Source organism: Polaromonas sp. P1_E11 (assembly GCF_056405995.1).
This window is the reverse complement of sequence record NZ_JBFUBA010000005.1, coordinates 1-54,811: the sequence shown is the minus strand read 5'-3', so window position 1 is coordinate 54,811 and position 54,811 is coordinate 1. Positions and strand designations below refer to the sequence as shown.

Genomic DNA, 54,811 nt, shown 5'->3' with positions numbered 1-54,811 from the left:
GGCGATGGGCCAGTAGCCGATGCGGATTTTTGGCCCGGTTTGCGCGCGCAGGAGGGTGGGCATGCCCAGCATTCCCAGCGCGGCACCGGCGGCCGTGGTCTTGAGCAGCGTACGGCGTGCCGCGCTGGAAGGGGCGGGTGTCGATGCGGGAACGTGCTTCATGAAATGCTCCTGTGTGATGAATAGAAATGGGTGAAGGGGTGAGGTGGTGAGGTGGAGGGGCTGAAGGTGAGGACGGGGGTCAGGCCGGCGCGCCTGATTGCAGGGCGTCGACATAGGCACGCCATCCCCCGAAGTGCGTGATGTCTTTTGCGCCCTGCAGGGCCTCGGCCTCACAAAGAAAGCCCTGCACGGTGCCACCGTTTTCCAGCGTCAGCGTGCCGATGCCGAGCGGGGCCGGAATCAGCGCCACGAAAGAGCCATAGTGCTCAACAGGCATTTCCCAGATTTCGAGGGCAATGCACCCGCCCTGCCCGGCCGGCACGCGCAGCAGGCCCGGCTTCGGCGGCGCCGTGCCCGCAAGCGCATAGAAGCGGTAATGCGGGGCGGTGCGTGCCTGCGCGACCAGCGTGGCTCCACGTGCAGTGAGCTGGCCGTTCAGCGGCATGCCGCGAAGGTGCGCCCCGACGACAGCCACCTTGACGGTAGCTTGCGGCCTGATACCCGCCAGTGGCTGCGGCGCAGGAAGCGGCTCATTCAAGGCGCCCTGCAGCAGGCCCGTGGCATGGTGATAGCGCTGGCCGAGTTCCGCGAGTTGCCAATCGCTGCCGGCCAGCCCGACCAGCGTGATGCCAAAAGGCAGGCCGTCAGCTCGCACGCTGCTGGGCACGGAAAGGGCCGCATAGTCCAGCAGGTTGACGAAGTTGGTGTAAGTGCCCAGGTGGCGGTTCAGCAAGACGGGATCACGCTGCATGGCTTGCAGCGTGTAATGGGTGGGCGCCGTCGGCAGCAGCAGCACGTCGATGTTGCGCCACATCGCTGCCGCCTGCTGCCCCAGTGAGCGCAGCTTCGTCTGGGCCGCGTACAGATCGGCAGCGCTGTATTGGCGGCCCGCGCCAATGATGCTGCGGACCGGCTCGATCACTTCCTCTTCATGCGCGTCGAAGAAGCTCCGGATAGCGGTGTAGCGCTCTGCCACGAGGGCGCTTTCATACAACAGGCCGGCGGCCTCGGCCAGCGGTGCGTAGTCGATGGCGACCGGGATGCCGCCCAGGCTTTTCATGCGGGTGACGGCATCGTTGAAGGCTTCGCTGGCCATGGCATCGCCGAAAAAACTCAATGACGAAGGGATGCCAAAACGAAACCCGTCGGGCAGCGCCGTGCCGGCCATGGCCAGCTCGCGTGAATACGGGTCCAGCGGGTCATAGCCCATGGCCGCTTCCAGTACGCGCACAGCCGTGGCCACGGTGCGCGCGAAGATCGAAACGCAGTCGACGCTTTGGGCGGCCGGCACCACGCCACGCGCACTGACCAGACCCCTGGACGGTTTCAGCCCCACGATGTTGTTCAGGCCTGCGGGTACGCGCCCCGAGCCGGCCGTGTCTGTGCCCAGTGCAAAGTCGGCTTGCCCGGTCGCCACTACATAGGCGGAGCCGGAGCTGGATCCGCCTGATACATAGGCGGGGTTGATGGCGTTGGGCACGGCGCCATACGGTGAGCGCGTGCCGTTCAGGCCGCAGGCAAACTGATCCAGATTGGTTTTGCCCAGCAGTTGCGCACCCGCATCGAGCAGTTTCCGCACCACGGCGGCGTGCGCAACGGGGGCGTATGCAAAGGCAGGGCAGGCGGCGGTGGTCAGCACACCCGCCACGTCAATATTGTCTTTCGCCGCAAATGACAGCCCGGCCAGCGCACCCGCATGGCCAGGAGGAAAGGAAGGCGTCTTTGTGATCCAGGCCTGCGGCGCCCATTGCGCGGCTCCCGCACCGGGACCTGCCGTCGTGCCAGAAGAGACGGAAGGTCCGGAAGACGTCAGCGGGAAAGAGTTATGCACCAATTGAAAGCATCCATACTTGTGTACAAGTTGAGATGCAAGAGCTGTGCCAATTTCCTTCAGCTGTTGGCACACGCCATTTGGAGGGTCTAATGGGCAAATCGTGCGCTTAAAGCTTTATTACCATCAAAAATGTTATGGATAAAGCGATTTATCGGTGATTAATCGTGCGTGATGTATCAAATACAGTAGAGGCTTATGGAAAAGTCTCGCTCCAACCCACAGCCCAAGCTTCGTGCCGTGCTGTTTGATGCCTACGGCACGCTGTTCGACGTGTACAGCGTCGGTCTGCTGGCGGAGCAGTTTTTTCCGGGCAAAGGGGAGGCGCTGGGTATCTTGTGGCGAGACAAGCAGATTGAGTACACGCGCCTGGTCACGCTCAGCAATGCAGGGGCTCACTACCAACCCTTCTGGGATATCACGCGCGCTGGTCTGCGTTATGCGGGAAAGCGTCTGGGGCTGGATCTGGGCGGCGGCCGCGAAGAACAGCTCATGAATCAGTACCGCCACCTGTCGGCGTTTCCCGAAAACCGCGAGGTGCTGCAGGCGCTGAAGGCGCGCGGCATCGCCACCGGCATCCTGTCCAACGGGGACCCCTCCATGCTGGATGTGGCCGTCAAGTCGGCAGGGCTTGAAGGCCTGCTGGACCACATCATCAGCGTGGACAGCATCCGCAAATACAAGACCGCGCCCGAAGCCTATGCGCTCGGGCTGAAAGCCACCGGGCTGGAGGCGAAACAGATCGCCTTCGTGAGCTGCAACAGCTGGGACGCGCTGGCGGCCACCTGGTATGGCTACCAGACGCTGTGGGTTAATCGTTACCAGCTGCCGTTTGAAGAGCTGGGCACGCAGCCCCTGTACACCGGCAGCAGCCTGCGCGAAGTGCTCTCGCTGCCGCTGCACTGATTTCGCAGACACGTTCAATTTTTTGTCTTTTTAGTTTTTTTGACTCTTCTGATGCTTTTGAGAAAAGGGACCGCACCATGAACACAACAACCAACGCACGCACCTCCAGCCACCGCCTGCAGGTCGCCACCGGGCTTTACCGTTTCATCGAAGACGAGGTGTTGCCTGGCACGGGTGTGGCCAGCGGCGCTTTCTGGAAGGGCTTTGACGCCATCGTGGCCGATCTGGCGCCCAGGAACCTCTCCCTGCTGGCAGAGCGCGACCGCCTGCAGGCCGAGATGGACGCCTGGCACAAGGCCAACCCCGGCCCCATTGCGGACATGAAGGCCTACCGCGCTTTCCTCGAAAAAACCGGCTACCTCGTGCCTTCGCCGAAGAAGGTCACCATCACCACCGCCAACGTGGACGCCGAACTCGCCAAACAGGCCGGCCCGCAACTTGTGGTGCCCATCCTGAACGCGCGCTATGCGCTCAATGCCGCCAATGCGCGCTGGGGCAGCCTGTATGACGCGCTCTACGGCACCGACGCCCTTTCCGAGGAAGACGGCGCTACCAAAGGCAAAGGCTACAACCCTGTGCGCGGCGCCAGGGTGATCGAATACGCACGCCATGTGCTGGACCGTACCGCGCCGCTGAAAAAGGGCTCGCACATCGATTCGGCCGCCTATGCGGTCAAGGGCGGCAAGCTCGTCGTCACGCTGAAAGGCGGCAAGACCACGGCGCTGGAAGACGCCAGCCAGTTCATCGGCTACCAGGGCAAGGCCTCCGCGCCGTCGTCGGTGCTGCTGCAGCACAACGGCCTGCACATCGACATCCGCATTGACCGCGGCACGCCCATCGGCAAGACGGATCCGGCCGGCGTGAGCGACCTGGTGATAGAGGCTGCGCTGTCGACCATCATGGACCTGGAAGACTCGGTGGCCGTGGTGGACGCCGACGACAAGGTGCTGGCCTACCGCAACTGGCTGGGCATCCTGCAGGGCACGCTGACTGAAAGCGTGACGAAAGACGGCAAGACCTTCACCCGCGGCCTGAACCCGGACCGTGAATACACCTCGCCGAAAGGACCCAAGGGCAAAGCGGTGGTATTGCACGGCCGCTCGCTGATGTTCGTGCGCAATGTCGGCCACCTGATGACCAACCCGGCCGTGCTGTACACCGCCGCGGATGGAAGCACCAAGGAAATTCCGGAAGGCATCCTGGACGCCGTGGTCACGACCACGATCGCCATCCACGACCTCAAGCGCAAGGGCAAGGCCGGCATCAGGAACTCGCGCAAGGGCTCGGTCTACATCGTCAAACCCAAGATGCACGGTCCCGCTGAAGTGGCGTTCGCCGCCGAACTTTTCAGCCGCGTCGAAAAGATGCTCGGCCTGACGGGCAGCACGGTCAAGCTCGGCATCATGGACGAAGAGCGCCGCACCAGCGTCAACCTCAAGGCCTGCATCGCCGCCGCTTCCAGCCGTGTGGCCTTCATCAACACCGGTTTCCTGGACCGCACCGGCGACGAAATGCACACGGCCATGCAGGCCGGCCCGATGATCCGCAAGGGCAACATGAAAATCAGCCCGTGGCTCAGCGCCTACGAACGCAGCAACGTGCTGGTCGGCCTGGCCTGCGGCCTGCGCGGCCGCGCCCAGATCGGCAAGGGTATGTGGGCCATGCCCGACCTGATGGCCGACATGCTCAAGGCCAAAATCTCGCACCCGCAGGCCGGCGCCAACACCGCCTGGGTCCCCTCGCCTACGGCCGCCACGCTGCACGCGCTGCACTACCACCAGGTCAATGTGGCGGCGGTGCAAAAAGACATCGAGAAGACGGTCGACCTGAAGTCCGAAATCGCCCGCCTGCTGCCCGGGCTGCTGTTGGTGCCGGTCTCGCCTGACGCCCAATGGACGCCCGCCGAGAAGCAGCAGGAGCTGGACAACAACGCCCAGGGCATCCTCGGCTATGTGGTCCGCTGGATCGACCAGGGTGTGGGTTGCTCCAAGGTGCCCGACATCCACAACGTCGGCCTGATGGAAGACCGCGCCACGCTGCGCATTTCCAGCCAGCACATCGCCAACTGGCTGCTGCATGGCGTGGTCACGAAAGCTCAGGTCAAGGAAACCTTTGAACGCATGGCTGCCGTGGTCGACGGCCAGAACGCCGGCGACCCCCTCTACAAAAAGATGGCGGGCAACTTCGAGACGTCGGCGGCCTACAAGGCGGCGTGCGACCTGGTCTTCAAGGGCCTGGAGCAACCCAGCGGCTACACCGAGCCGCTGCTGCATGCCTGGCGGCTGAAGGTAAAAGCCGGGTTGTGAGCCGTTAAGTCCGCGGCAGGCGTGCGGGTGGCGGCCTGCGCCTGCTGTAGCCTGCGTCTGGCAGAGCCAGATTGCTACTGAATTGATAGCTGCTTGCGCTCGCTGTTATTGGCCTGCAGGCCAAATATCCCCGAAATCCGGGTTCGGCCCGCTGGCGCCGGTGTGCCCCGTGGCGGATGGCTGGCGGTCAGGCGTTGATGACGCCGTGAGCTTGTCGATGTGTTGCGCCAAACTGACCTTTACAAAGGGCCCCCGATCTTGCAAAACCGGCCGCTCATCGCCATTCGCGGGATTTCAAGGCTGGTTACGGACCGTTCCGTGACAAAAGCCCTGTAATTCATATGTATGCGTTGGAAACCAAGTGAAACACTTTGCAAGTACTTCAATGAAATCGCGGTTGGCCCTTACGCTAGCGTCTCCCCCCTCTCCGGCCACAGATTGGTTGCAAGCTGGCCGGTCAATGTGATTAATACCAATTTTCTCGAACTCCTCGATGGCTTCGCAACCTGACGTCCTTCAATCCTGTCTTCAGGCGGCTGCCAAAGCAGCCCGGCCTGCGCTGGAACGGTGCATTGATGACGCCGTGGCGGGGCTGCAGATTGCCGAGTCACAAAGCCCAAAAGTGGCCGAGCGCGACGAACTCGCGGCGGCCTGGCGGGGACTTCAACAAAACAAGCCCGTCTGGGTCGTGCAATACCCGGCAGACCTGCTGGTGCACTTCAAGGCGAATGTGGCTGTTGCGGTGCAGGCGGTGCGCACGCCGGCAGCGTCGCCAGACCAGCTCGCCGCGTCAGCCGCCGCCGCATCCAGCACCTTTGCCGCCCTGTCCTATGCCAGCTTCGCCCTCGTCGATGACGAGGACGTGTCCCAGGCCATTGAATCGTCACGGCTGCTCCAGCTGGTGCTGCCGGCGGTCGACCACGTCCTCGCCGAACTCAACAAGCTGATCAGCACCGTGCAGGGGCTGCCCAATGTGCGCCCGGAGCTCAATCCGCTGCGCCCTGAAGTGTTTGCACAAACCCTGCGCGAAATGATCACCGCAAGCAATGCGGGCTCGGCCGTCGTTTCGCTGTGGCTCAGGTATCTTGCCGAGCCTCTGGGGCGCGAACTCGGGCAGGTCTACGAACGCCTGGTTAACCAGCTCGAACTTGCCAACGTGCAGGGAGCCAGCTACCGCGTATTGCAGACCCCTGCAAGCGCAGTCCCCGGCCGTGGCAGGGGCGCGGGCGGTGCAGGCTCCGGGTCGGGCACCGGTACCGGCGGCGCAGGCGGCGGTGAGGGCGGAAACGGTGGGAGCTCCGTCGAATCCGGCCACCACCAGCCGCCCCCGCAATATGCCGACCTCTCCAACTATGAGATCCGCGACGAGCTGTTCCAGGATTTCCTGTTCCATGGCGGCAGCAACGCCCATCACGGGCTGGCGCCGTCCTATTACGAAACGGTCGAGGAAGAGTTGGTCGCCCTTCAGGAAGCGCCCGACTCTTCGGGCGCGCCGCTGGGTGAGTCGCAAGCCCCGCCCTCACATGAATACCAAAACCTGCCGGCGGTAGACCGTCCGCAGCGGATGGTCGATGAGCGCAGCCAGCTCAGCCCGCAGGTTTGGGGCTCGTACGCCCGCCCCCGCGAGCGCGCCATCGTCCGGACCCAGCTGAAGAAGGAAGCCAAGCAGGTCGGCCAGGTGCTCGGCCTGGAAGTGGTGCGCAAGCTGGTCAAACAGGTCGCGCAAGACCCGCGCCTGCTGGTGCCGGTGCGGGAAGCCATCGTGGCGCTGGAGCCTGCGTTGCTGCGCCTGGCCATGGTGGACCCGCGCTTTTTCAGCGACGAAGGCCACGCCGGGCGCCGCGTCATGGAGCGCGTGGCACAGCGCAGCTTCAAGTACAACGACGAATTCAGCCCTGAGTTCCTGGCGTTTTTTGAGCCGGTCACCCGCGCATTCAACGGGCTGAACAGCCTGACGATTGAAGATGCCCAGCCTTTTGCGATGGCACTGGCCGAACTCGAATACGGCTGGGACGAGCAGGACCAGTTCGAAGCGGAAAACCGCAACAACGTGCTGCAGGCCCTGCGTTTTGCCGAAGAGCGCCAGACGCAGGCGGACCAGATCGCCTTTGAGCTGAGCACACGCTCGGACCTGGACAAGGTGCCGGGCCTGGTGCTGGACTTCCTGTTCGGCCCCTGGGCGCTGGCCATGGCGCACGCCAGACTCTCCGATACACGCCACCAGGTTGATCCGATGGGCTTTGGTTCGGTGGTGCCTGACCTGCTCTGGAGCGTCAAGCGGGAAGTCACCCTGAAACGCCCGGCCAAACTGATCGAGATGATTCCCAGCCTTTTGGGCAAGCTGCACGAGGGGCTGGAGCTGCTGGGGCAGGATCCGCGCGAAAGCGAGCCCTTCTTCGAAGGCCTGATGATGCTGCACCGGCCCGTGCTCAAGCTGCGACGCCTGAAAAGCCGGCGTGACGCCGAAGAATCGGGCGCCGTACCGCTGGAGCCCGAAGAAGATTCGGCCACGCCTGAACAGCGTCTTGCCAAGGCCGCCGCGCACCCCTGGCTTGCGCGCGACGACCTGGACGCCGCAGGGTTTGAAGACACCCTGCCGACCGTGCCCGGAGAACTTGCTCCGCTCGAGGAAGACGAGCCGCCGCCGATAGAACCCATGCAAGCGGCAAATGAGCCCGACTCCAGCCATCCGGAATACCTTGCCGCGGCGGCAGCCTCAGCAAATGCGGTACCCGCGATGGCCCAAAGCGAAGCTGAGCGCCTGTTGCTCAGCCTGCGTTCCGGCCACTGGGTGGATATGTACTCCAGGCGCCGCTGGCTGCGAGCCCAGCTGATCTGGGCCAGCACCAAGGGCACGCTGTTCATGTTCGTGAGCCACGGCGGGCAGCCCCACTCGATGACCAAGCGCAGCTGCGAACGGCTGATCCGGGAACGCCTGCTCCGGCCGGTCGACAGCCAGGGCGTGGTGGCGCAGGCCCTGGACGCGGTCGCTTCGGAAGTCGCAACCACTGCGCAACCGGAATCCCAGCCGGTCTGAAGGCGGGGTTTCCGCACGAGGCGGCAGTTACCTGCCGCCGGATACATGGCGGAACCCACCCGTACCGCTTAAAGCCTCATGACCTCCTGGCCCGACCTTAATCAATTTCCTGCCGCTGCTGTACCTGCAGGCCCGGCTGAATTGCAGCCGCCAGCGCATGCCCAGCCGTTTGTGCATGACGACGGAACCACCCGGTCGCTTCACTTCACGATGGGTGAACTGCAAAGCCGCATGCTGATGCACAGCCCCTGGCGCCTGGAAGTGGACTACACGCTGACGATGATGGGCTTCCTGCTCTTTCGGCCCGCACCCCTGCACATCGGAATGATTGGCCTCGGGGGCGGCTCCCTGGCCAAGTTCTGCCACCGGCAGCTGCCGTCCAGCCAGATGACCGTGCTGGAGATCAACCCTCAGGTAGTGGCGCTGCGACGCGAATTCCACGTGCCTGACGATGACGCGCGGTTCCGCGTCATCGCCGCAGACGGGGCCGATTTCCTGCAGGCCGGTACCTCCCGGTTCGACGTGCTGCTGATCGACGGGTTTGACCACCAGGGGCAACCGCCGGCCCTCTGTTCGCAGCGCTTTTATGACGACTGTTTTGCCGCGCTGTCGCCGGGTGGGGTACTGGTGGTGAACCTGCACTACGATGACCCGGACTATCCGCTGCTGGCGGGTCGCATTGCGCGCAGTTTCGATGGCAATTCCGTGGAAATTCTTGCCGGGGAAAAAACCAACAGCATCATTTTTGCCTCTCGCGGGAAGCTCTTTTCCGCACGCGGGCTCTCGGTGGCGCAAGCTCTTGCCGCACTGGCGGACGACGAGGGTCGGGCCCAGCTCAGGGCCGAGCTTGGGCGGATCACATGGCACATTAAAGACCCGGGCGCAGACGACGCCTGACCGGTGCATCCCGGCTCACGCCAGCTCCGGCCACGGCGGGAAGGCCTTACCCCGACGTGCGGCGCTGTCCGACGGCCAGCCACAAAAAAGGCGGGCACGCTGGAACGTTCAACATTTCATTTCATTGCCCTGCACGGATATACCCTGCACGCGCATAAACCTGGAGAACCCCATGACTGAAAAAACTGCATCCGTTCACTGGGAAGGTCGAGGCAAAAAGGGCCAGGGCCAGATCAGCACAGACACCGCCGCACTCAAGGCGTATCCCTACGGCTTTGGCAGCCGCTTTGAGGACGACCGCAGCGGCACCAATCCTGAAGAGTTGCTGGGTGCCGCGCATGCAGCCTGTTTCACCATGGCGTTTTCCTTTGCCTGCGACAAGGCCGGGTTCGGCACCAGCTTGGTGGACACCCGCGCCAGCGTCCGCCTGGTGCCGCAGGGGGATGGCTTTCTGATCGACCGCATTGCGCTGACCCTGGAGGCCGTGATTCCGGATATCGACGAAGCGAAGTTCCAGGAACTCGCCGAAGGCGCCAAAAAGGCCTGCCCGCTCTCCAGGGCCCTGGCCAGCGTTCCCGAGATCACCCTCGCGGCCACCCTGCGCCGATAGCTTTTCCGGCACCCAGAAAGACACCCGACATGAATCCCAGGACGAATTTTTCTTTTGAAGTTCAGTATGCTGCGCAGTCAGGCGCCGCGCAGGACGAGCGCGACGGCCTGATGGGCTCGCTGGGCCCTTCGCTGCAGAAGCTGTTTGCCGCAGACGACCCTTCGGCCACCGTTACCGTAAGCGACAGCCACAAGGGCGAGGGCAACAAGATCATTGAGTTGACGACCACCCTCCTGGATCCCCAGGTCGCCGCAACACTCCAGGCGTTTTCGAAGCAGCACGGCGTGGCCGTGAGTGCACTTGAATAGCCGGCCCTGGTGCGGTCCCCGTTCAGGCTTGCCAGACCCCGTAACCTGCTTCGCGCAGGGCAATACCCAGTTCGACTTCCATGTCGCGCGCAGCGTCGTAAGGCATGGGGTTGTACATCTCGTACAGCCGGGGTAAAAGCCGCACGCCGAAATCACGGACGAAACGGTTGGACTGAATGCCGGCCTTGTGTTTGTCAAAACGCACGTCCGGATCCAGCCCGGTCATGCCCACATACACAAAAGGCTTGCCCAGCTGGTAGTCCGGATTGGCGCGGCGAAAGCGTGCCAAGTCCCACACTTCGGGCCCTAGCTCGATCACATAGACGCTGTAGTGGTGGCCTCTGGGTCGGGTGGGCATGAATGGGCGGGCGTGAAGGGTGGGCGTTGTGCCGACTTTAACGCATCGCAATCCACTCAGGCGCTATCAAAAAAATAGCTGCTTGCGCCCGTCCTTATTGGTCTGCAACTTCTTCTCACCTGAAAACTGCGCGCTAGCCCTGCTGTTGTTGCTGCGACTCCTTCATTTCTTCCTTTTCCTCTGACGGACTCTGGGTCTGGGTCTGCGTCTGCGTCTGTGCCTCATCCGGGGCCTGTTCCTGCAGCCAGCTGCCCGACGACACCACCAGGTGAATGAAGTGCAGCTTCGCGACCGCCTCCGTCGGCAGGATGAAGGGATAGAAATCGGGCTGGCCCATGCTGCGCGACATCTCGTTGAGCATGGTGGTCAGCCGCGTCCAGTGGTTCAGGAAGGTGAGGAACTGTTCGGCATCCGGGTGCGCCGGCTGGTAGAGCGCATCGATCGTGAACGGCGTGAACTCCAGGTCGAAGTGATCGACGCTCAGGCCGAAACTTAAAGCGGTGTCGATCGCATCGCGCATGTGCAGGTAATGCGCCCAGCACTCGGCCCAGTCCTCCCAGGGGTGAGTACTGGCGTAGGCGCTCACGTAATGCAGTGGCCAGTCCGCGGGCGGGCCTTCGTCGTAGTTGCGCTGCAGGCTGGCCTTGTAATCCAGGGTTTCGTCGCCGAAGAGTGCGTGAAAGCCGTCCATCCAGGCAGTGCCGGCAAGCAGGCGGTCCCAGTAGTAGTGGCCCACCTCATGGCGGAAATGCCCAAGCAGCGTGCGGTAGGGCTCGCGCATGGCCTTGCGCACGGCTTCACGCTTGGCGTCGTCGGCCTCGTCCACGTTGAGCGTGATGAGGCCGGTGTTGTGGCCCGTCATGATGTGCGGGCCGTTCACCGGCGAACGCAGGAAGTCGAACATCAGGCCGCGCTCGGTGTCTTCGCTCATGCGGGACGCCACCGGCAGCCCGAGCAGGATCAGTGCGGACACCAGGCGGCGCTTGGCCAGCTCGACCAGCCCCCACAGGTAACCGTTGTCGGGCAGGGCTGGGTCGGTCAGGTCCGGAATGGTCCGGTTGAGGCGGCAGGCGCGGCACATGTCTGCGGGGTCTTCCACCGGCACCAGCCAGTTGCACGATGCGGGGGTTGAGAGATTGAGGCATCGCCTGTAAAGCGGTTCGCCGCTTTCGGCAGGTTGAGCGGGCGGTGCCTGCGTCATCCCGGCTTCCTCAACGGGTGCGGCAGACGCAGCGCCGGGCGCAGATTCCTGGCCGGGAATTTCTTCGAGCGAAGGCGGCTGCGCATCGTCGGGCGGCGCGCCGGCCGGTGCGCCGGCGGCCTGCCATTCCTGCCAGGTGCCCTCTTGCGGCCCGGGCATCAACGGCAGCAGCAGGCCGCGCTCACAGTCATAACCCAGCGGCGTGCCGCAGGCCAGGCATTTGCTGTTGCGAAAAAAGACGGGCTGTCCGCAATGGCAACGGTAGTTGCGGCCGGCCAGCAAAGGCAGGGGTTGGTCGGTTGATCTGGATGGCGTGGTGAAAAACAAGTGGCTTGACCGAATGAATGGTGGGCCCGCAAGGCCCAAAGCGCAAAGTACCTGGCAGGAGGACACCCGGCAGGCACCCCGGAAGGAGAACCCAAGGGTACAGGATAGCCCCGGCGAACCCTCCGGCGCCCGGCACCAACACCTGTCATGCTGTCAGTGGAGGCCGACAAAACAAGGCCGGCCTCTTGCTTTTATCATCGGGTATCAGACATGTTTGCGGGCCAGTTGACCGGGCACCCGTAAAACCCTGTGTTCAACCCGCATCAACCACCACACCTTCAGAGGAAACCATGCCCACTTACCACGTCGAAATGATGGAAGGCCGGACCATCGAGCAGAAGAAAAAGCTCGTCGAGGCCATTACCCGTGTCAGCGTCGAAATTCTCGGCGGCCAGCCCGACTCGGTGGACATCCTGATCACCGACATCAAGCGCGAAAACTGGGCGACCGGCGGCAAGCTCTGGTCCGAGCCGAGAGACTGACGACGGACACCCGGGCCATGCCCGCATCCCTTGCCGGCCTGCAGGCGCGCCACGGTCCGCGTTACCGCTGGTTGCTGCTGCTGTCGGTCATGATCGGCACGATGGCTTCCATCATGTCGTCGACCATCGTGAACGTGGCGATTCCCGACATGAGCCACTACTTCACGCTGGGGCAGGAGCGCGCGCAGTGGGTGAGTTCGGGCTTTATGGTGGCCATGACGGTCTCCATGCTGACCACGCCCTGGCTGCTTTCGCGCTACGGCTATCGCCGCACCTATGTGGGCACCATGGTGCTGCTGATGGCCGGCGGCATTGTGGGCGGTCTGGCCAACAGCTTTGGGCTGGTGCTGGGTTCGCGCGTGGCCGAGGGCCTGGCGGCCGGTGTGGTGCAACCGATTCCCGCGATCATCATCATGCGGGCTTTCGGGCCACACGAGCAGGGGCGCGCCAGCGGCCTCTTCGGCATGGGCGTGGTGCTGGCGCCGGCGCTGGGCCCGAGCGTGGGCGGTGTGCTGGTCGACCTGTTTGGCTGGCGCTCGATTTTTTTCATGGTGGTGCCGCTGTGCCTGGTGTCGCTGTGGATGGCTTACCGCTACGTGCCCGACACCGCCCCGGGCGGCGTGGAGCCCAACCGCAACGGCGCGATGATCGACTGGCGCGGCCTGCTGCTGGGCGCGGTGGGCACGCTGTGCCTGCTCAACGGCATGGTCGAGCTGCACGGCGCCGGGCGCGTGCATGCCTTCGTATTGCTGGGCGCCGCGCTGGCGGCGCTGGCCGCATTCATCTGGTGGCAACGCCGCCTGGCGGCTTCGGGCGGTGCACCGCTGATGAACCTGGCGCTCTTTGGCTACCGGCCTTTTGCCATGGGCAGCATCGTCGCTTTCATATACGGCACCGCGCTGTTTGGCTCCACCTACCTGCTGCCGGTGTACCTGCAACTGGGCTTGAATCTCTCGGCCTCGCACGTCGGCACCATCCTGTTGCCCGCGGGCCTGGTGTTGGCGGCCACGATTGCGGGCGTGGGCCGGCTGGCGGACAAACACCCGACCTGGCTGCTCGTCAGCATCGGCCTGGCCTTGCTGGCAGCCTCGTTCGCGTTGATGCTCACGGTGAGCCTGGCCTCGGGCCTGTGGATGCTGGTGATGTGGGCGATGCTGGGCCGCATCGGGCTGGGCTTCATCCTGCCTTCGCTCAACCTGGGTTCCCTGCGGCCCCTGCATGAGCATTTGCTGTCGCAAGGCTCGAGCGCCATCAACTTTTTGCGCATGCTGGGCGGCGCGATCGGCGTGAGTCTGTGTGGCATCGTGCTGGAATGGCGGCTGGCCGCCTATGGCGACTCGCTGGCCAACGCAACCAGCAGCCCGGCGCGGCTGGCTGCTTTTAATGAAGCCTTCCTGATGCTGGCCGCCCTGTGCGTACTGGCCGTGGTGGCTGCATGGCAGCTTCGCGTGCCGGCTCCCGCCCAGCCTGACAACTTACCGAATAACAAGCAGGAAGCGGACTGACATGTGCCAACTTCTCGGCATGAACTGTAATGCCCCAACGGATGTGACCTTCAGTTTCAGGGGCTTCGCGCAGCGGGGCGGCCACACCGACCACCATGCCGACGGCTGGGGCATCGCTTTTTTTGAAGGTGACGACAGCGTGGCCGGCGGCAGCGACCGCGGCCTGCGCCATTTTGTCGACCACCAGCCGGCCTGCAGTTCGCCGGTGGCCGAGCTGATCAGCCGCTACCCGATCAAAAGCCGGAACGTCATCTCACACATCCGCAAGGCCACGCAGGGACGTGTCGCGCTGGAGAACTGCCACCCCTTTGTGCGCGAGCTGTGGGGCCGCTACTGGGTGTTTGCCCACAACGGCGACCTGAAAGATTTTTCGCCCCGCCTGCACGGCAGCTTCCGGCCCGTCGGCACCACTGACAGTGAGCGCGCTTTTTGCTGGATCATGCAGGAGATGGCCAAGTCTCACGCGGGCGTTCCCAGCGTGCAGGAACTCAGCATCACGCTGCGTGAGCTGGCGGCGCACATCGCCACCCACGGCACTTTCAACTTTTTGCTCAGCAACGGCCAGGCCTTGTGGGCGCATGCGTCCACCAACCTCTATTACGTGGAGCGCAAGCACCCCTTTGCGCATGCCACGCTGAGCGACGAGGACGTGAGCGTGAACTTTGCCGAGCACACCAGGCCGAGCGACCGCGTCGCCGTGGTGGTCACGGCGCCGCTCACCACCAATGAAACCTGGACCTCATTTGCGCCCGGGGAACTCAAGGTCTTTGAAGGCGGCGCACTTATCGCCGCCTGACGGGCGTAGCCCGCCTGTGTGATCGGGCTGTCAGGCGCCGGCTGTCGTGACAGCCTGTTCCAGTGCATCAATGAACATGGCCGCCACGTCAAAGCCTGCCTGGTCGTGGATTTCCTGGAAACAGGTCGGGCTGGTGACATTGATCTCGGTCACATAGTCGCCGATCACGTCGACACCGGCCAGCAGCAGGCCGCGCGCGGCCAGCACCGGGCCCAGCGCTTCGGCAATTTCAAAATCCCGCCTTGAGAGCGGCTGCGCTACACCCACGCCGCCGGCCGCCAGATTGCCGCGCACTTCGCTGCCTTGGGGAATGCGCGCCAGGCTGAAAGGAACCGGTTTTCCCCCGATGACCAGCACGCGCTTGTCGCCCTTGACGATCTCTGGCAGAAATTTCTGCACCATCACACTCTCGGCGCCATTCTTGTTCAGTGTTTCGGTGATGCTGCCCAGATTCAGGCCGTCTTCCTTCACGCGGAAGATGCCCATGCCGCCCATGCCATCCAGCGGTTTGAGGATGATGTCCTTGTGCTCGGCATGAAAGCGCTTGATGTCGGCCGGGCTGCGGGTGACCAGCGTCGGGCCGCTGAATTGCGCGAACTCGAGAATGGCAAGCTTTTCAGGATGGTCGCGCAAGGCGGCGGGCTTGTTGAAGACCCTGGCGCCTTCGCGCTCGGCCTGCTCCAGCAGGTGCGTGCTGTAAAAGTATTCGCTGTCAAAAGGCGGGTCCTTGCGCATGACCGCCGCATCAAAACCCGCAATGGCTTCGCGGCCGTCGGGCCGCGCGGCATCGGCCGTGAACCACACATCTGCGTCGCCTGTCAGCGTGATGTGGCGCACCTGGGCTGTGACTTTCGCACCGGTCTCCCAGCTCATGTCGGCCGGCTCGCAAGCGCTGATGCGGTGCCCGCGGCGCTGCGCCTCCCGCATCATGGCAAAGGTGGTGTCCTTGTAAATCTTGAATGACTCGAGCGGATCGGCAACAAAAAGAAGGTTCATGGTGTGGAACGTGTCCCTGGGTTTGGCGCCGCCCCGGAGCGGGCTTCGCGGCGCTGTTGGCCGTATTGTTGTACAAAGAGCGCAATCGCGCCCGCGACGACGCCCCAAAAGGCCGAGCCCACACCGGCTATTACGACGCCCGACAAGGTGACGAGAAAAGTGATAAGCGCCGCTTCCCGGTGGGATTCATCCTTCACCGCCGCGGCCAGGCCGTTGCCGATGGTTCCCAGCAGCGCCAGCCCGGCAATGGCGACGACCAGCTCCTTCGGGAAAGCCGTCAGCAGGCCGGTGATTGCCCCACCGAATATGCCGATCACGATGTAGATCGCGCCGCAGCATACGGCCGCGGTGTAGCGCCTGGCCGGGTCCTCATGCGCTTCCCGGCCCATGCAGATGGCCGCAGTGATCGCGCTCAGGTTGAGCGCAAATGCGCCAAAAGGCGCCAGCACCAGCGTGGCCAGGCCGCTCAGCGTGATGACTTTTGACACCGGAATGCCGCCGTCCGGGCTGTCCGGCCCATAACCGGCGGCATGTATGGCCGCAACGCCCGGCAGGTTCTGCGAAGCCATGGTCACTACAAACAGCGGAACGGCCAGGCTGACGACGGCGGCCAGCGTGAATTCCGGCATCACGAACACCGGCATCGCCAACGAAAAAGCGACCCCAGACCACGCCAGTTGCCCGCGCGCAGCGACAAACACCATGGCACCGACCAGCGTCAGCACCACCGCATAACGCGGCATCAACCGCTTGCCCAATAGGTAGATCGCCAGCATCAGCAACACCAAAGGCAAAGCCGTTTGCGCTGCCGCAAAGGCCTGGATGCCGAAGCGCGCCAGCACACCGGCCAGCAACGCGGAGGCGATGGCCACAGGAATACGGTTCATGACTTTTTCAAACCAGCCGGTGATGCCGAACAAGGTGATGAGCGCCGCACTGACCATAAATGCCGCAACCGCTTCTCCCATCGAGAAACCGCCAGCCAGCCCTGCAGTAGCCAGCACGGCGGCACCCGGTGTGGACCAGGCCACCATCACCGGCTTCTTCAGCCACAACGATGGCACAAGAGAGCACAAACCCATGCCGATGCCGAGCGCCCACATCCACGAGGCAATCTCGGCAGGCGTGGCGTTGAAGGCAAGGGCGGCCTGGAAGACGATGGCAACCGAGCTGGTGAAGCCGACGAGGACTGCGACGAAGCCCGCGGTGAACGCCGCGAGGTTGAGGTCTTTGAAAAATTGCATTGGGGGATTCTGGCAGGGTTGGCTCGCAGGGCATGAGGTCGCTAGAGGAAGAACCGCCTTCCAGATGGATTTCATCCGATTGCTATGAATTCAATAGCGACTTGCGCCCGGCCTGATTGCCCTGTGGACCAAATACCTACAAACCCGACAGCTTGCGCATTTGCCGGTCATGCCATCGGCCCAGCAGCGTGATCGTCACCGCAGCTCCGATCAAGGCCATGAACATGTCCGATTGCGTGTCCCAGGGGTCCCCCTGGGTTCCCAGAAATTCATCCGCGCCCTGACCCAGCGCCAGGGCCGCCCACCACTCCACCAGCTCATACACCGCGCTGATGGCCATGGCCACGCACACCGACAAAAACCCCGCCATGCGGCGGCTGCCCAGGTAGCCGCGCTGCAGCAATACCTCGCGCGCCACCATCGCAGGCACCAGCCCCTGCATGAAGTGGCCGACCTTGTCGTAAGGGTTGCGGCCCAGGTGAAACATGTCCTGCAGCCAGAAACCCGGCGGCACCCTGGCATAGGTGTAGGCGCCACCCACGATCAGCACCAGCATGTGCAGCGCAATCAGCACGTACAGCAAGGTCGTCAGCGGGTAGCGCCGGCCCGTGGCCAGCAGCACCGGTGCGGCGATGACGGCAGGCGCCACCTCGAGCATCCAGGTGCCGCGGTCATACGGCGCCATACCCGACCACACCAGCGCGGCCAGTACCAGCAGGCCGAGAGCGACCAGCAGCGGCCTGCGGTCAGTCATGCGCCGCCATACACAGGCTCGCAGCGCACATCGGTTTTCACCGAGTTGGCGATGAAGCAGGCGTCGTGGGCCTCATGGTGCAGCTTGTCGATCTCGGCGCGTGTCGGCATGCGTTCACCGGCAAACGCCACCTCGGGCCGCAAGGTGACGGTGGTCATGGCGATTTTTCCTTCCGCGTTCTTTTCCATCACGCCACTGGCCGCATCAAAGTAGCGTGTCACGGAAAACCTGCGTTTGGCTGCGATCGACAAAAACCACAGCATGTGGCAGCTCGACAGCGAGGCGACGAATGCCTCTTCCGGGTCCATGGCCGATGCGTCCGACATCGGCAGGGGCACCACATGTGGTGAAGAAGAGCCCGGCACTTCGAGGCCGCCGTCGAAGCGGATCAGATGCCTGCGGCTGTAGCGGTTTCCCGGGAAATCACCGCCATTGATTTCCCACAAAACCTCTGCCGTGTAAGTCGACATGGCCGTCCCTTGAAGTCAGCGAAAGAAGTTGTGCAGCGCGGTGGCCGTCGCCACGGGCTGTTCCTCGGGGATGAAGTGGCCCGCCGGCATGGCATGGCCCGAAACCTCGCCGCTGCATTGCGCCTCCCACAGCGCCAGCGGGTCGAACATCCGGTGCACTACACCGCGTTCGCCCCACAGGAGCAGCAAATCGCAGGTCACCTTCAGGTGCTGCGCGCGGCTTTCGCGGTCATGGTCCAGGTCAATCCCGGCGCTGGCCCGGTAGTCTTCGCAGGCCGCATGCAGCGCTTCGGCGTTGCAAAAGCAGCGCTCGTATTCGGCCAGGGCCTGCGGCTCGATGTAATTGAGGCCCGCGCTGCCCCAGCCGCCGAGCTTGGCGTGCAGGTAGGCCCTGGCTGTTTCAGGATGGTTGGCGCCCATCATGATTTCGGGCAGCGGCGCCGGCTGCAACATATGGAACCAGTGGTAATAGGCACGCGCAAACGCCATGTAGGGCTGCGTCATGCTGCGGCCTTCGTACATGTCCAGTGTGGGGGCAATGTCGATGATGCAGAGTTTTTGCACGCGTGCCGCATAGTCCAGCGCCAGCCGGTGTGCCACGCGTCCGCCGCGGTCGTGGCCGCAGAGGTAAAAGCGGTCCACACCCAGTGCATCCATCACGCCGACCATGTCGTGCGCCATGTTGCGTTTGCTGTAGTTGCTATGGTCGGGCAGGCCCGCGGTTTTGGAAGAGTCTCCGTAACCGCGCAGGTCGGGCATGACCAGGAAGTAGTGTTTTGCCAGGCGTTGCGCCACGCGGTGCCACATCACATGCGACTGCGGGAACCCATGCAGCAGCAACAGGGCCGGGCGCAGCGGATCACCCGGCACGACCCGGGAAAACCGCGCGTTGATGGACGCGCCGTTGACCTCGAAGCTGCGTGATTCAAAACCGTCAAACCAGGACATGAAAACTCCCGTTCAAATCAACTCTTGCGCGGGCTTAGTGTCGCGTCACCAGGTATTTTTGCAGATTCGCCGCCGCCTGCGCGCGCACCTTGTTGCGCAGGAAAGGCGTCCAGCCCAGCAGCAGGCCGGGTGCACCCAGCGCCTGCCGCGACCAGGTCCAGAAATCAAAGTGATCACGGTGCCGCGTGATCAGGCCCTGTTCATTGAATTCAAACGCGCCGTCAATGCTGTTGTGCACCATGCGCCCGGTGGCGCTGAAGCGGTAGTAGGCATCCCAGTGTGATTTTCCCGTGCTCGCGCCGGCTTCCAGCCCGCTGTAGGTGAGTTTCCAGACATCCATGCCCTTGGCTTTTGTGGCGTCGCACAGCATGTGCCACATGCCGGTGACCTCGCGGTGCCCCCGCAGTGAAAACGCCGCGTCGTCGAAAGCGACGTCCGGGGCGTAGCAGGTCGCCATGGTGTCGGAATCCAGCCGTGCGAAGGCGGCGTAAAACTTCTCGAGGGTGGCCTGGTTGGGGTGCATGGTGTCTCCTGGGTGGTTGTTTTCGGGTGGCCTGGCGGCTTCGCGACTCTATAGCGCTTCGGTTTGTGCCGGCGTCGCTCACGCGTCAGCCGGCTTCGCGCAGCAATTGCAGCAGCCGCTGCAGCGCGTGCTTCACCGTGGCGCTGCGCACCGCGGCCCGGTCGCCGTCAAAGCGCCGGACTTCCGACACCAGCCGGCCGGGCAGCGCAAAACCAAACCATACCGTGCCGACAGGCTTGGCGGCACTGCCGCCCGTCGGGCCGGCCACTCCGGTGACGGCCACGGACACCTGCGCGTGCGAGCGGGCCAAGGCGCCGGAGGCCATCGCACGGGCCACTTCTTCGCTGACGGCTCCGTGCCCGGCAATCAGCGCAGCGTCTACACCCAGCAGTTCGTTTTTCGCTTCGTTGGAATAGGTGACAAAGCCCCGCTCGAACCAGGCACTGGAGCCCGCCAGGTCGGTGCACGCGGCCGAGATCATGCCGCCGGTGCAGCTTTCGGCCGTGGCGAGCCTCCAGCCTTTTTTGAGCAATAAATCGGCCATCAAGCCAATAGATACGGGCGCAAGCAGCTCCTCTTTTGATAGCAAATCACTGCTCACCAGAACCTCCAGAAGGCGATCACCAGCAGGGCGCAGAACGCCGCCACGAAGTCGTCAAACAAGATGCCGAAGCCGCCGCGCCAGCTAAAGCCCTTGAAAGCCTGATCCGCCCATGCCACCGGGCCGGGCTTCACGGCGTCAAAAAAGCGGAACAGCAAAAACGCGGCGAGCTGCGCTTCGAAGCCCGCCGGCATGACCAGCCACAACACCAGCCAGAAGGCCACCACCTCGTCCCAGACGATGTTGCCGGGGTCGAGCACGTTCATGGCCTTCGCGGTGACGGTGCAGGCCCACCAGCCAATCAGGGTAGAGGCGGCAATCAGCCAGCCCATGTCGGCCGGCGACAGCCATTGCTGCAGCACCAGAAAGGCCAGCCATGCCCACAGTGTGCCGGCCGTGCCGGGTGCCACCGGGCTCAGGCCCGAGCCGAAACCAAGGGCGATGAAATGCGCAGGATGCGACAGCAGGAACCGGACATTGGGCCGGAACCGCGGTGGGCTGGGGGCTTCTGATGGGGGAGTGAGTTCGGACATGGGGATCATGAGGCTGGGGCCGCGCTGGTTTTTTCCAGCCATTCGGCCCAATGGTCGATGCAGGCCTTGATTTTGGGCAGGCGGTGGCGGTTGGTAAGTGTCACGGCGTAAATCGGGCTGGGTTGTTCGTCGACAAAGTCCGCAAGCACCGGGACGAGCAAGCCCTGGCGCACCAGCGGTTCGGCGACCAGCGTGGCGCAACGTGAAATACCCAGCCCCTGTAGCGTCAGCGTGGCGGTCATGCCGGTATTGTCGGATCGCCAGGATGCCTTGGGCACGATCACGCTGGGTTTTCCGTCAATCAAGAAGGGCCAGTGGTTGAGCATGGGCACGCCGCTGTTGGTGATCAGCCGGTGGCTGTGCAATTCGTCGGGGTGCCTGGGTGTTCCGTAGGCCTGAAGATAGCCCGGCGCGGCATACAGCCTCCGGCCCAGCGCACCGATTTGCCGTGCAACGACCGTGTCGGTTACCGGCGTACCGGTGCGAATCGCGATGTCGATGCCGTCGCGCGCCATGTCCACCAGCCGGTCTTCCACCTGGAGGTCCACGCACAGCTGCGGATGGCGCTGGTGCAGGCTGTCAAAACTGGGCGCCAGGAGGTACTGGGCGACCACCGTGCTGGCCGCCACACGCACCCACCCGGTGGCTTGACGCGACTGACTGGCAAATTCGCCTTCCAGCTCGTCGAGCGTTCCCACTATACGGCGGCAGTACTGCAGAAAGGTTTCGCCCTCGGCGGTGGGCGCCAAACCGTGCGTGGAGCGATGGATAAGGCGTGTACCGCAGGCTTTTTCGATGCGGCTCAGGCTGCGCGAAACCTGGCTTACCGGCACGTCGCGTTCGCGGGCAACGGCCGAGAGGGTGCCCAGCTCGGCCACGCGGGCAAAGAGGAGCATGTCGTCGAAGCCAAGGTTGCGCATGGGCCAATGGTAACCAGTACAAGGCCTGCGGGCGGCTTTGCAGCCAGCGCAAGACCCATTTGCGGGCCATGCCGTTTCCGGCGGGCCGTGCTTTTCCTACAGTGCTTTCACCCCGTAACAAACCCCGGGGCAGAAAAGGAAACCATCATGAACCACCCCAACCAGCTTGACGAGTACAACCGGCTGATCGATCTGGCCGGGCTGCGTGCCAGGCAACTACGCCGCGAGGCCGTGGAGAATTTCGGCCATGGGGCCGCGCCGGCCGCCCTGCGGGCCGCAACCCGGTTTGTACAGAGCCTGGCGCGCCACGCCCGGCTGCGCAAACAGACCGGGACCTGAACCACGCCGGTGCCGGCGCGCAGACGCTTTGTCTTCCCTTGTCTATTTCCCGGCAAAGTGATCAAAGGAGGAGAAGCGCTGCGAAACAGCTTTTCCTTGTGCATCAATCAGCCGAAGGCCTGGCTGGGAGTCGATGTGCCCGATGCGGGTGACAGGGGTGGCGGTGAGGCTTGCAGCCGCCTGCACGGCCTCACGCGAGGCCGGCGGCGCAGTGAAGGCGAGCTCATAGTCGTCCCCGCCGGCCAGCACGTATTCCAGCTGCTTTTCATGAGAAATTGTGCCTTGTGGCCAATCAGGACGAGCGCTAGCAGCTATCAAATTCATAGTGGATGAGGTGTCTATCGTGGCACCGGTGCCGGACGTTTTGAGGATGTGCTGGAGGTCACCCAGCAGGCCATCGCTCACGTCGATGGCAGCCGAAGCAATCCCCCGCAAAGCCAGGCCGAGGGAGACGCGGGGCGTGGGCTGTTCAAGCCGCTGACGGGCCTGAGAGAGGATTTCTGCAGGCAGGGCCAGGGTTCCGCGCAGTGCTTCCAGGGCAAGCCGGGCGTCGCCCAGCGTGCCGCTGACGTAGATGTCGTCGCCGGGTTTTGCGCCGGAGCGCAGCAGTGCCTGGCTCTTGCTGTTGATCACAGGCACCTCGCCGAACACCGTGATGCAGATGTTGAGCGGGCCCTGGGTGGTGTCGCCGCCCACCAGTTCACAGCCGTGCGCGTCGGCCAGCGCCAGCAGGCCCTGCGAAAACGCGGCCAGCCAGGCCTCGTCGATACGGGGCAAGGCCAGGGCCAGTGTGAATGCCAGGGGCTGGGCGCCGCAGGCGGCCAGGTCGCTGAGATTGACGGCCAGCGCCTTGTGGCCCAGCGTAAAAGGATCCACCTCCGCAAAGAAATGCCGCCCCTCGACCAGCATGTCGCTGGAGATGGCCAGCTGTGTGCCGGGCGCGGGCTGCAGCAATGCGCAGTCGTCACCGACACCCAGGGCGGCCCGGCCGGCGGGACGCGTGAAATAGCGTGCGATCAGGTCAAATTCACCCATACGCCGAGCATACAGGCCTGTGAACGGGTTCCAGGGCTGCTGCTGCCCGGCAAAGCCGGATCAGGGGTGCTGCTGGTGCGTGACGCCACCGCGGAAACGGTCGGCCGCCTGGCGTATGACTTCGGCCAGCAGGTGCTCCTCGCCCTGCTTCTCACGCAGCCAGCGGGCGTCGTTGTCGGCACGTTCCACGCTGTTGCGCAGCAGGTGCAGCGATGCACCGGCGCCCATGCCGGTGGCATGGCGTTCAATCTGCGCCATGGTCAGCAGGATGTGCTCGCGCAGCGGCATGTGGCCGCCGGTGGCCGGGTCGACATAGACCGCGTCCAGCCCGAAGCGGCAGGCCTGGAAGCGGTTATAGGTGTAGACCAGGTAGTCGTCTTCGGTCGGCATGAAGGGTTGTTCGTGCATGAACCAGGAGGCCAGCGACTGCACAAAACCGGCCAGGGCGGTGGCACGCTCCACCGTGAGTGGCGTGTCGAACACGCGGATCTCGATGGTGCCGAACTCCGGCTTGGGGCGGATGTCCCAGTAAAAGTCCTTCATGCTCTTGACCACGCCTGTGCGCGTCATCTTGTCGAAGTAGACGGTGAAGTCGTCCCATGTCAGGGCAAACGGCGCACGGCCCGACAGCGGAAAGGCGAACACGGAGTTGAGCCGCGCCGAATCAAACGCCGTGTCTTGCCCCTGCACATAGGGTGAAGACGCCGACAGGGCGATGAAGTGCGGTATGTAGCGCGACATGCGGTGCAGCGTCAGCAAGGCGCTGTCGGCATCGGGGCAGCCCACGTGCACGTGCTGGCCGAAGATCGTGAACTGCTTTGAAAGGTAGCCGTACAGTTCCGACAGTTCGCGAAAGCGCGGCTTGTCGTAAATGCGGCGCTCGTGCCATTGCTGGAACGGATGCGTTCCGCCGCCCACCACCGCAATGTTGAGCTTGTCGGCGCTCTTGACGAGCGCGTCGCGAATCTGCGAAAGCTGGCCCAGCACCTCAGAGGCGTTATGGCACACACCGGTCGAGATCTCGATCATGCTGGACGTCATCTCCGGCACCACAGCGCCGGGCAGCGGAATTTTGGACATCAGGCGCAGCATGTCTTCGGCATACGGCGCGAGGTCGTAGTCGTGGGTATTGACGAGCTGCAGTTCCAGCTCGACACCCAGCGAGAGGGCCGCGGATTTCTGGAAAGGTTCAAGACTCATGAACAGGTCCTGTGGAAGGGCTGCGTGTGAGCGGCGCCCAGGGTTTGGAGCTTTCGCCCGAGCGGTGGATGGCCACGGTGGCAAGCACGGCGCCCAGCACTTCCATCAGCAAGATCGCAGGCAGGGCCACACTGGCAATCTGGCGTCCGGTGGCGCCCGAGGCCGCCGCAAACTGTGAGACCAGCAGCAGCGCCACCGATGACATCGGCGACATCGCGCAGCCCACCCAGAGGGCCTGCTTCCAGCTGGCGCCGCTGCCCACGTTGCCGATGGCGACACCGGCAATCTTGGCAACCATGCGGGCCACCACCATGCCGATGACCAGCCCGGCGACGGGCCCGCTCCAGTCTGCTTGCGCGGCCACCACGGAGACCAGCACAAACATCAACATGGTCAGCATCGACGAGGCCGTGCCCATCTGCCGTGGCCAGGACCAGGGACGCGGGTTGAGTTGCTTGAGCAGCATGCCGCCCAGCAAAGCTGCCAGCGGCGCCGAGCCGCCGAAGTGGGCTGCCAGCGCCGCACCTGTGGCGATCAGTGCCAGCAGCAGGATGGCGGTGTTTTCACTGGTGGGGCTCATTACCCGCAGGGCGGTGCGCAGGGTGAGGGCGAGCACAGCACCGACCACGACAGACAGGCCCAGCACCACCAGCACTGCATAGAGCGGGCTTGACAGTGCGGCCTCGCCTCGCGGCATCAGGCTCGCGCGGGCGCTGCACAATGTGAGGGCATACAGGGTGCCCAGCGTCGACAGCACCAGGGCGCGTTCTGTCACCGGTCCGGCAGCACGTGTGTCGATCGCCACGCGCGAGAGAACAGCCGGTGACGCGGCCATGGCCAGCAGCGCGAGCGACTCCGCAACGATCTCGCGCACGCCCAGCTTGTTCAGGGCCCAGTGGACAAAAACATAGGTAAGGGCAGATTCGGCCAGGCTTTGCACCAGCACCATGGGGTTGTGGCGAAACCAGCGCAGCGGAATGCGCCCGCCCGCTTCAAACAGCACCACCGCAACGCCCAGTTCCAGCAGGAAAAGCCCGGTGCCCTGCAATGGCCACACGGCGCCGGTAAAACCCGCCAGTCCGGCCAGCCCGCCCACGAGTGAATAACCAATGACCTTGGGCAGGCCGGTGTAGCGGTTGGCGAGGTGGCCGGCAGCAGCCGCCACCGCCAGCAGGACGGACCATTGCACAGTCGGCAAACCTGCCGACGGCTTGATCCACTCAGCCCATATGGCCAGGATTTCGTTCATACGGGGTTGTCTCCACTGTCGTCAGGACTTCTTCTACAAGCATGCCCTGTGTCTGCGGCATGTTGCGCGTTGAGTGGCCAGCCTTGGCAGCATGAAGCCCGGTGGTGTTCCTGAAAAGAAACGTTGCATTAATTTACAGGCACCTCGCGGCAGGGGCTGTAGGACAAGGCCTGAACATGAAGCACACCCCTATCGGGCTCACTGCGTGTAGCCCTTTCCCCCTTGCAGGGGACGGCGCCTGCGGCCCGGCAAAGCCGGTTCCGCGGCCCCTGCTTGCTTGAAGAGTTCAGTGCGCACAACCGGTGGTGCCGCGGGACTGGCTTTGCCAGACCGCAGGCGCCGTCCCCTCGAGGGGAGAACAGGCTACACGCAGTGAGCCTGGACAGGGGGGAGCCAGTTTCTAGGGCATGAAGAAGCTGCGCGGGTGGCTGCGCAGGCGTGCCCAGATGGCGATGCGTATGCGGGCGCGGTCGAGGTTGCTCACGTTGTGGGCCTGCAGTGCCAGGCGAAACGCCAGGTAAAAACTCACGCCGAGGTTGAGCGCGCCTATCAGGGGAATGGCAAGAATGCAGGACCAGATTTGCCAGTGCCGGAATGCTTCGAGCCCGAGAGAGGCGCCGGCCGCCGCCAGTTGTCCGGTTGACAGGGTGACGTGGCGGGCCTGGAGTTCAAGCCCGAAGAAACCGGTGAAGGCCGGTATGAGGCCGAGCATGAAACCCAGTGCGATGTTGGACGCGAAACCCGAAATGTTGTCGCGCATGAAGCCGGACCAGCGCGCAGCGCGCTCGCTGCCCAGCACGGAAGTGATGCGCGGGTTGTGGCGCATCGCCGAGTCAAGATGATGCAGTACAAACCAGTTCTCGGTCCAGCCTCCGATCATGCTGGCTGCGAACAGGATGCCGCCGGTGAACCCGGCCCACAGCAGGGCGGGGCCCATCACGGTGAGGGTCTCCAGCACATGGTGCGCGTCGGCCACGCTGATCATGGGCCGGCCCAGGACGACCTGGATCAGCGTGTTGACGAGCAGCACGGCCGGCACGACCATGAATACATTGCCGCAGACCGCCGCAACTTGCGAACGCACCAGGTGCGTCACCTCGTCGACGAACGCTTCAATGGGGCCGGTCGTATCGGCCGAGCCGATGTCCTTGAGCTTGGCCGCCATCGCCGGCGCGGTCATCGCGGGCTGCTTGGTGGCCAATGTGAAATGCAGCAGCTGGATGACGACAAAGCTGCCGGCATAGACGACGCTGGACCAGAAGCCGCCCCAGAAGGCAGAAAGCCCGACGGCGACGACCATGAATTTCAGGAGCGTGGTGAAGGCGGTGATCGCTCCGCCGCCCATGGCCTTGCCCAGCATTTCGCGGTATTCCTCGCGGGTACGGGTGATGTAGGTTTCCCCGGTCTCCGCGCTGCGCTCAGCCATCTTGGCCGACAGCAGCGTGGAGTTGGCGCTGATCAGCGCGCCTATGCTTTTGCTCTCCTGCGCCGTGATGACGCGGCGCGTCAGCAATTTCAGCGCAGCCATGCCGGGTTTGGCCGAAAGCAGGGCGTCCAGCAGTTCGCGCACGCGCAGGATGCGTTCGCGCAACTGGCGCAGGCGAAACACCATGCCTACGGAGATGCCGTGGTCTTCAAGGTGCACGTAGATGCTGTTGACGGCCTGACGGCAGGCGTCCAGCCGTTCTCGGTACTGTGCGACCGCGGATTGCAGCTGGGCATCGTCCCGGTCGGGCTTGAAGAACGCGTTACGCAGCTCGTCGATATCAGCGGGCAAGGCATGGAAGGCCCGGGCGTGTGGCGTGGCCCGGTTCATGCGCAGACGCAGCTCCGGCGCAAAACCAGTGGCGCGAATCTGCGCGGTGCAATACGTCAGGGCGTCCATCAGGCTGTATTGCCAGTGCAGTGCATCGAGCTTTGGGCTGGCCGACAACAGTTGCGTCAGGCGGCTGATCTGGGCATCTTCCAGTGCGCCCATCCACTGGGCATCGAAACGCGTGGGCGCTACCAGGGGGAAAAGCTCCGAAGCATCGGTGGTTTCGGGCGTTCCGGGAAGCAGCTTGCGGCGCAGGCGTTCGGCCAGCTCGCTGACAAACGCCGTGCGCGGTGCAAAGCCGAAGTCGGCCAGCAAGGTGGTGATGTCAACGGTCTGCATCAGCGTTTGCCACCAGGCTTGCAGCCGTGTGCGCACTTCGGGCTGCATCTCCACGGCATCCATCAACGCCTGTACCCGTGACACGGCCGCAGGCACGGAAGTCTGGTCGCCGCGAATCCACTCGAAAAGCTTGATCAGCCAGACGTGGCGGCGGGCCAGATCGGCGTCGGGGTCGAGCGCCTTCAGGAGGGAAGCAAGATCCTTCATCAGCCGGTCAAACCCATCCGTTCAGTGCAGCACCCGGCCGTGCGGAGTGCTGCCGTTGTGTGCTTCCAGAACGAACATGTGAATGGGGGCGTCAAAACGTTCGCCGTCTTCGGCAACACAAAAATAGCTGCCGTGCATGGTGCCGGTGGGCGTGCGCAGGCGCGATCCGCTGGTGTACTGAAACGACTCGCCCGGCTTGAGCAGTGGCTGGTGGCCCACAACGCCGAGCCCCTTGACTTCCTCGTTGTGGCCGTTGGCGTCGCTGATGATCCAGTGCCGGGAAATCAGCTGGGCGGTCACGTCGCCGGTGTTGGTCACCGTCACGGTATAGGAAAACCCGTAGACGTGGTCTTCCGGGGCCGACTGGTCGGGCTGGTATTGCGGAACGACTTCGCAGGAGAACTGGTATTTGGGCATGGCAGGTAAACGGTTGGCGTCCATGTTAACCGCCTGCCCGGGAGGCTGCCATGCGTGCGGGCATGACGCGGCCGCGGCTTGCTGCGACAATCCGGCCATGCCTAAAAACACGCCGCCTACTTACCGGATCGCCCCCTCCATTTTGTCCGCCGACTTCGCCCGGCTGGGTGACGAGATCAAAGCCGTGATTGCTGCAGGAGCCGACTGGATCCACTTCGACGTCATGGACAATCACTATGTGCCCAACCTGACCTTTGGGCCGATGATTTGCCAGGCGCTCAAGCCCCATGCAAAAAAAGCTGATGGCACTGCCGTGCCGGTGGATGTCCACCTGATGGTGCAGCCCGTCGATGCACTGGCTGCAGCCTTTGCCGATGCAGGTGCCGACTTCATCAGTTTTCACCCCGACGCGTCGGGCCATGTGCACCGTAGCGTGCAGGCCATCAAGGCAAAGGGGTGCAAAGCAGGACTGGTGTTCAACCCGGCTTCGCCGCTGGACGTGCTGGACTGGGTGATTGAGGACATTGATCTCATCCTGATCATGAGCGTCAATCCGGGCTTTGGCGGACAAAGCTTTATTGACTCCGCGCTGCGCAAAATAGAAGATGCGAGAAAACGCATTGACGCTTCGGGAAAAGACATTCGCCTGGAAGTCGACGGGGGCATCAAGACCGACAATATCGCGCGCGTGGCATCGGCCGGTGCCGATACCTTTGTCGCGGGAAGCGCGATTTTCGGGAAACCCGACTACAGGGCGGTGATTGACGCCATGCGGGTGGAGCTGGTGAAATAAGGCAGACTGCAACGATGCAGACCCCTGTCTCCCATATCTCTCTGCCCGAAAACCGGTAGGGCCGCAACTGGCCCGGCATTCATGGAAGAGCCGCATCATGACTGAACCTGTGAAGCCGCTGGTTGGCGAGGCGCTCTCCGCGCGGAGGGCCCGCATCCTGGTGGTGGACGATACCGAGGACATACGTTATTTCCTCGCGACGCTGCTGCAGGACCGGTATGAGGTGATTGCCGCTGCGTCGGGCGAGGAGGGCCTGCAGGCGGCAACTTCGGGGGTACGCCCAGAGATCATCCTGCTGGATGTGATGATGCCCGGCATGGACGGCTACGAGGTGATGCGGCAACTGGCAGGCGATCCGCGCACGGCTGATATCCCGGTGATCTTCCTGACGGCGCTTGCCAGCGTGGAGGAGGAGCAATATGGGCTGGACCTGGGAGCCACCGACTACATCACCAAGCCCGTCAGCCCGCCCATCCTGTTGGCGCGCGTCAGGATGCATCTTGAACGCAGCGCCAATGCCAAGCGCCTGAAGACCCTGTCAGAACAACTGTCGCGTTACCTGGCACCGCAGGTCTACCAGTCCCTGTTTGACGGGTCGCGCCAGGCCGAAATCGAGACGCAGCGCAAATGGCTCACGGTGTTTTTTTCGGACATCAAGAACTTCACCGAATCGACCGGAAAATGGCAGCCCGAAGAAGTCACGTTCCTGCTGAACAGCTATTTCGAAGAGATGTCGCAAATCGCGGCCGACTATGGCGCCACGCTGGACAAATTCATCGGCGATGCCATCGTGATTTTTTTCGGGGACCCGCACACCCTTGGCCGGCAGCAGGATGCCGTGCAGTGCGTCCGGATGGCGGTGGCCATGCTGGTGCGGCTTGACGAGCTTCAGGTGCGTTGGAAAACGATGGGTATCGACAAGGCGTTTGAAATACGCATCGGCATTCATTCCGGGTTTTGCGACGTCGGCAATTTCGGCAGCAAGCTCCGCATGGACTACACCATTATTGGCCGGGAGGTGAACCTTGCCGCGCGGCTTGAGCAGGCCGCAGAGCCCGGCCAGATGCTGATCTCCCGTGAAACCCATGCGCTGGTGCAGGCGGAAATCCAGGCCGAAGCACGGCCTGCCGTCACGGCCAAGGGATTTGCGGAGCCCATTCCGGTTTATGCGGTGCTGAAACCGGCGCGCTTGCCGCAGGCTGTTGCGACAACGACCCCGCCAACGTTGCCCGCGCCGCCGCGGGATACCGTCAAAACGCCGGGTACGGGAATTCCCATGGCGGATGCTGCAGACGCCACGTTGCCTGAGAGCATTGCCGGCCTGGATCTCAGCGTCGGCCTGACCCGCGCAATGGGCATGAAGGGGTTTTACCTGTCGATGCTGCGCCGCTATCTCGACGGCCGCCGGGACACTCCCCGGCATATTCGCGAAGCGCTGGATGCGGGCGACCTGAAAAACGCCGAACTGCTCAGCCATTCCCTGCGGGGCGTTTCGGCCCAGATCGGCGCCATTCGCGTGCCGGCGGATGCGGCCGCGCTTGAGCAGGCCATCAATGAGGGCCTGCCGCGCCAAAGTCTGGACGATTTACTGGGGAAACTGGAGTCATCCCTGGGCGAGCTGATCGCTGCGCTGCAGTCAGGGTTACCACCGGCAAACCCGGCCACCGCAGGCCCTTAGCGAAGCGATCCATGCGGGGCCGGGCCTGCAGGTGTATCGTTTCCTTACATCGCAAGCCACTAGAATCAGAATGCATTCAGGCTCATGCCACGACTGTTACCCGTTACCCGCGAAAGGACATCCACAGTGCATCCAAACAACGTTTATGCGGTTACATCCAAAGGTCAACAGGAACTGCGCAGTGCCGCCACTTCGATTTCGCAGCCTGAGATTGAATTACTGGTGCGCCTTGATGGCATCCTGACGGTCGCGCAGATCCGGCAGAGCATGGGTGAAGCAGGCAGTGCCACAGTAGACGGCACGCTCGATCTGCTCCATGCCAAGGGGCTCGTGGAAATGGTTCAGCCTGATCCGTTTGCGGCCTCGCTTCAACTCCACCTCAGCCCGTTGGCCTTGACAGCGGCGGACGCGGAAGCCGACTCCTGCGCGGCCACGCTCAAGAAGTCCAATTACTATGTGCGTATTGCGCGCAAACGCGGCGCACCCCGTTCCCATGCAGCTGGTGAACGCCCGTCAGTCGTTATCGTGGACGACGAGGAGCATCTCGCCAAATTCCTTAAAAGCTACCTGACGTTCGAAGGCTTTGATGTCAGGACTGCCGGTTCCCGTGCCGAGATCGTGGCGGAGTTTCGCAAGCAGCCGATTCCCGATCTGGTGCTTCTGGACGTGATGCTTCCTGATGCGGACGGCTTCGACATCCTGCTGCGGATTCGCTCCCATCCCGTGCTCAAGGACGTTCCGGTCATCATGCTGACTGCCAAGGCAACGCGGGAGTCCGTGCTCAAAGGCCTGGCGGGCGGTGCCGACGGGTATGTCACCAAGCCCGTAGAGACGGAATCACTGATTCAGGCCGTCCGCACCGTGCTGGGCACCCAATAGCGCGCCTTTGCGGCGAACAGGCCTGAAGAAGCTCCAAACGCCATGAAAATGCCCTTTCGCTCAAGCATCAACGTGGCCCTGTGTGCCGGAATGGTGCTGATTGCCCTGAGTATCGCGGCATCCTATGTCACCATCAATTCGCTGATCAGCGATGCGCAGAGTGAAAGTGAAGCGCGGGAAAAGGCGCTCGTTCTCCAGCGCGTGGTGTCCGGATTCAAGGCGACGGAATCCCTGCAGCGGCGTTATTTGCTGACCAATGCCTCCAGCGACTTGGCGGACTACCGGCAGTCCCTCGCGCAGATCCAGCAGGCGCTCGAAAGCATGCGGACCAGCCAGGATGCTGTTACCTCCGCAGCAGATTGGCTTGCACTGAAAGATGCGATCGCGCGAACGGTCGGTGTGATGGAGCAAACCGTCACGGCGCGCCAGCAATCCGGCCTGGAGGCCTCCATAGCTCTCGTGGGTGGACCCCTGAACCGCCAGCTCCATGATGAAATCGATATCCTGGTTGGCCGTATCAAGGGGGGCGAAGAATCAGCCCTTGAACACACCAAGGCCGAAACCCGCCAGACCGCTGAAACCGTCAAGCAACTGATCCTGATGGGCGGACTGCTGTCGCTCAGCATATTTGGCTGGGCGATCCAGAGGATTCTCCGGACGCAGGAAAAGCGCCGCCGAGCTGAAGCGCAGCTTCTGGACAGCGAAGCCATGAGCCGGGCCGTGACCGAGAGCATGGCCGAGGGATTGGTCACGGCGACGGGGGACGGCTTGATCGTTCACGCCAACAGCGCGGCCAGGCATCTTTTTGGTTACCGGCTCGAGGACCTGGTCGGCCAGGAGGTCACCATGCTGCTGCCAACGCGGTACCGCATGGGGTTCAGTGCCTTTTTCTCCGGGCTGAGCGGCCGCCAGCGCGGCTTCCGGGAGTGGGACGTGAAGATCCTGGGCCAGCGCCACGACGGAACCGAATTCCCCGTCAACGTGTCCTTTGGCGATGTCAATGTGAGCGGAAAGCGGCTTTTCACGGCCATCATTCACGACATCTCCGAGAGCGTGCGCATTACCGAAGCCCTTCGCAACAGCGAGGAGCAATTGCGCCAGCTGACCGACACCGTTCCGGCCCTGATTGCCTATATCGACGGAGGACAGCGCTTTCAATTCCACAACCGCGCCTACGAAGAAGCGTTTGGATTGAAAGCCGAACAAATCGAGAACCGGCCGATGCAGGAAGTGCTGGGGGCTGAGCTGTATGACCAGGTCAGGGTGCATGTACGCGAAGCACTTTCCGGTTACTCGGTGCGTCATGAGTTCGAGTATGTGACAGCCGGCGGCGACCGCCGCGAGTACGTCATGAACTACTTTCCCAGATATGGTGAAGGCGATGAGCAGGACATGGTCATCGGGTTTTCCTCGCTGGGGACGGACGTCACCGAGCTCAAGCGTATTGACCGCATGAAGACCGAGTTTGTTTCAACCGTCAGCCATGAGTTGCGCACGCCGCTGACGTCAATACGCGGGTCATTGGGACTGGTATGGGGCGGTGTGGCCGGCGAAATTCCGGAAAAAGCCAAAAACCTCGTGGGTATTGCCCAAAGCAATTGCGAGCGGCTGATCCGGCTGATCAATGACATTCTCGACAGCGAGAAAATCGAATCAGGGAAGATGCGTTTCGAGTTGCAGGCGCAGGAGCTTGAGCCATTGCTGGAGCGGGCCCTGGCGGATAACGAGGGCTTTGCCGCCCAGCACGGCGTCAAGCTGGCCCTGCATAAAGCCGAAAATTCCCTGCAGGTCTGCGTTGACAGCGACCGGTTGATCCAGGTGGTGACCAACCTGTTGTCCAATGCCATCAAGTTTTCTCCTCCGGAGGGAACGGTCGATGTGACTGTGCGCAAGCGTGGCCGTCGCGCCCGGGTGGAAATTTCCGATAAGGGCCCCGGGATTCCCGACGAATTCCGGTCGCGCATCTTCCAGAAGTTCTCGCAGGCCGACTCGTCCGACACCCGCCAAAAAGGCGGGACCGGGCTTGGCCTGAGCATTTCCAAAGTCATTCTTGAGCGCATGGAGGGCAACATCGGTTTCACGACCGAAAGCAATGCGGGAACGACGTTTTACTTTGATTTGCCCGAATGGCGCGAAGCCCCCCCTGTCACCGCACCGGTGGGGCTGTATGCGCGTCCCCGCGTGCTGGTATGCGAAGACGACCCGGATGTTGCCAAGCTTATCGGCATGATCATGGACAAAGGCGGGTACGACGCGGACATGGCGCATACCGCAGACCAGGCACGTGACTATCTCAAGATGGAGACGTATGCTGCCATGACGGTGGATATCAAGCTGCCTTACGAAAACGGCCTCACCGTTGTTCGTGAGCTGCGCGCCAACAAGCGCACCGCCACGCTGCCGGTGCTGGTCTTGTCGGTCATCGCGGCAGAGGCCCGGCAGCATGCCGAAAACCAGTCGCTCGGCGTCTCGGAGTGGCTTGAAAAGCCGCTGGATGAGCAGCGCTTGCTGAAGTGCATCAAGCGCGCCATTAAAAGCCGCTCCAACGGGAAACGCGGAGGCGTTCTTTGATGGCACCGGCGCTGTGCCGTCTGGACCGCAATCTGGAATGAGGAAATAAGTACCTGCAAATCGAGGCTTTGAGCGGTTAATGCAGATTTTGCGGAGATGAGGTTCCGCCGGCGTTGTTGCAGTCCTCACCCCTCAGTATCTGGTCCAGCAGAAATTATTTGTCACCGGGCTTGGCCATGTGGGAGAGATCATCTCCAGTTTGTCCACTAAAGCCGCGCTTCGCAATCTGCATCAAAAGGCGCCGGCCCTTGGCATCCGTCGTCCGCCAGGCAATGCGCGCGAGTTCGATAAAAGCGTTTTCTGCAGGATTGATGGCGTCTCCGCCGCGATCCGTATCCATCCAGCCTTTTGGCTTTCCGGACTTGCTCTCGATCTGCGCGGCTGCTGCATCGCCGATGTTCCGCGCGGTGCCCCTTGCGTCACCCTTGAACTGGCTCAGTCCCCCGGCGCTGAGGCCGAGTTGTTTGGCGATGCGGCCCAGCATGCCGACAGGTGATTCGCCGGCGGCCAACTCCCTCTCGCTGAACTCGCGAATGATGATCAGCAGGTTGTTGCGCCGGTTTCTATTGACGTTCTCGGAGTCCATGTGACGTGATTGCAACAATCGAATTTATTTTGCATCGACCCGTTGACGATGATGTAAAAAGATTTTACATTACCTTTCATCGCTACTTTGACATCAACTCCTTCCACGGACTCATCATGAAACCGATAGCCGCCACCGCAAGAAACAACACCCCCGTCTGGGGCGGTGTTGCCGTGCGTCGCCTTGACGTTCATCTGGGCCAATGCCGTGGGCTGAGTTCCTTCGCGTTGTCCATTTTGCGGACCGCCATGCCCAAGCAGAACCACGAGGATTCCACACAACCGGGAGGAGGAGACGCCTAGGCGTACCTTCTAAATCTCTGACACCCAGAGGCCCGGTTTCCGCAAGGAACCGGGCCTTTTTGTTTTTCCCTGACGGTGATCGTGCCGTCGATGCGCTCCAGGCGCGGGACTCTTTAAAAAATTGCAGCGGGACAGCAGCCAACACTGGATGGCAGCGAGTCCCGCAAAAAATTGCGGACATAGCTCAGTAGGTAGAGCGAGAGCCTTCCAAGCTCAATGTCGTCGGTTCGAAGCCGTCTGTCCGCTCCATTTCGGGTGTGCCTGTTTCACGTCACCTGCGCGAGACCGAGGAGACGGTCTGGTGGCGTGTGTGCTGGCAGCCGGGGTTCATGGCCCCGGAAATGCAGTGCAGTGGGAAATCCCGGTTCGGCTTCATGCCGTCCGCCCACATGCAGGTACAGCCGAAATGGACTCAGTTTTTTTTGCCTGCGTAGCTCAGCCGACGGAGCGGTAAGGCAGCCGCCTTGTAAGCGGCAGGTCGGCCGTTCCAATCGCGACCGTGGGCACCAGGGTATTTGTCACGTTCGTCTAGCTGGCTCAGGACACAAGATTTTCATTCTTGTAGACAGGGGTTCGAATCCCCTACGTGACGCCAATTTCAGCGCTGGCAGCCAGGTAGTTGGTTGCCAGCTGTTCAGTAAAGAAGCGCAGTGCTCGCAAGAGCGTAGTGCGGAAACCGGCCTCAAAGATTGGGGGGCACCGGAACTCGTAACCGGAAATTTTTTTGAAAGATTGGCCTAGAGGTTCAAGGCACTCGCTTGCCAAGCGAGAGAACATGAAAGTGGGCTCATGGCATCGAATCCCCTATCTTCCGCCATCTCTTTCCGCCATCTGTTTGATGGGCCGTTCGCCAAGCTGGTCCAAGGCATCGGGTTTTGATCCCGACATTTCGGTGGTTCGAATCCATCACGGCCTGCCATTTTTTTTCGGGTTGCATAGCTCAGTGGTAGAGCAGCGGGCTCATAACCCGCCGGTCGTTGGCTCGGTCCCAACTGCAACCACCACCCGCATCACCAGGTCATTTGCGCGCATAGCTCAGCTGGATTCAGAGCGCGATCCTCCGAAGGTCGAGGCCGGCAGTTCGAGTCTGCCTGCGTGCACCAGCCATAGCCTCAACAAATTTTTCTCGCGTTAGCTCAGTCCGGAATCAGAGCATCTGCCTACGAAGCAGAGGGTCGGAAGTTCAAATCTTTCACGCGAGGCCATTCAGTTTTCACTCAATCCGTGTGTGGCGCAGTTGGTAGCGCGCGTGCTTTGGGAGCATGAGGTCGCAGGTTCGAGACCTGCTACACGGACCATCTTCATTTCGTTTTCTTCTTCTTTTTTGGTCTGTTAGCTCAGCTGGTAGAGCACTTCCCTGTCGAGGATGTGGTCACGGGTTCGATTCCCGTACAGGCCGCCACTATTTATGCCGCGTTACCTCAGTTAATGGAGCGGGGATAGGACCCATGCGCCGGTTCGCGCGCGGATCGTGACACCAGATCAAAGCAGATCAATGCTCAAGTGGCGGAATTGGAAGACGCACCTGCTTCAAAACCAGGACCTTTGGGAGTTCGAATCTCCCCTTGAGCACCAGAACAGTTTTCAGCCCCGGTGGTGGAATGGGAAGACACACTGGCCTCAGAAGCCAGCGCTTTCGGGCATGCCGGTTCGACGCCGGCCTGGGGCACCATTTTTTTCGGATTTTCACGGGTGTGTAGCTCAACCAGGCAGAGCAGCGGCCTCCAAAGCCGAAGGTTAGAAGTTCGATTCTTCTCGCGCCCGCCAACGATTTTCGGCGGTGTACCCCAGTGGTCGAAGGGAGCGGATTGCAAATCCGCCTGCGTCAGCGCGCGTCAGTTCGAATCTGACCACCGCCTCCATCTCATTGCTTTCAGCGCCTGTAGCTCAGCCAGGACAGAGCGCCGGGCTTCTACCCCGGTTGCCGGCCGTTCGAATCGGTCCGGGCGCGCCACATTCCTCTTTCCAACCAACCTTAAGGAGATTTGCCATGACAGCCAGAAACACAGCGGCCTCCACGAGGGCGGCCAAACGCCGCAAACGCATTGTTCGCACTCTGCTGAGAAGCATCATTGCCGCCGGTAGCCCGCGGCATCATTACGCCCCGCAGAAGCGAGGACAGGCACGAGATGAGCGCGACCTGGATCAGCGCGTCCGCGAATGCGGCGAGTGGTGAGCACACCCGATTTTCTCCTCCTTATTCCGTTATTCCACGATAGCTCAGCTGGTAGAGCGCGCGACTGTTAATCGCGTCGTCCCTGGTTCGACCCCAGGTCGTGGAGCCAATTTTTTCTTCATAGCCGCATAGCTCAGTGGTAGAGCAGTGCCTTGATAAGGCACAGGTCGCTGGTTCGATGCCAGCTGCGGCTACCAATTTTATTTTTTCTGGTGCAAGTGGCGCAGTTGGCAGCGCAGCGGGATGTGACCCCGCGGGTCACCGGTTCGAGTCCGGTCTTGCACCCCACCCCCCTGCGGGCATAGCTCAGAGGAAGAGCAACCGGCTTTTAACCGGTAGGTCGAGATTTCGAAATTCTCTGCCCGCACCACTCGTCATTCAGCTCTTCGGTTTTTCAGCTCTTTAGCTCAGCAGGTAGAGCAGCGCCCTTACAAGGCGATGGTCGGGAGTTCGATCCTCTCAAGAGCTACCAACTTCATTCTTTTCACCTTACAGGAGGCCACGATGCATCACGTTCTGCAGCTCGACATCCAGGGGACGCCCCAGGCCTGGATCACGGCTGAAGATGCGGCGTTGCACTATGCCACCGGCACTGTGGCGTGGGAGGAGGGCGAGAGCCCCCTCGTTACGCTCCGCGGCGGGTGGAACGTGGCGCATGGCCGGCAATCGCTGATGGTCATTCAGCCCATCATTGCCCTGCGCGGTTCGCCGCGGCGCAACCTGTTTGAGGTCACGCCGGCCGTATCGAAACCCAAGCTGTTGCGCCGGGACCGCTGCACCTGCGCCTACTGCGCTCAGATCTTCCTCGAGAAAGATCTCGAGGCGGAGCACATCATCCCCGACAGCAAGGGTGGAGCCTACAGCTGGACCAACCTGGTCAGCGCATGCCGTTTGTGCAACGCGCGCAAAGGCGCCCGAACCCCCGAGCAGGCTGGAATGCCGCTGGTCTACCTGCCTTACGTTCCGTCGCTGTGGGAAGACTTTTTGCTGCGCGGCCGCAATGTACGGGCCGACGTCCACGAGTGGCTGGCCGCCCGGCTGCCCAAGGGATCCAGGCTGAATTGAGTTCAGAGCCGAAGCGGCGCACTGCGAAAGTGGTGCGCCGTTTTTTTATTCCCGATAGTTCTCTGGTTCATCGGCATGCCGTTCAGCATGCCTGTGCGCGGCCCACTGTTGCCGCCATATGGCAGGATCGGCCAGGAGTCACGGCTGCAGAAGGCAACAGGCTATCTGCCTTTAAGATCAACCCGATGAGGTACTGGCGGTGACTGGTCTTGGGGGAGTTCCTGTGCCAGGAATGATCCACCCGTATCATCAGTTCGGGCCGCTATCTGTTTTGAGCGCTACTGCCTTGTATTGAACTCTCATGATTTTTGACAACGACCGTTTTGACGCTGCCATCATCGACCTGGACGGCACCATGGTCGATACCCTGGGCGACTTTGTGGTTGCCCTCAACCTGATGCTGGCCGAAATGCTGCCGGGCCACCCGCCGGCGTTCGGGCTTGATGCTGCAGCAGTGGAGCGTATGGTTGGAAAAGGCTCGGAGCATCTCGTCAAGACCACGCTGAAATATGTCCAGGCCAAGATGGACATTGCGCGGCCAGCTATCGATTTAATAGCGAATTACGATACGGCCTATGCCGCTTACCAGCGGCATTACACCAGCATCAATGGCAGGCACTCTGCGGTTTATCCGGGTGTCCTGGAAGGCTTGCATGTGTTGCAGCAGGCTGGACTGCAGCTCGCCTGCCTGACCAACAAGCCCCTGGCGTTTGCCCGCGAACTGCTCAAGCTCAAAGGCCTCGACGGTTTTTTTGCCCAGGTTTTTGGCGGGGATTCATTCGAGCGCAAAAAGCCCGACCCGCTGCCCTTGCTGAGAACCTGCGAATGCCTCGGCACTTCGCCTGCCCGCACGCTGATGATCGGCGACTCCAGCAACGATGCGCGCGCCGCCAGGGCGGCCGGTTGTCCGGTATTGCTGGTGACCTATGGGTATAACCACGGTGAACCGGTGCGCGATGTGGATGCCGACGGGTTTCTGGATTCGCTGGGGTCGCTTGCAGAAGGTATACCCGCAAAACTGGCCGCGCAGAAGTAGCCCCGCAGAAACGGCAACGGGGCGTGCGCCCCGTTGAGTGCGTGAAGTCGGCCGAAGCTGGCAGGTTGCCTCAGTTCGGCTTGCCGAGCATCGCGTCTCTGAGCTTCCAGTCGGCGGGCTGGGGGCCCAGCCAGATGCGCACCAGGGCGTTAAAGAACTCGACCTCCTTGAAGGGCTCGCCTTGCGGTTTGCCTTTGACGGAGATGACGGTGCCGGTGCCGGGGATCCAGTCGATGGTGAAGCCTTCGCCGGCCACCAGCTTTTTCTGGTCGGCAAAGAGCTGGCCCATCCTGATGAGGCCGGGGATCAGCTTGGACATTTCGCCCTTTGGGGTGTTTTCTGTGAAGGCGGTGGTAAAGCCCTTACCCAGCTCGTTGGAGTCGATGTCGCGTAGCAGGGTGATGCTGATGCGCTTGGGGCCGGGCATGGCGTAGACCTCTTCCGGGGTGGCGGCCTTTTTGGGCAAGTACATCGCGGCCACATAGACCTTGAACACCGCCTTATAGCGAATGCCGGCTCCATTGAGCTGCAGCTTGGTGCCGTGGACCTCTACCGGGTCGTCGAGCTTGACGCCCGAAACTTCCATCGGCGCGGCAAGGACGCCGAAGGAAAGTGCCAAGCCGGCCAAGCCTGCAATGCATCGCGTTGTCAAAGTCATGAATTGTCTCCAAAGGATGGTTGGAATAGAACGAACGTTCTTTTTTATAAGGCTATTCTGGGTTTGGTTACCAGGCCTTACAAGAGGGTTTCCGAGGGGGGCGGGGTAAGCATTACTACACGTTGTTGTATGTTTACCAAGAGTGACTGGGGGTTCGGCCGGGGATCGCTGCTGTTTGCTACACTTTGCCTCTCATGTTCATTCATCGCATCATTCAGACAGGTTGTGGAGACCGGGGGGCCTGGCCCTGGCGTACCTGTCATTTCTCGCACGCCTGAGGCGCATGCGGGCCTGCAACCTGACATCCCAGCCAGTTTGCCCTCTGCCCGTCCGCCCCACTGCCGCCGGCTCTGCGACATCCCCTTTTCTTCCTGATGCGCCCTTGCACCCAGCAAGCGCATCCCGGCCCCATCCCCCGGGGAATTTTGAATGACAACAGGTGGCTACGCCTTTGAGCGCGTTGCCTCCTTGCGAAGGACTCACCGTGATCACAGAACTCGAATTTAAAAGCCTGGCCGGCCAGGGCTACAACCGCATTCCCTTGATGGTCGAGGCATTTGCCGACCTCGAAACACCTCTTTCCCTTTATCTCAAGCTTGCGCATTCCAGAGACGGCGGCAAGTTCAGCTTCCTGCTGGAGTCGGTGGTGGGGGGCGAGCGGTTCGGCCGCTACAGTTTTATCGGCCTTCCCGCGCGAACGCTGGTGCGGGCATCCGGTTTTGGGCCAGATACCCTGACCGAAGTGGTGACGGACGGCAAGGTTGTGGAAACCTCCAAAGCCAATCCGCTGGACTTCATCAGCGACTACCAAAAGCGTTTCAAGGTCGCCCTGCGGCCCGGCCTGCCGCGCTTTTGCGGTGGCCTGGCGGGGTACTTCGGCTACGACACCGTGCGTTACGTCGAAAAGAAACTCGAGGCCTCCTGTCCGCCGGACACACTGGGCTGCCCCGACATTCTTTTGCTGCAGTGTGAAGAACTCGCCGTGATCGACAACCTGTCGGGCAAGCTTTACCTGATTGTTTATGCCGACCCGGCGCGGCCGGAGGCGTATGCCAATGCCAAAAAGCGCCTGCGCGAGCTCAAGGACCAGCTGAAGTATTCCGTCAGCGCACCGGTGGTGAAACCGTCGCAGAGTTATCCGGCCGAGCGCGATTTTGCCAAGGCAGACTACATCGCCGCCGTGGAACGTGCCAAGCGGTTGATCGAGGCGGGCGACTTCATGCAGGTGCAGGTCGGCCAGCGCATCAAGAAGCGCTACACCGAGTCGCCGCTGAGCCTGTACCGCGCACTGCGTTCACTGAACCCCTCGCCTTACATGTACTACTACCACTTCGGAGACTTCCATGTCGTGGGGGCGTCTCCCGAAATTCTGGTGCGCCAGGAAAAAATCGACGACGGGCAGAAAATCACCATCCGGCCATTGGCGGGCACGCGGCCCCGCGCCTCTTCGCCGGAGGCCGACAAGGCCGTGGAGCACGAACTGGTAAACGACCCCAAAGAGCGTGCCGAGCACGTGATGCTGATTGACCTGGCGCGCAACGATATTGGCCGCATCGCCAAAACCGGTACGGTGAAGGTTACCGAAGCCTTCGCTGTCGAGCGCTACAGCCACGTGATGCACATCGTCAGCAATGTAGAGGGCACGCTGCTTGACGGCATGTCGAGCATGGACGTGCTCAAGGCCACCTTCCCGGCAGGCACGCTCACCGGCGCGCCCAAGGTCCATGCCATGGAGCTGATCGACCAGCTCGAGCCGACCAAGCGGGGCCTCTACGGCGGCGCCTGCGGCTACCTCAGCTATGCAGGCGACATGGATGTGGCGATCGCCATCCGCACGGGCATCATCAAGGACCAGACGCTGTATGTGCAGGCGGCTGCCGGTGTGGTGGCCGATTCCGTGGCCGAACTCGAATGGATGGAAACCGAAGCCAAGGCGCGCGCGCTGCTGCGGGCGTCCGAGCTGGTGGAGGAGGGCCTGGAATGAGCACGCTGTCCCATCCCGCCATTGAGCACTGCGACACCATGGCCGATGTGCGCCGCCACATCGATGCGCTGGACGACCGCATCGCGCCGCTGATCGCCGAGCGCAGCGCCTATGTGGCGCAGGCCGCGCGCATCAAGCAAAGCGCCAGCCAGATTGTCGACAACGCACGCATCGAGTTCATCGTTGATCGTGTGCGTGCACAGGCCCGTGCGGCCGGTGCCCCCGAGGCCGTCATGGAAGCGACCTACCGCGCCATGATTGCTGCGTCCATTGATTTTGAGCGCGGCGAGTTCACACGCCTGCGCCAGGGAGACTGACCATGAAGCGCACCAAACTCCTGATGATCGACAACTACGACAGCTTCACCTACAACATCGTCCAGTATTTTGGCGAGCTCGGTGCCGAGGTCGAAGTGTTTCGCAATGACGAGATCACGGTGACCGAAATCGCTGCGCGCGCTCCTGACGTGCTGGTGGTGTCTCCCGGCCCTTGCTCGCCGGCCGAAGCCGGTATTTCGGTGGCGGCGATCCAGTATTTCGCCGGCAAGCTCCCGATTCTGGGCGTCTGCCTGGGCCACCAGGCCATAGGTGCCGCTTTTGGCGGCAAGATCGTGCGCGCCCAGCAGCTCATGCACGGCAAGACCAGCGTCATCACTACGACGCAGCAGGGCGTGTTCGCCGGGCTGCCTGAGCAGTTTGTGGTGAACCGCTACCACTCGCTGGCGATCGAAAAAGAATCGTGTCCCGACGTACTGGCCGTCACGGCGCGAACCGACGACGGCGAGATCATGGGTGTGCGCCACAAGGAGCTGCCGATCCAGGGTGTGCAGTTCCATCCGGAATCCATCCTCACCGAGCACGGCCACGCCATGCTGAAGAACTTTCTGGAGCAAACAGCATGACCTGCGTTGCTATTGTTTTAATAGCTGCTTGCGCCCGTTCTTATTGCCCTGGAGGCCGAAATGATCGATAAAAGAGCCGTGGACCTGCGCAGCGATACCGTCACCCGGCCCACGGCCGCCATGCGTGAGGCCATGCTGGCGGCGCCGCTGGGCGACGATGTGTTCGGCGATGACCCGGCCGTCAATGCGCTGCAGGAAAAGATTGCCGGATTGCTGGGCTTTGAGGCCGCGCTCTTCGTGCCCACCGGCACGCAGAGCAATCTCTGCGGAATCCTGAGCCACTGCCAGCGCGGTGACGAATACATCGTCGGCCAGATGGCGCACTGCTATCGCTGGGAAGGCGGCGGCGCGGCGGTGTTTGGCAGCGTGCAGCCACAGCCGTTGAACCATCACACGGATGGCACGCTGGCGCTTGCCGAGATCGAGGCAGCGATCAAGCCCGACGACGCGCACTTCGCGCGCACCCGGATGCTGGCGCTCGAGAACACATTGGGCGGCAAGCTGCTGCCGTTTGACTATGTGCAGCAGGCAACTGCGCTGGCAAAAAAACACGGCCTGGCTCGCCATCTGGACGGCGCAAGGTTGTTCAACGCAGCCGTAGCGCAAGCTGCGCAAACGGGCAGCAACCCGCTGACGGAGGCGCGGCGCATTGCGGATTGTTTTGACAGCGTTTCCGTTTGCTTCAGCAAGGGCCTGGGCGCGCCGGTGGGTTCGGCCCTTTGCGGCTCGCGCGAATTCATCGCGCGGGCGCATCGCATCCGCAAGATGGCCGGCGGTGGCATGCGGCAAGCGGGCATGCTGGCTGCAGCAGCGTCGCATGCACTGGACCACCATGTCGGACGTCTTGCGCAGGACCACGCCCTGGCCAAACACCTGGCCGACGGCCTGGCTGGCATTGAAGGCCTGCAGGTAGAGGCGCCACAGACCAACATCGTGTTTGTCGACCTGACTGGCGCGGCGCGGGACCGGTCCGCTGCCTTGCTCAAGCACCTGGCCGGCCAGGGTATTGAGGCCACCGGGCTGTACCGCCTGCGTTTTGTCACCCATCTGGACGTGGACACCGCCGGCGTGGACCGTGCCATCGCTGCCATCCGGCAGTTTTTTAACTGAAAGGACTTGGCCATGCCTGACTTTCAACACCTGTTGCTTTTCATCGCGGCTGGCTGGCTGCTGAACCTGACACCGGGCCCCGACGTGCTTTACATCGTGACCAATTCACTGCGCTCGGGCGCGCGCGCCGGCATTGTTGCCGGCCTTGGCATTACGGCTGGCTGCTTCGTCCACATCTTCGCGGCGGCCGTGGGTGTCGGTGCCTTGCTTGCGACTTCGGCTATGGCATTTACGGTGCTCAAGTGGATAGGCGCGGCGTACCTGCTGTGGATAGGCGCGAAAATTTTGTTTTCCAGGGCGCCGCAGGCCACCACCAACCTCGCCGCGGCGGCTGCCGCCCAGCCGGAGCGGCGCCTGAAAGCCGTCTTCATGGGAGGGTTCTGGACCAATGTGCTGAACCCCAAGGTGGCGATTTTTTTCCTGGCCTTCGTGCCGCAGTTCATCGCGCCCGGCACTGACAACAAGGCCCTGGCCTTTGTGTTGTTGGGCGTGCTGTTCAATTTGAACGCCATTCCGGTCAATTCGGGCTGGGCCCTGGCGGCTGCATGGATGGCCCGGCGCGATGCCGTGCAGCGCGGCATGCACTGGCTGGACCGCGCGGCCGGCGCCATGTTCATCGCATTCGGCCTCAAGCTGGCCTTCACCGATCATCCGGCCAACTGAGCCGGTTTCCTATAGCCCCAGAACGAAGAAGCGAGACGCGTCATGCTCCATACCCACAAGATCACACCGCAGGAAGCCCTGCAGCGCACCATCGAGCACCGCGAAATCTTCCACGACGAGATGCTGCACATCATGCGGCTGATCATGAGCGGCGAGATGTCGCCCGTCATGATGGCTGCGCTCATCACCGGCCTGCGCGTGAAGAAAGAAACCATCGGTGAGATCACGGCCGCCGCACAGGTGATGCGCGAGTTCTCGACCAAGGTCAATGTGGCAGACAAAACCCATCTGGTCGACATCGTCGGCACCGGTGGTGACGGCTCGCACACCTTCAACATCTCGACCTGTTCCATGTTTGTGGCGGCGGCAGCCGGCGCCAAGGTCAGCAAGCACGGCGGGCGCAGTGTCAGCAGCAAGTCGGGCAGCGCCGATGTCATCGAGTCGCTGGGCATCCATATCGGCCTGTCGCCGGAGGCCATTGCGAAGTGCATCGACGAGGTTGGCGTGGGCTTCATGTTCGCACCCAACCACCATCCTGCCATGAAGAACGTTGCGCCCATCCGCAAGGAACTCGGCGTGCGCACCATCTTCAATATCCTGGGCCCCCTGACCAACCCGGCCAGTGCACCCAACATCCTGATGGGCGTGTTTCATTCGGACCTGGTCGGTATCCAGGTTCGCGCTTTACAGCGCCTGGGCGCCGAGCACGCGCTGGTGGTCTACGGCAAGGACGGCATGGACGAGGTCAGCCTGGGCGCGGCCACCGTGGTCGGCGAGCTCAAGAACGGCGAAATCACCGAATATGAAATCCACCCCGAAGACTTCGACATGCCCATGGCCAGCAACCGCGCATTGCGCGTGGAAACGCCCGAGCAGTCGAAGGCCATGTTGCTGGGCGTGCTGGACAACCAGCCGGGCGCAGCGCGCGATATCGTGATCCTGAATGCCGGCGCGGCTTTGTATGCGGCCAATGTGGCTGACTCGATGAAGGCCGGCATCGTGCTGGCCCGCGCTGCGCTGGAGTCCGGCGCGGCCAGGGCCAAGCTTGATCAACTGGCGAGCCACAGCCAGAAGCTCGCCTGACGACTTACCGGCGGCGCATGGCTGCGCAGCTACCTATTCCCGTGCGGTCACGCGCGCGTCGGTTGCGGCGAAATGCAGGCCGACCGTGCTGCCGGGTTCGGCCACGCTCAGCAGGGCGTCACTGAACACCAGCAGTTCACCCAGCGGCGTGAGCACCACGCTTTCGATCCGGCTGCCCAGGTAAGCCTGCCGCAGGACTTTTCCTGTCAGCGTACTTGCTTCCAGTTCGCCAATACGGATGCGGTGTGGGCGTATGGCCAGCGCCACGGCGCCGTCCGGCATGCCTGGCGGCGGGACAACCCGCACATCAACCTGGTCAGCGCGGAAGAAATGCTGGCCTTGCACTGTGACCAGCTCGCCGTTGATCAGGTTGGCGTCGCCGATGAAGTCCGCCACAAAACTTGAGACGGGCGCCTCGTACAAATCGCGCGGCGCGCCCATCGTCGCAATGCGTCCCTTTTGCATGACCACAATGCGGTCTGACACCGCCAGCGCCTCTTCCTGGTCGTGCGTGACGTAAACCACGGTGAGCTGCAGGTTTTGCTGAAGGTCGCGGATGTCCTGGCGCACCTTGCGGCGCAGCTTGGCGTCCAGGTTTGACAAAGGCTCGTCAAACATCAGTACGGCCGGCTCCAGCACCAGTGACCGTGCCACCGCCACACGTTGCTGCTGCCCGCCGGACAGCTCCGACGAGAGCCTGTCGGCGTAGTCGGCAATGCCGAGCAATTCCATTTTGGTTTTGGCCAAGGCAATGGCCTGCGGTTTTTTCATGCCGGATGCGAGCAGGCCGTAGCACACGTTCTCCAGTGCACTCATGTGCGGGAACAACGCATAGGACTGGAAAACCAGGCTCACATCGCGCTGGTTGGCCGAGCTGCCGGTCACGTCCCGGCCGTCGATGCGGATCACGCCCTCGGAAGGTAGCTCGAGGCCCGCGATCAGCCGCAGCAGTGTTGTCTTGCCGCAACCGGAAGGCCCCAGCAGGGTCACCAGCTCTGCCTTGTCGATGGTGAGGTCAAGCGGATGCAGCGCAACCACCTTGCCAAAACGTTTGACGACGCCTTGGAACTCCACTGCGGCGGGGGACGGGTTCATGGCAGGGCCTGCTTAAAAAATAAGTGAGACGAAAAAGATGTGACGATGACGCAAAGGCTCAGGCGGTGGACACCGCGCGCCGCCCCAGCTCCGCATTGCCGATGAAACGCTGGATCAGAAGGACGCAGGCCAGCATGATCACGATAAGCACCGACGAATAGGCAATGGCGAGCGCGTACTCGCCGACTTCGACGCGCCCGGCGATATAGACCGTCGAAAGGTTGTGCTGGGCGGTCGCCAGGAAAATCACCGCACTGACGGCCGTGATGGCGTGCGTAAAACTGAACACCAGGCTGGCGATGATGGCGGGACGCAGCAGCGGAAGGATGACCCGTGCGAACGTGCGCGATGTGCTGGCGCGCAGCGTGGCGGAGGCTTCGTCGAGCGAACGATCGAGCTGCGACAGGGCCGAGACCGTGGCCCGCACACCCACCGGCATGTTGCGAAACACCAAACACAGCACGATGATGGCGAAGGTGCCGGTGAATTCAAGCGGCGGCACGTTGAAGGCGACGATGTAGGCCACGCCGATCACGGTGCCGGGCACGGCGAAGTTCACCATGGTCAGGAACTCGAAGGCGCGCCGACCCTTGAAGATGTGGCGGCTCACGACATAGCCTCCCAGCAGGCCCAGCGCGGTGGTCAGGGGTGCGGCAACAGCCGCCACGCCGAGCGTGGTGAAGAGGCTGTTCCACGCCGAGCCCGAAAACACCAGCCCACCCGCGCCCCAGCTCAGTCCAAAGCCGGTCTCGAAGTGCTGCAGCGAAGGTGTCAGGTCGAACCTACCGATGTCCTTGACGACACCACCAATCAGGATGATGCCGTACGACAGCACCGTCAGCACGCCCCAGGGAAGGACCAGCGCCAGTGCGCCCCACTTGACGCCCGTGGGCAGCGCGGCGGGCAGGCCACTGTCGCCTTTTCCGCTCACGGATGTGTAGGAGGCCTTGCCGATCCAGCGCTGTTGCAGTGCAAAGATGCCGACCGTCAGCAGCAGCAGCGTGACGGCGAGGATGGCCGCACGCGAAGCGTCGTGCTGTGCCCCGGCAATGGCGAAGAAAATTTTCGTCGACAGTACCTCGAAATTTCCGGAGAGCACCAACGGGTTGGCAAAGTCAGCCAGACTTTCAACAAAGCCCAGCAGGAAGGCATTGGCAATGGCGGGGCGCACCAGCGGCCAGGTCACGGTGCGGAACACATGCCAGGGCGAACCCCTCAGCACCTGGCCCGCTTCTTCAAGGGTCGGGCTGACGAGCCGCAACGCACCGCTGATCAACAGGAAAGCCAGGGGCGTGAAGCTCACCACTTGCGCCAGCAGCACGCCGGGCAGGCCATAGATCCAGCGCGACCGGGCAATGCCAAACCAGTCGCTCATCAGCTGGGTCACGATGCCGGTTCGGCCGAACAGGATGATGATGGCCAAGCCGATGACAAAAGGCGGCGTGACGACCGGCAGGATGGACAGCACGCGAAGGCTGCCGCGAAAACGCCTGCCGCCCCGCTCGGCCAGCAGGGCCAGCGCGAAACCGAAAAGCGTGCTGCCAATGCCGGCAAGGGTGGCCAGAACGATGGAGTTGATGGCCACTCCGCACCGGACGTTGCCGGCGATGCAGCCCGCGCCCCAGATGTCCTCGCTGAAAAACCGGGCGGCGGCGGTCTGGATCAGCCAGTTGCCCCGTTCGTCCACGAAAGCCGCCAGCAGCATGCGCCCGATCGGGTAGATGACAAAAATGGCCAGCAGCAGCGACAGGATGCAGACGATGCCGGAAATGGCAGCATCGCTCTTGAAAGCCCCGGCGCGTGTTGCCAGCACGCTTGCGACGGCGGCCAGCACGCACCCGCCGGCAACATAAGCCGAGCTCTGCGTCCACGGCATCAGCAGAACGCCCGCTACCACGCCCAGCCCCGCCAGCAGCCAGCTCAGCGGATCAGCCCGAACGCGTGGGGCGGCGGCCGTCACTGCAATGGGTGTAGTCAAGGTGCGATGGGATTCATCAGTGTGCAATGGGGTTGCGGGATGTGTCCTGCGCTCACTTGGGCAGTGCGCCGATGTCCTTGTCCCATTTGCCGAGCAGGCGCGAGCGTTCGGCGGAGGCGCCATACTTGGCGAAGTTGTAGTCGATCAGCTTGACGTCGGCCAGCTTGGGCGCCTGCGGCGGCAAGGATGCTTTTTTATTCGAAGGGTTCTGGTAAGAATGCGCTACCGTGGCGATGTCCTGCGCTTCAACTGTCAGGGCCCAGTCGTACCATTTTTTGGCGTTGGCCAGATTTTTGGCGCCCTTGATGATGCTCATGCTGCCGATCTCGTAGCCCGTACCCTCGCACGGCGCGACCACCTTCAGGGGCGCGCCTGCCACGGCGTGCGTGACGGCGTCATGCAGGAAAGTGATGCCGATCATGCTTTCGCCGGTGGCTGCCGCACGGGCCGGCGCAGCGCCTGACTTGGTGTATTGGTTGATGTTGCGATGCAGGGCCTTCAGGTAGTCGAATGCCTTGTCTTCGCCCATGATCTGAACCAGTGTGGCGAGCAGCGTGTAGGAAGTGCCAGAGGAGTTGGGGTTGGCGACCTGGACTTCCCCTTTGAACTCCGGCTTGATGAGATCTGCCCAGCATTTGGGTTCGGGCAATTTGCGTTTGGCCAGCTCGACGGTATTGAAGCTGAAGCCCAGGGCGCCGGCATAAACGCCGACCGTGCGGTACTTGGAGGCTTCGGCTTGCTTCACTGCCCAGGGGTGCAGGTCGGCCAGCCTGGGTGATTTGTAGGACTCGGTCAAACCTTCCTCGGCGGCCTGCAGATGCGGGTCGCCCGTGCCGCCCCACCACACATCACCACGCGGGTTGGCCGCCTCGGCCTTGATCTGGGCATAAGTTTCCCCCGAGCTCTTGCGCGTCATCGACACCTTGATGCCGGTGGCCTTTTCGAAGGCGGTCACCATGGGCCGGCACCATTCTTCCTGGACGTTGCAGTAAACCACCAGTTCTTCGGCTGCGCGGACCGGGGACGACATTGCGCACGCTGCGGCCGCCAGGATCAATCCCGGGAAAAGTGATTTGAATGTGAATTGTTTCATCTGTGTCTCCTTCTTTATGTCGTCAATGGCGCCTGGGTGCAGCGTTGAAGCCACCTTAGCAGCCGTCAGCGCAGCGGTATACCCGTTAAAACGCTTAGTTCCGAGGCAAGCCTGGCGTTGGTGGCCAGCACCGCGTTCCCGTGGGTCAGTCCATCAGCAGCCCAGAAGTCATTGATCCGGCCGCCGGCCTCCCGGACCAGCAGCAGGCCGGCCGCGACGTCCCATGAATTGATATGGGCTTCGGCGTACGCTTCGCATCGCCCGGCAGCCACATAGGCCAGCCCCAGCGCGCCGGAACCCGCGCGGCGTACCGAGCAGCCTGCGTGCATGCATTGGCTGACCAGCGCGAGGTAGGGGTCTGGCGACAGGCGCGAAGACCAGCCGATTTCAACCGTGGAGGCGGCCAGCTCGGCCAGCTCGCTGACCTGGAGCCGAACGCCGTTGCACCATGCGCCGTGGCCGTTTTGCGCGACGAAGAGCTCGTCGTGCATGGGCTCATAGATGGCGCCGGCTTCGAGTTCGCCGTTGACCATCAGTCCCAGGGAGATGCAGAAATGCGGAATCGCACGGGCGAAATTCGCCGTTCCATCCACGGGGTCAACAATCCAGAGACGTGCTGCGCCGCCGGTCTCTCCTCCTGCTTCTTCCCCCAGCACGGCGTCTCCCGGAAAGCGCCGTTCGATCTCCGCGCGCACATACTGTTCTACCGCACCGTCGGTGACGGTCAGGTAGTCCTGCCGGCCCTTGAGGGAGTAGGCGGGCTTGTCTGGCGCGTTGAAGGCGTCGCGCATCATGGCGCCGGCCGAACGGACAATTTCTTCAATGGCATCAGTAAGTGCGGTCATGAGAGGGTGTATGGCTATCCGATGGAGGTACACCTTGTGCGCTAGCCCGGTGAGGCAAGGGCAGTCAAAGCGGGCGAAGGGAAATACTAGTGCCGGGACGCGTCCGGTTGTAGCGGGTTTGCGCTAACACCCCCAAGGCGGCCCCTGCGGGCGGTCTGGCCGCATCTGCCAAAATCGGGGCATGTCCGATATCCTGAACCAAATCATCGCCGTCAAACGCCAAGAAATTGCCGATGCCATCCGCCGCAAACCGCTGGACGTGATGCGCGAAGATGCCGAATCGCGTGTCCTGACGCGTGACTTTGTGGGTGCGCTGCGCCAGAAGATCGCTGCCGGCCAGCCCGCGGTGATTGCCGAAATCAAGAAGGCCAGCCCGTCCAAAGGCGTGCTGCGCGCCGACTTCATCCCGGCCGACATCGCGCAAAGCTATGCCGAAGGCGACGGCGAGATCAGCGCGGCCTGCCTTTCGGTGCTGACCGACAAGCAGTTCTTCCAGGGCAGCATCGACTACCTGAAGCAGGCGCGGGCTTCCTGCAGCCTGCCGGTGCTGCGCAAGGACTTCATGGTCGACCCCTACCAGGTGTATGAAGCGCGCGTGATGGGCGCGGACTGCATCCTGCTGATTGCTGCCTGCCTGGACGACGCGCAGATGAAGTCCCTTGAGGCGCTGGCCATGTCGCTGGACATGGCCGTGCTGGTCGAGGTGCACGACGAAGCCGAACTGGAGCGTGCCCTCAAGCTCAAGACGCCGCTGATCGGCATCAACAACCGCAACCTCAAAACTTTCGAGGTCTCGCTGGACGCCACATTGGGCATGCTGGCCAGGGTGCCGGCCGATCGTCTGCTGATTACCGAGTCGGGCATTGCCACGCCGGCGGACGTACAGCGCATGCGTCAGGCAGGTGTGAATGCATTCCTGGTCGGCGAGGCCTTCATGCGCGCGGAAGAACCCGGCCTTGCGCTGGCCCAATTGTTCGGTAAAAAATAGGCTGTAAAGCCATGAACCAGCTGCTTGACGCCATGGAGGCGCCTTTGCCCAACCGGCTTACCACTGCTGACCCCGCCGCATGGCCGGTAGCGCCCGGCTGGCGGCCGACCACCGATGCATTTTTTGGCAGTCCGACGGGCCAGAAGTTGTTGGGTTTTTTGCGAGGCCGCCTGGCGGAAGATGCGACGATCTTTCCGCCCCAGCCTTTGCGCGCGCTGGAGCTTACGCCGCCCGAAGAGGTGCGGGTCGTCATCCTCGGCCAGGATCCATACCATGGCTTGGGGCAGGCCGAAGGGCTGGCGTTCTCCGTCGCGCCTGGCGTGGCCCTGCCGCCCTCGCTGCGCAACATTTTCAAGGAGCTGCAGCGCGACCTCGGTACGCCGCCGCCCCAGTTTCCGGTGCCCGGCGGCAGCCTGGTGAAGTGGGCGACACATGGGGTGCTGCTGCTCAACACCTGCCTGACGGTCGAGGAAGGGTTACCGGCCAGCCACGCTGGCAAGGGCTGGGAAGTATTGACCGACACCCTGATCCGCCAGGTAGCGGAGGGCGACCACCCTGTGGTGTTCATGCTGTGGGGTGCACATGCCCAGAGCAAGCGGGCGTTGATTGACGCGAAGCGTCACAAGGTGCTGGTGGCCAACCACCCTTCGCCGCTGTCAGCCATGCGGCCGCCCTTGCCCTTTATTGGCTGCGGCCATTTTTCACAGGCGCGCGAATGGCGTGACGCACACCCGAAGGCCTGATTTGCTATTGTTTTAATAGCTGCTTGCGCTCGTCCTGCCTTGCTGAAAAGCCAAAAAATCTTGAATTTTGAAGGCTGGCTAAAACTCCGCCGGCAGGCTGCCCACGTAGTCGCGCCGGATATTGACCGTGCTTTGCAGGCCCAGCGCCTCGAAATGGCGGCGCAGCCAGCGCTTGGCCGCGCCCTGGCCCATCTCAAACAGTTTTTCGATCATGGCCGTATCGGCCGACATCTTGCTGGATGAAGGCAGGCTTTCCAGCGCCTCGCCGCCGTCGATGCGGTGCAGCAGCAGGCTTTTGTATTTTTCGCCCTCCTGCAAGCGGCCATCGGCCAGCAGGCGGTTGATGAAGTCGATGGTGCGCATCTGGGACAGCAGGCTGGCGTTGAAGGTCAGTTCGTTCACCCGGTCCGCGATCTCGTGAGGCGTGTGGGGAATCTCGGGGCGCCGCAAGGGGTTGATCTGTACAACGATGATGTCGCGGCTGCTGCAATCACTGATGAGCGGCAGCAGCGAGGGATTGCTTGAAAACCCGCCATCCCAATAGTGCTGGTCATCAATTTCGACCGCCTGAAACAGCGTGGGCAGGCAGGTGGAGGCCATCACCGCCTGCAAAGTCAGGCGTTTGCCGGCAAAAATCTCTGCCCGGCCGGTGGTGACGTGGGTCGCCGACACGAACGCCTTGGTTGTGTGCATGGCCGCAATGGCGCGAAAGTCGATTTCTGCCTCCAGCAGTTTGCGCAAAGGGTTGATGTCCAGCGGATTAGCCTGGTATGGCGACATCCACTGAGTCATTGCGCTACTCATTAAGTTTGCGCTCACTTTATTGGCGACCCAGCCCCCAATGAGCATCTTGCTGATGCTGTCAGCCATGGAGCCGAGGCTCCCCATGGCGGCAATGCCCAGCCAGACCCGGCTGAGCGACGCACGTGCCGCCTCCCGGGCGCTGGTTTTTTCGGGGGAATTGTCTTTTGGGGCGGTAGCGAATCCGTGTGCCAGCGCCACGGCGTTGACCGCCCCGGCGCTGGCACCGCTGATGCCGTCAAACTCGATGCGCTCGTCCGCCAGCAGGGCATCCAGCACGCCCCAGGTGAATGCGCCGTGTGATCCGCCGCCTTGCAAAGCCAGGTTGACCCGGCGCAGGGAAGACGGGTCAGCGGGGGAGGAAGGAAGTGCGGGTACGGTGACAGTGCTCATGAGTAGGCGGTCTCACGTTATCCAGGTTGGCCGTTGGCGCGGGGTGTGTCCGGGACGGCAATATCCATGCGATTGACTCTGGCATTGATGAAAGCTGCCACATCATGCCCGAAGCCCGGAACCGCCATGGGAATACGGTGAGGCCTTGGCGGCTGGGGCGAGACCCGGGTTATGTCGGGTTTTCGAGGGCTTTCCGCGGTATCCACAGGCATCCCGGGGTGGAGCTTTGGTCGGGAGATGCGCCGGCGAGGCATACGGCAGCATTTTTAATGCTTTTTGCCATGCCTTGGCATTTCGTCCGACATAAAACCGTGGCATAATCCGAGGTTCGCTTGAAGGATGGGTGCCCGAGTGGCTAAAGGGGGCAGACTGTAAATCTGTTGGCTAACGCCTACGCTGGTTCGAATCCAGCCTCATCCACCAGATTTTGTTTTGATTTTGGCAAGCGGGCGGCGCAAGAAAGTCGCGTAAAGCGTGTTTTGGGTCGTGAGTGATTTTGGTGTGAGTTGAATTGGCAGAGCTGCGCGGGAGTAGTTCAATGGTAGAACCCTAGCCTTCCAAGCTAATGACGCGGGTTCGATTCCCGTCTCCCGCTCCATAAAGCTGCTTTATGGTTCTGCTTTTGAATCTTGCGCCAGGTTGCAATTGTGGTTTTGAGTTCAGCCCTTTTGGCTCAGTGGTAGAGCACTCCCTTGGTAAGGGAGAGGTCGCGGGTCCGATTCCCGCAAAGGGCACCAAATTTTGAGTCGGTGCGGCGTACGAAGCGCTGTTGCTGGCTGTAGTGGTAACTGGTTTTGTAACTCTTTATAAATTTCTGGAGTTGAAAAAATGGCAAAAGGCAAATTTGAGCGGACCAAGCCGCACGTCAACGTCGGCACGATTGGCCACGTGGACCATGGCAAGACGACGCTGACGGCGGCGATCACGACCGTTCTGGCATCCAAGTTCGGCGGCGAAGCCAAGGGCTACGACCAAATTGACGCGGCGCCCGAAGAAAAAGCGCGCGGCATCACGATCAACACCGCCCACGTCGAGTACGAAACGGCCAACCGCCACTACGCCCACGTCGACTG

Annotated in this window: 52 protein-coding genes and 22 tRNA genes (1 of these 74 cut by a window edge); 49 read left to right on the top strand and 25 right to left on the bottom strand. The window is 62.4% G+C overall.

Annotation, left to right across the window (positions count from 1 at the left end):
- Positions 1–162, bottom strand: the 5' end (the start) of a protein-coding gene (locus tag AC1D11_RS17455) for an ABC transporter substrate-binding protein (RefSeq protein ID WP_477647151.1). It extends 858 nt beyond the left edge of the window; 162 of the gene's 1,020 nt are visible here — the first part of the coding sequence; it begins with the start codon at positions 160–162; its stop codon lies off the left edge, out of view.
- A gap of 79 nt (positions 163–241) precedes the next feature.
- The gene (atzF, locus tag AC1D11_RS17450) at positions 242–1,891 is read right to left on the bottom strand and encodes an allophanate hydrolase (RefSeq protein ID WP_477647227.1); all 1,650 of its coding nucleotides are present in this window, start codon (positions 1,889–1,891) and stop codon (positions 242–244) included.
- Between the two features lie 300 nt (positions 1,892–2,191).
- Here atzF and AC1D11_RS17445 point away from each other — a divergent pair, with 300 nt between their 5' ends.
- From AC1D11_RS17445 to AC1D11_RS17420, 6 genes are all read left to right on the top strand, one after another.
- On the top strand, positions 2,192–2,899 hold the full coding sequence (locus tag AC1D11_RS17445) for a haloacid dehalogenase type II (RefSeq protein ID WP_477647150.1): 708 nt from the start codon (positions 2,192–2,194) through the stop codon (positions 2,897–2,899).
- A gap of 77 nt (positions 2,900–2,976) precedes the next feature.
- Complete coding sequence (locus AC1D11_RS17440) at positions 2,977–5,205, top strand: malate synthase G (protein WP_477647149.1); 2,229 nt, start codon at positions 2,977–2,979, stop codon at positions 5,203–5,205.
- 493 nt (positions 5,206–5,698) lie between these two features.
- Positions 5,699–8,242, top strand: a complete 2,544-nt coding sequence (locus AC1D11_RS17435) for a DUF1631 family protein (RefSeq protein ID WP_477647148.1) — start codon at positions 5,699–5,701, stop codon at positions 8,240–8,242.
- 78 nt (positions 8,243–8,320) lie between these two features.
- Positions 8,321–9,139 carry a fused MFS/spermidine synthase gene (locus AC1D11_RS17430; protein WP_477647147.1) on the top strand — a complete coding sequence of 273 codons (819 nt, stop codon included), beginning with the start codon at positions 8,321–8,323 and terminating at the stop codon, positions 9,137–9,139.
- Between the two features lie 172 nt (positions 9,140–9,311).
- A complete protein-coding gene (locus AC1D11_RS17425) occupies positions 9,312–9,749 on the top strand; it encodes an OsmC family protein (protein ID WP_477647146.1) in 438 nt (145 codons plus the stop codon).
- A 29-nt stretch (positions 9,750–9,778) separates the two neighbouring features.
- On the top strand, positions 9,779–10,057 hold the full coding sequence (locus AC1D11_RS17420) for a hypothetical protein (RefSeq protein ID WP_477647145.1): 279 nt from the start codon (positions 9,779–9,781) through the stop codon (positions 10,055–10,057).
- Positions 10,058–10,079: 22 nt separating this feature from the next.
- Here AC1D11_RS17420 and AC1D11_RS17415 read toward each other — a convergent pair whose 3' ends face one another.
- A complete protein-coding gene (locus AC1D11_RS17415; RefSeq protein WP_477647144.1) occupies positions 10,080–10,415 on the bottom strand; it encodes a hypothetical protein in 336 nt (111 codons plus the stop codon).
- 133 nt (positions 10,416–10,548) lie between these two features.
- Positions 10,549–11,943 carry a zinc-binding metallopeptidase family protein gene (locus tag AC1D11_RS17410; protein WP_477647143.1) on the bottom strand — a complete coding sequence of 465 codons (1,395 nt, stop codon included), beginning with the start codon at positions 11,941–11,943 and terminating at the stop codon, positions 10,549–10,551.
- A gap of 290 nt (positions 11,944–12,233) precedes the next feature.
- On the opposite strand from AC1D11_RS17410, the gene AC1D11_RS17405 reads away from it, so the two are divergent.
- From AC1D11_RS17405 to AC1D11_RS17395, 3 genes are read left to right on the top strand one after another with little or no spacing between them, the layout of a single operon-like run.
- A complete protein-coding gene (locus AC1D11_RS17405; RefSeq protein ID WP_411881369.1) occupies positions 12,234–12,425 on the top strand; it encodes a 4-oxalocrotonate tautomerase in 192 nt (63 codons plus the stop codon).
- A 17-nt stretch (positions 12,426–12,442) separates the two neighbouring features.
- The gene (locus AC1D11_RS17400; protein ID WP_477647142.1) at positions 12,443–13,930 is read left to right on the top strand and encodes an MFS transporter; all 1,488 of its coding nucleotides are present in this window, start codon (positions 12,443–12,445) and stop codon (positions 13,928–13,930) included.
- Between the two features lies 1 nt (position 13,931).
- Positions 13,932–14,726: a class II glutamine amidotransferase gene (locus tag AC1D11_RS17395; RefSeq protein WP_477647141.1), complete on the top strand. Its 795-nt coding sequence runs from the start codon at positions 13,932–13,934 to the stop codon at positions 14,724–14,726.
- Between the two features lie 30 nt (positions 14,727–14,756).
- Here the strand turns inward: AC1D11_RS17395 and gshB are convergent, their stop codons facing one another.
- The 9 genes from gshB to AC1D11_RS17350 form a co-directional block, all read right to left on the bottom strand.
- Positions 14,757–15,722 carry a glutathione synthase gene (gshB, locus tag AC1D11_RS17390; RefSeq protein WP_477647140.1) on the bottom strand — a complete coding sequence of 322 codons (966 nt, stop codon included), beginning with the start codon at positions 15,720–15,722 and terminating at the stop codon, positions 14,757–14,759.
- The gene (locus tag AC1D11_RS17385; RefSeq protein WP_477647139.1) at positions 15,719–16,966 is read right to left on the bottom strand and encodes a benzoate/H(+) symporter BenE family transporter; all 1,248 of its coding nucleotides are present in this window, start codon (positions 16,964–16,966) and stop codon (positions 15,719–15,721) included. The genes gshB and AC1D11_RS17385 overlap by 4 nt, the downstream gene beginning before the upstream one ends.
- A 136-nt stretch (positions 16,967–17,102) precedes the next feature.
- Positions 17,103–17,720 (bottom strand): DUF2238 domain-containing protein, encoded by a 618-nt coding sequence (locus AC1D11_RS17380; RefSeq protein WP_477647138.1) that lies wholly within the window; start codon positions 17,718–17,720, stop codon positions 17,103–17,105.
- The gene (locus AC1D11_RS17375; RefSeq protein WP_477647137.1) at positions 17,717–18,190 is read right to left on the bottom strand and encodes an OsmC family protein; all 474 of its coding nucleotides are present in this window, start codon (positions 18,188–18,190) and stop codon (positions 17,717–17,719) included. Before AC1D11_RS17375 ends, AC1D11_RS17380 begins: the two co-directional genes overlap by 4 nt.
- A 15-nt stretch (positions 18,191–18,205) precedes the next feature.
- The gene (locus AC1D11_RS17370) at positions 18,206–19,138 is read right to left on the bottom strand and encodes an alpha/beta fold hydrolase (protein ID WP_477647136.1); all 933 of its coding nucleotides are present in this window, start codon (positions 19,136–19,138) and stop codon (positions 18,206–18,208) included.
- A 34-nt stretch (positions 19,139–19,172) separates the two neighbouring features.
- The gene (locus tag AC1D11_RS17365; RefSeq protein ID WP_477647135.1) at positions 19,173–19,661 is read right to left on the bottom strand and encodes a nuclear transport factor 2 family protein; all 489 of its coding nucleotides are present in this window, start codon (positions 19,659–19,661) and stop codon (positions 19,173–19,175) included.
- Positions 19,662–19,746: 85 nt separating this feature from the next.
- A complete protein-coding gene (locus AC1D11_RS17360) occupies positions 19,747–20,205 on the bottom strand; it encodes a CinA family protein (RefSeq protein ID WP_477647226.1) in 459 nt (152 codons plus the stop codon).
- 53 nt (positions 20,206–20,258) lie between these two features.
- Positions 20,259–20,795, bottom strand: coding sequence for a phosphatidylglycerophosphatase A family protein (locus tag AC1D11_RS17355; protein ID WP_477647225.1), 537 nt, complete (start codon positions 20,793–20,795; stop codon positions 20,259–20,261).
- Between the two features lie 5 nt (positions 20,796–20,800).
- Positions 20,801–21,715 (bottom strand): LysR family transcriptional regulator, encoded by a 915-nt coding sequence (locus AC1D11_RS17350; RefSeq protein WP_477647134.1) that lies wholly within the window; start codon positions 21,713–21,715, stop codon positions 20,801–20,803.
- 147 nt (positions 21,716–21,862) lie between these two features.
- On the opposite strand from AC1D11_RS17350, the gene AC1D11_RS17345 reads away from it, so the two are divergent.
- Positions 21,863–22,054, top strand: a complete 192-nt coding sequence (locus tag AC1D11_RS17345) for a hypothetical protein (RefSeq protein WP_477647133.1) — start codon at positions 21,863–21,865, stop codon at positions 22,052–22,054.
- A gap of 42 nt (positions 22,055–22,096) precedes the next feature.
- On the opposite strand, the gene thiL is transcribed toward AC1D11_RS17345, so the two are convergent.
- From thiL to apaG, 5 genes are all read right to left on the bottom strand, one after another.
- Positions 22,097–23,089, bottom strand: coding sequence for a thiamine-phosphate kinase (gene thiL / locus AC1D11_RS17340; protein WP_477647132.1), 993 nt, complete (start codon positions 23,087–23,089; stop codon positions 22,097–22,099).
- A gap of 60 nt (positions 23,090–23,149) precedes the next feature.
- Positions 23,150–24,289 carry a YbdK family carboxylate-amine ligase gene (locus tag AC1D11_RS17335; protein WP_477647131.1) on the bottom strand — a complete coding sequence of 380 codons (1,140 nt, stop codon included), beginning with the start codon at positions 24,287–24,289 and terminating at the stop codon, positions 23,150–23,152.
- Positions 24,279–25,538 (bottom strand): cation:proton antiporter, encoded by a 1,260-nt coding sequence (locus AC1D11_RS17330; protein ID WP_477647130.1) that lies wholly within the window; start codon positions 25,536–25,538, stop codon positions 24,279–24,281. Before AC1D11_RS17330 ends, AC1D11_RS17335 begins: the two co-directional genes overlap by 11 nt.
- 400 nt (positions 25,539–25,938) lie before the next feature.
- Positions 25,939–27,900 (bottom strand): site-specific recombinase, encoded by a 1,962-nt coding sequence (locus AC1D11_RS17325; protein ID WP_477647129.1) that lies wholly within the window; start codon positions 27,898–27,900, stop codon positions 25,939–25,941.
- A 21-nt stretch (positions 27,901–27,921) separates the two neighbouring features.
- Positions 27,922–28,317: a Co2+/Mg2+ efflux protein ApaG gene (gene apaG / locus AC1D11_RS17320; RefSeq protein WP_477647224.1), complete on the bottom strand. Its 396-nt coding sequence runs from the start codon at positions 28,315–28,317 to the stop codon at positions 27,922–27,924.
- 97 nt (positions 28,318–28,414) lie between these two features.
- On the opposite strand from apaG, the gene rpe reads away from it, so the two are divergent.
- From rpe to AC1D11_RS17300, 4 genes are all read left to right on the top strand, one after another.
- Positions 28,415–29,110 (top strand): ribulose-phosphate 3-epimerase, encoded by a 696-nt coding sequence (gene rpe, locus AC1D11_RS17315; RefSeq protein ID WP_477647128.1) that lies wholly within the window; start codon positions 28,415–28,417, stop codon positions 29,108–29,110.
- Between the two features lie 97 nt (positions 29,111–29,207).
- Entirely contained in the window at positions 29,208–30,788 is a 1,581-nt protein-coding gene (locus AC1D11_RS17310) for an adenylate/guanylate cyclase domain-containing protein (RefSeq protein ID WP_477647127.1), read from the top strand.
- 126 nt (positions 30,789–30,914) lie between these two features.
- A complete protein-coding gene (locus tag AC1D11_RS17305; protein ID WP_477647126.1) occupies positions 30,915–31,667 on the top strand; it encodes a response regulator transcription factor in 753 nt (250 codons plus the stop codon).
- A 42-nt stretch (positions 31,668–31,709) separates the two neighbouring features.
- Positions 31,710–34,238 carry a PAS domain S-box protein gene (locus AC1D11_RS17300; RefSeq protein ID WP_477647125.1) on the top strand — a complete coding sequence of 843 codons (2,529 nt, stop codon included), beginning with the start codon at positions 31,710–31,712 and terminating at the stop codon, positions 34,236–34,238.
- A 154-nt stretch (positions 34,239–34,392) separates the two neighbouring features.
- Here the strand turns inward: AC1D11_RS17300 and AC1D11_RS17295 are convergent, their stop codons facing one another.
- A complete protein-coding gene (locus tag AC1D11_RS17295) occupies positions 34,393–34,824 on the bottom strand; it encodes a hypothetical protein (RefSeq protein WP_477647124.1) in 432 nt (143 codons plus the stop codon).
- Positions 34,825–34,940: 116 nt separating this feature from the next.
- On the opposite strand from AC1D11_RS17295, the gene AC1D11_RS17290 reads away from it, so the two are divergent.
- From AC1D11_RS17290 to gph, 23 genes are all read left to right on the top strand, one after another.
- On the top strand, positions 34,941–35,126 hold the full coding sequence (locus AC1D11_RS17290; RefSeq protein ID WP_477651285.1) for a hypothetical protein: 186 nt from the start codon (positions 34,941–34,943) through the stop codon (positions 35,124–35,126).
- A gap of 173 nt (positions 35,127–35,299) precedes the next feature.
- Positions 35,300–35,375 (top strand) — tRNA-Gly (locus tag AC1D11_RS17285).
- Positions 35,376–35,643: 268 nt separating this feature from the next.
- Positions 35,644–35,721, top strand: a tRNA-Glu gene (locus AC1D11_RS17280).
- Between the two features lie 131 nt (positions 35,722–35,852).
- Positions 35,853–35,943 (top strand) — tRNA-Gly (locus tag AC1D11_RS17275).
- Between the two features lie 23 nt (positions 35,944–35,966).
- Positions 35,967–36,045: transfer RNA gene (locus tag AC1D11_RS17270), tRNA-Gln, on the top strand.
- Positions 36,046–36,055: 10 nt separating this feature from the next.
- Positions 36,056–36,130 (top strand) — tRNA-Ile (locus tag AC1D11_RS17265).
- 20 nt (positions 36,131–36,150) lie between these two features.
- A tRNA-Arg gene (locus AC1D11_RS17260) sits at positions 36,151–36,229 on the top strand.
- A gap of 22 nt (positions 36,230–36,251) precedes the next feature.
- A tRNA-Arg gene (locus AC1D11_RS17255) sits at positions 36,252–36,331 on the top strand.
- Between the two features lie 17 nt (positions 36,332–36,348).
- Positions 36,349–36,424, top strand: a tRNA-Pro gene (locus AC1D11_RS17250).
- Between the two features lie 28 nt (positions 36,425–36,452).
- Positions 36,453–36,528: transfer RNA gene (locus tag AC1D11_RS17245), tRNA-Asp, on the top strand.
- A gap of 95 nt (positions 36,529–36,623) precedes the next feature.
- Positions 36,624–36,701, top strand: a tRNA-Leu gene (locus tag AC1D11_RS17240).
- 12 nt (positions 36,702–36,713) lie between these two features.
- Positions 36,714–36,798: transfer RNA gene (locus AC1D11_RS17235), tRNA-Leu, on the top strand.
- Between the two features lie 18 nt (positions 36,799–36,816).
- Positions 36,817–36,893 (top strand) — tRNA-Trp (locus tag AC1D11_RS17230).
- A gap of 9 nt (positions 36,894–36,902) precedes the next feature.
- Positions 36,903–36,988: transfer RNA gene (locus AC1D11_RS17225), tRNA-Cys, on the top strand.
- A 14-nt stretch (positions 36,989–37,002) separates the two neighbouring features.
- Positions 37,003–37,080, top strand: a tRNA-Arg gene (locus tag AC1D11_RS17220).
- 36 nt (positions 37,081–37,116) lie between these two features.
- A complete protein-coding gene (locus AC1D11_RS17215; RefSeq protein ID WP_477647122.1) occupies positions 37,117–37,302 on the top strand; it encodes a hypothetical protein in 186 nt (61 codons plus the stop codon).
- Positions 37,303–37,335: 33 nt separating this feature from the next.
- Positions 37,336–37,411, top strand: a tRNA-Asn gene (locus tag AC1D11_RS17210).
- Between the two features lie 13 nt (positions 37,412–37,424).
- A tRNA-Ile gene (locus AC1D11_RS17205) sits at positions 37,425–37,499 on the top strand.
- 15 nt (positions 37,500–37,514) lie between these two features.
- A tRNA-His gene (locus AC1D11_RS17200) sits at positions 37,515–37,590 on the top strand.
- Positions 37,591–37,597: 7 nt separating this feature from the next.
- Positions 37,598–37,672 (top strand) — tRNA-Lys (locus AC1D11_RS17195).
- Between the two features lie 26 nt (positions 37,673–37,698).
- A tRNA-Val gene (locus AC1D11_RS17190) sits at positions 37,699–37,774 on the top strand.
- 32 nt (positions 37,775–37,806) lie between these two features.
- Complete coding sequence (locus AC1D11_RS17185) at positions 37,807–38,367, top strand: HNH endonuclease (RefSeq protein ID WP_477647121.1); 561 nt, start codon at positions 37,807–37,809, stop codon at positions 38,365–38,367.
- A 301-nt stretch (positions 38,368–38,668) separates the two neighbouring features.
- On the top strand, positions 38,669–39,403 hold the full coding sequence (gene gph / locus AC1D11_RS17180; protein WP_477647120.1) for a phosphoglycolate phosphatase: 735 nt from the start codon (positions 38,669–38,671) through the stop codon (positions 39,401–39,403).
- A 70-nt stretch (positions 39,404–39,473) separates the two neighbouring features.
- Here gph and AC1D11_RS17175 read toward each other — a convergent pair whose 3' ends face one another.
- The gene (locus tag AC1D11_RS17175) at positions 39,474–40,061 is read right to left on the bottom strand and encodes a chalcone isomerase family protein (RefSeq protein WP_477647119.1); all 588 of its coding nucleotides are present in this window, start codon (positions 40,059–40,061) and stop codon (positions 39,474–39,476) included.
- A 484-nt stretch (positions 40,062–40,545) separates the two neighbouring features.
- Between AC1D11_RS17175 and trpE the strand changes: the two genes are divergently transcribed.
- From trpE to trpD, 6 genes are read left to right on the top strand one after another with little or no spacing between them, the layout of a single operon-like run.
- Positions 40,546–42,045, top strand: coding sequence for an anthranilate synthase component I (trpE, locus tag AC1D11_RS17170; RefSeq protein ID WP_477647118.1), 1,500 nt, complete (start codon positions 40,546–40,548; stop codon positions 42,043–42,045).
- Positions 42,042–42,362, top strand: coding sequence for a chorismate mutase (locus AC1D11_RS17165; RefSeq protein WP_477647117.1), 321 nt, complete (start codon positions 42,042–42,044; stop codon positions 42,360–42,362). The genes trpE and AC1D11_RS17165 overlap by 4 nt, the downstream gene beginning before the upstream one ends.
- A gap of 2 nt (positions 42,363–42,364) precedes the next feature.
- Positions 42,365–42,946, top strand: coding sequence for an aminodeoxychorismate/anthranilate synthase component II (locus AC1D11_RS17160; RefSeq protein WP_477647116.1), 582 nt, complete (start codon positions 42,365–42,367; stop codon positions 42,944–42,946).
- Positions 42,947–43,006: 60 nt separating this feature from the next.
- Entirely contained in the window at positions 43,007–44,056 is a 1,050-nt protein-coding gene (gene ltaE / locus AC1D11_RS17155; protein WP_477647115.1) for a low-specificity L-threonine aldolase, read from the top strand.
- A gap of 12 nt (positions 44,057–44,068) precedes the next feature.
- Positions 44,069–44,719 (top strand): LysE family translocator, encoded by a 651-nt coding sequence (locus AC1D11_RS17150; RefSeq protein ID WP_477647114.1) that lies wholly within the window; start codon positions 44,069–44,071, stop codon positions 44,717–44,719.
- A 42-nt stretch (positions 44,720–44,761) separates the two neighbouring features.
- Positions 44,762–45,802 carry an anthranilate phosphoribosyltransferase gene (gene trpD / locus AC1D11_RS17145; RefSeq protein WP_477647113.1) on the top strand — a complete coding sequence of 347 codons (1,041 nt, stop codon included), beginning with the start codon at positions 44,762–44,764 and terminating at the stop codon, positions 45,800–45,802.
- Between the two features lie 33 nt (positions 45,803–45,835).
- Here the strand turns inward: trpD and AC1D11_RS17140 are convergent, their stop codons facing one another.
- The 4 genes from AC1D11_RS17140 to AC1D11_RS17125 all read right to left on the bottom strand — a co-directional run bounded on the left by AC1D11_RS17140 (position 45,836) and on the right by AC1D11_RS17125 (position 50,813).
- Entirely contained in the window at positions 45,836–46,897 is a 1,062-nt protein-coding gene (locus tag AC1D11_RS17140; RefSeq protein ID WP_477647112.1) for an ABC transporter ATP-binding protein, read from the bottom strand.
- A 58-nt stretch (positions 46,898–46,955) separates the two neighbouring features.
- Positions 46,956–48,875, bottom strand: coding sequence for an ABC transporter permease (locus AC1D11_RS17135; RefSeq protein WP_477647111.1), 1,920 nt, complete (start codon positions 48,873–48,875; stop codon positions 46,956–46,958).
- Between the two features lie 52 nt (positions 48,876–48,927).
- Positions 48,928–49,968 carry an ABC transporter substrate-binding protein gene (locus AC1D11_RS17130; RefSeq protein WP_477647110.1) on the bottom strand — a complete coding sequence of 347 codons (1,041 nt, stop codon included), beginning with the start codon at positions 49,966–49,968 and terminating at the stop codon, positions 48,928–48,930.
- Positions 49,969–50,033: 65 nt separating this feature from the next.
- A complete protein-coding gene (locus AC1D11_RS17125) occupies positions 50,034–50,813 on the bottom strand; it encodes an inositol monophosphatase family protein (RefSeq protein ID WP_477647109.1) in 780 nt (259 codons plus the stop codon).
- Between the two features lie 181 nt (positions 50,814–50,994).
- On the opposite strand from AC1D11_RS17125, the gene trpC reads away from it, so the two are divergent.
- Positions 50,995–51,801, top strand: a complete 807-nt coding sequence (trpC, locus tag AC1D11_RS17120) for an indole-3-glycerol phosphate synthase TrpC (RefSeq protein ID WP_477647108.1) — start codon at positions 50,995–50,997, stop codon at positions 51,799–51,801.
- A gap of 11 nt (positions 51,802–51,812) precedes the next feature.
- A complete protein-coding gene (locus AC1D11_RS17115) occupies positions 51,813–52,544 on the top strand; it encodes a uracil-DNA glycosylase (RefSeq protein ID WP_477647107.1) in 732 nt (243 codons plus the stop codon).
- 78 nt (positions 52,545–52,622) lie between these two features.
- On the opposite strand, the gene AC1D11_RS17110 is transcribed toward AC1D11_RS17115, so the two are convergent.
- Positions 52,623–53,738, bottom strand: coding sequence for a patatin-like phospholipase family protein (locus tag AC1D11_RS17110; protein WP_477647106.1), 1,116 nt, complete (start codon positions 53,736–53,738; stop codon positions 52,623–52,625).
- Between the two features lie 337 nt (positions 53,739–54,075).
- Here AC1D11_RS17110 and AC1D11_RS17105 point away from each other — a divergent pair.
- The 4 genes from AC1D11_RS17105 to AC1D11_RS17090 all read left to right on the top strand — a co-directional run.
- A tRNA-Tyr gene (locus AC1D11_RS17105) sits at positions 54,076–54,161 on the top strand.
- A 101-nt stretch (positions 54,162–54,262) separates the two neighbouring features.
- Positions 54,263–54,336, top strand: a tRNA-Gly gene (locus AC1D11_RS17100).
- A gap of 64 nt (positions 54,337–54,400) precedes the next feature.
- A tRNA-Thr gene (locus tag AC1D11_RS17095) sits at positions 54,401–54,475 on the top strand.
- Between the two features lie 91 nt (positions 54,476–54,566).
- Positions 54,567–54,811: GTP-binding protein (locus AC1D11_RS17090; RefSeq protein WP_477650650.1), on the top strand; the 245-nt coding region annotated here is incomplete at its 3' end.

Bases quoted from the DNA above. Each gene is read 5' to 3' on its own strand.
- AC1D11_RS17160 (WP_477647116.1), top strand. From the start codon at position 42,365: ATGAAGCGCACCAAACTCCTGATGATCGACAACTACGACAGCTTCACC.
- AC1D11_RS17290 (WP_477651285.1), top strand. From the start codon at position 34,941: ATGAAACCGATAGCCGCCACCGCAAGAAACAACACCCCCGTCTGGGGC.
- AC1D11_RS17370 (WP_477647136.1), bottom strand. From the start codon at position 19,138: ATGTCCTGGTTTGACGGTTTTGAATCACGCAGCTTCGAGGTCAACGGC.
- thiL (WP_477647132.1), bottom strand. From the start codon at position 23,089: ATGGGTGAATTTGACCTGATCGCACGCTATTTCACGCGTCCCGCCGGC.
- AC1D11_RS17365 (WP_477647135.1), bottom strand. From the start codon at position 19,661: ATGCACCCCAACCAGGCCACCCTCGAGAAGTTTTACGCCGCCTTCGCA.
- AC1D11_RS17140 (WP_477647112.1), bottom strand. From the start codon at position 46,897: ATGAACCCGTCCCCCGCCGCAGTGGAGTTCCAAGGCGTCGTCAAACGT.
- trpD (WP_477647113.1), top strand. From the start codon at position 44,762: ATGCTCCATACCCACAAGATCACACCGCAGGAAGCCCTGCAGCGCACC.
- AC1D11_RS17110 (WP_477647106.1), bottom strand. From the start codon at position 53,738: ATGAGCACTGTCACCGTACCCGCACTTCCTTCCTCCCCCGCTGACCCG.
- AC1D11_RS17125 (WP_477647109.1), bottom strand. From the start codon at position 50,813: ATGACCGCACTTACTGATGCCATTGAAGAAATTGTCCGTTCGGCCGGC.
- AC1D11_RS17185 (WP_477647121.1), top strand. From the start codon at position 37,807: ATGCATCACGTTCTGCAGCTCGACATCCAGGGGACGCCCCAGGCCTGG.
- AC1D11_RS17130 (WP_477647110.1), bottom strand. From the start codon at position 49,968: ATGAAACAATTCACATTCAAATCACTTTTCCCGGGATTGATCCTGGCG.
- AC1D11_RS17445 (WP_477647150.1), top strand. From the start codon at position 2,192: ATGGAAAAGTCTCGCTCCAACCCACAGCCCAAGCTTCGTGCCGTGCTG.
- rpe (WP_477647128.1), top strand. From the start codon at position 28,415: ATGCCTAAAAACACGCCGCCTACTTACCGGATCGCCCCCTCCATTTTG.
- gshB (WP_477647140.1), bottom strand. From the start codon at position 15,722: ATGAACCTTCTTTTTGTTGCCGATCCGCTCGAGTCATTCAAGATTTAC.
- AC1D11_RS17380 (WP_477647138.1), bottom strand. From the start codon at position 17,720: ATGACTGACCGCAGGCCGCTGCTGGTCGCTCTCGGCCTGCTGGTACTG.
- AC1D11_RS17330 (WP_477647130.1), bottom strand. From the start codon at position 25,538: ATGAACGAAATCCTGGCCATATGGGCTGAGTGGATCAAGCCGTCGGCA.
- AC1D11_RS17360 (WP_477647226.1), bottom strand. From the start codon at position 20,205: ATGGCCGATTTATTGCTCAAAAAAGGCTGGAGGCTCGCCACGGCCGAA.
- AC1D11_RS17425 (WP_477647146.1), top strand. From the start codon at position 9,312: ATGACTGAAAAAACTGCATCCGTTCACTGGGAAGGTCGAGGCAAAAAG.
- AC1D11_RS17175 (WP_477647119.1), bottom strand. From the start codon at position 40,061: ATGACTTTGACAACGCGATGCATTGCAGGCTTGGCCGGCTTGGCACTT.
- AC1D11_RS17420 (WP_477647145.1), top strand. From the start codon at position 9,779: ATGAATCCCAGGACGAATTTTTCTTTTGAAGTTCAGTATGCTGCGCAG.
- AC1D11_RS17375 (WP_477647137.1), bottom strand. From the start codon at position 18,190: ATGTCGACTTACACGGCAGAGGTTTTGTGGGAAATCAATGGCGGTGAT.
- AC1D11_RS17435 (WP_477647148.1), top strand. From the start codon at position 5,699: ATGGCTTCGCAACCTGACGTCCTTCAATCCTGTCTTCAGGCGGCTGCC.
- AC1D11_RS17325 (WP_477647129.1), bottom strand. From the start codon at position 27,900: ATGAAGGATCTTGCTTCCCTCCTGAAGGCGCTCGACCCCGACGCCGAT.
- AC1D11_RS17355 (WP_477647225.1), bottom strand. From the start codon at position 20,795: ATGTCCGAACTCACTCCCCCATCAGAAGCCCCCAGCCCACCGCGGTTC.
- gph (WP_477647120.1), top strand. From the start codon at position 38,669: ATGATTTTTGACAACGACCGTTTTGACGCTGCCATCATCGACCTGGAC.
- AC1D11_RS17385 (WP_477647139.1), bottom strand. From the start codon at position 16,966: ATGCAATTTTTCAAAGACCTCAACCTCGCGGCGTTCACCGCGGGCTTC.
- AC1D11_RS17350 (WP_477647134.1), bottom strand. From the start codon at position 21,715: ATGCGCAACCTTGGCTTCGACGACATGCTCCTCTTTGCCCGCGTGGCC.
- AC1D11_RS17335 (WP_477647131.1), bottom strand. From the start codon at position 24,289: ATGAGTCTTGAACCTTTCCAGAAATCCGCGGCCCTCTCGCTGGGTGTC.
- AC1D11_RS17115 (WP_477647107.1), top strand. From the start codon at position 51,813: ATGAACCAGCTGCTTGACGCCATGGAGGCGCCTTTGCCCAACCGGCTT.
- AC1D11_RS17440 (WP_477647149.1), top strand. From the start codon at position 2,977: ATGAACACAACAACCAACGCACGCACCTCCAGCCACCGCCTGCAGGTC.
- ltaE (WP_477647115.1), top strand. From the start codon at position 43,007: ATGATCGATAAAAGAGCCGTGGACCTGCGCAGCGATACCGTCACCCGG.
- AC1D11_RS17405 (WP_411881369.1), top strand. From the start codon at position 12,234: ATGCCCACTTACCACGTCGAAATGATGGAAGGCCGGACCATCGAGCAG.
- AC1D11_RS17400 (WP_477647142.1), top strand. From the start codon at position 12,443: ATGCCCGCATCCCTTGCCGGCCTGCAGGCGCGCCACGGTCCGCGTTAC.
- AC1D11_RS17430 (WP_477647147.1), top strand. From the start codon at position 8,321: ATGACCTCCTGGCCCGACCTTAATCAATTTCCTGCCGCTGCTGTACCT.
- AC1D11_RS17150 (WP_477647114.1), top strand. From the start codon at position 44,069: ATGCCTGACTTTCAACACCTGTTGCTTTTCATCGCGGCTGGCTGGCTG.
- AC1D11_RS17295 (WP_477647124.1), bottom strand. From the start codon at position 34,824: ATGGACTCCGAGAACGTCAATAGAAACCGGCGCAACAACCTGCTGATC.
- trpC (WP_477647108.1), top strand. From the start codon at position 50,995: ATGTCCGATATCCTGAACCAAATCATCGCCGTCAAACGCCAAGAAATT.
- AC1D11_RS17395 (WP_477647141.1), top strand. From the start codon at position 13,932: ATGTGCCAACTTCTCGGCATGAACTGTAATGCCCCAACGGATGTGACC.
- AC1D11_RS17165 (WP_477647117.1), top strand. From the start codon at position 42,042: ATGAGCACGCTGTCCCATCCCGCCATTGAGCACTGCGACACCATGGCC.
- apaG (WP_477647224.1), bottom strand. From the start codon at position 28,317: ATGCCCAAATACCAGTTCTCCTGCGAAGTCGTTCCGCAATACCAGCCC.
- AC1D11_RS17215 (WP_477647122.1), top strand. From the start codon at position 37,117: ATGACAGCCAGAAACACAGCGGCCTCCACGAGGGCGGCCAAACGCCGC.
- AC1D11_RS17345 (WP_477647133.1), top strand. From the start codon at position 21,863: ATGAACCACCCCAACCAGCTTGACGAGTACAACCGGCTGATCGATCTG.
- AC1D11_RS17300 (WP_477647125.1), top strand. From the start codon at position 31,710: ATGAAAATGCCCTTTCGCTCAAGCATCAACGTGGCCCTGTGTGCCGGA.
- AC1D11_RS17310 (WP_477647127.1), top strand. From the start codon at position 29,208: ATGACTGAACCTGTGAAGCCGCTGGTTGGCGAGGCGCTCTCCGCGCGG.
- AC1D11_RS17415 (WP_477647144.1), bottom strand. From the start codon at position 10,415: ATGCCCACCCGACCCAGAGGCCACCACTACAGCGTCTATGTGATCGAG.